Here is a 57671-nt window from a genome sequence, read left to right as displayed (position 1 = left end):
GGTATTGCGGTGTTCAAAATTTGGTAATAGGGGGTGGCGAGGGGCAAAATGATATTGTTAGCCTTGAAGCATTGTCAGGACTTTATTTCTCAAGGGGTAACATAGCTATCCAAAATTGTCCGTTACTTACAAGCCTTGAGGGACTTAACAATGTTACTAATACAACAAACCTGTATATAAATAATAATAATGCTCTTACCGATATTTCGGCACTCTCTTCACTTATAGATCTTCGTCGTGAATTATACATTACAGATAATTCTGAACTTACAAGTCTTAATGGGCTTCAGGGTATAACAAGGGCAGCTGAAATTGGCATATATAATTGCAACAAACTTAAGAATATGTCCGGGCTCAATAACCTAACAAAGGTTGATGGAACTCTTGCAATAGATAACTGTGCGAATCTGGAATCTTTAGAGGGGCTTAACAACCTTAACAGTGTGCATGGCATACGTTTGTTTTTAAATCCTGCACTGGCATCACTTCAGCAGCTTGAAAATTTAAAAACTATTAGCAATATTGATGATAGTTCTGGCTATATAAGTATTTCAGGAAGTGCTCTTACTACACTTGCAGGGCTTGAAGGTATAACCGATGCTGAGGGTTCCTTAAATTTTGAAGATAATTTGGCTTTAAGGGATTTTTGTGCCATTACAAATCTTATACGATATAATGGGGTGGCGTTTCACAGTCAGGGAAATTATTATAATCCTTATGTTTCTGATTTTACCAATGGCAATTGCAGTATTCCGTAATATTATTGCCTGTAAGGCGTGAGGTTATAATCAAAAAATATAAGACGGCTCCTTTTTTGTGCGTAATCTGTGCAAAATATGGAGCATAAAGTACAGCAACTCCCTAAAACTATTTTGTACTTTTGTTCTTAAGAGATTTTAATAGTGAGAAAGTGTTGAGTCTAATTACTTAATACTAACTCTAACATCTCAATACTAACATCTAACATCTCAATACTGATTATGCCTGTTATAGCAAAATTTATAGTAGCCAACGAAGAGAACGCTTATAAAGTATCTGAAATGGCTAATACCTATTATACTACCTCAAAACAAAAAGACACCGAGAAGGAGAATACTGTTTCGGCTTTTTTGAACAAAGCCAATTCGTTTACTACCGAATGGCTGATGACCTTTGATGTAACCGGAGAAGACGAAGACAGGGTAGAAGAGCCACTGGCATTGCTGGTGCTTATATCGGCAAACCTGCCTAAAGAAGCAGAAGGAGGCAAGCCGCTGTATATAGAACGCACCATTCCTTCTGTTAACGATGAGGCTAACCAAAAGCTGCTAAACCGTGCCTTTGAGATTGCTGCCCAACGCAAGCACGATGTTGTATGGGCTGAGGTAAAACCTGCCGATACTGCGATGGCAAATTTTTATAAAGAACTTGGCTTCAGAGAAAGTGGTAAGCGTGATGAAGCGCTACTGTTTAAGAAAGCATTATAATTAAAAAGCCCGGTTGTAAAACCGGGCTTTTTAATTATAATGTCTTGGTGCTTTGGGATAAAAATTGCTTTTTTACGTTTCGGTGAAGTTAAGGATTCTTATAGCTTGTAAATTGCATTTCATCGATAAAAAGCGTGTTTTCGGCGATTTTTTTAACATTTACAATTGTTTGTTCTATATTTAGAAACCCCCGCAATAATTAATTTTAATCTTCAAACCCCCAAATTGTATGAGCACAGGCTCCTGCTTTCTTGTTGATGATGATGCGGACGACCGTGAAATTTTTGCCATGGCGCTTAAAAAAGCGCATGCCAGTTATGTGTGCGATATGGCTAAAAATGGGGCAGATGCAATTAAAGCCATGCAGGAATCTGATATAGTGCCCGGTTACATTTTTGTAGACCTTAATATGCCAATGATATCAGGAAAGGAATGCGTGGAGGCATTTAAAAAAATTGACCGTTTGGCAAATGTACCTGTTATTGTTTATACCACGTCTTCGCATCCTAAAGATGTAGAGGATGTTAAAAATGCCGGGGCAGACCATTACCTCGTTAAGCCCAACAGTTTTTCTGCCCTGGTAGGCATCCTCGAAGAACTGCTTACCAAAAAAGAACTTCCGTTTTATATTGATGCAAATAACTGACCGCTAAATTTTTATTGGGGTGTATTGGCTTTTAGCAATTTGATTATCTTTACCTTACCTAAAAACACCAAATACACAGCCAATGCAAAATCCTAATCTTTCAGATGCAGGCGCTTCTTTGCACAACAACTTTTGCCGGACAGATTTTGATACATCACTTCTTACCGATATACCCGTGCCCATTTATATCTGTGGGTTAGATGGTACAATAACCTATTTTAATAAGGCTGCAGCCGACTTGTGGGGGCGCGAACCCGAAACCGGGATTGAGAAATGGGGTGGGGCCTATAAAATTTATATGGCTAATGGCGATGCTTTTATACGTGGATTTAATCCGATTCGAAAGGCGATGCAAACCGGAGTGGTTGAGAAACCCATAGAGTTTGTACTCGAACGTGCTGAAGGCACTCTCTTTAATGTTCTGGTGCATATCACGCTTATATATAATGAAAAGGGAATAGTGCAGGGAGCATCGGTAATGCTTATTGATGTTACAGAAAAAAGAAAAGCAGATTCGCATAGTTATAATGCGATCATAGAAAATGTAGAACGAAAGAGAAAACTGATACGCAGTACTGAAGACCGCTACCAAAAGATGATAGATGAGGTTGAGGATTATGCTATTCTCATGCTCGATAGAGAAGGGTATGTACTTAACTGGAACAGAGGAGCTAAAAAAATAAAGGGTTATGCTGCCGAAGAAATACTAGGAAAGCATTTTAGTGTTTTTTACCTGCATGACGACAGGGAAAAACAACTACCGGAAACTCTTTTAAAGTATGCGCAAGCTAACGGTCGTGCCACCAATGAGGGATGGAGACTGCGAAAGGACGGGACAAAATTTTGGGCCTCGGTTGTAATCACAGTGCTTCATGACGATTATGATAATTTAATAGGCTTTTGTAAAGTAACCCGCGACCTTACTGAACGCAAATTTGCCGAAGACCGCCTTCGCCATAATGCCCGCGATATAGAGTTTCGTAACAAGCAGCTCGAAGAGTATGCCTATATCGCCTCACATGATCTTCAGGAACCCCTGCGCAAGATACAGGTGTTTAGCGAAATGCTTATGGAGAATATAGACGATAAAGCGTCCGTTATACGCTATATGGATAAGATAAATTCCAGTGCCGGTAGAATGACCACGCTGATAAAAGACGTACTTAAATATTCTCAGCTTTCAAGTACCGATGAGCTTTTTGAAGTGGCAGACCTTAATGAGATACTTGAAAATGTAGTTCTTGATTTCGACCTGCTTATCGAACAGAAAAATGTGAAGCTAACCATAGGTAAACTTCCCGTGCTAAAAGGGATTCCTATTCAGTTGCACCAATTGTTTTCCAATTTGCTAAGCAATGCCATAAAGTTTGGCGGCAGCAGTCCGGAAATTAGTATAACCGCCCATCCAATTACAATAGATGACAGGGTTGACTCAGCCTTTTTTAAAAATGGCGTTCCCTATATAAAAATTCTTTTTAACGATAAAGGACAAGGCTTTGAGCAGGAATATGCCGATATGATTTTTAAAATGTTTAAACGTCTCGATAATACACCGGGAACAGGTATAGGACTGGCGCTCTGTAAAAAAATTGTAGAAAATCATAACGGAGACATCAGTGCCAAAAGTGAACCGGGTGCAGGTACTACATTTAGTGTTTTCCTTCCGCTTATTTAGGTTTGTTGGGTTATTGGGTTTTGGGTTCTAGGCCTCACCCCAACTCCTCTCCAAAAGAGAGGGGCAGCTTCACTCAAATTTAAACAAACAGAGGGGACATATTTGAGGGAAACCTTATCCTTAAGCCCTTTGGTTTTGCAACTTTGTGGCTTGGTAACTCTGAAACTTTGCACCTGTTCTTTAACTTTGTAAAAACACTATTCTTTTTCCATGAAAAAATACCTTTTACTATTTTTTGTCCTGATAACTTTCGCATTCGCAAAAGCGCAGAATTATAAAACCGTCACCTATTTTGCCAACGATACCCTGAAACTCGAAATGGATGTTTTTGTGCCAAAAGGCAAAAGCAAAGAAAAACTTCCGTTAGTAGTGCATGTGCATGGTGGTGGTTTTTCGGGAGGGGAAAGAAGTTCTGACCGTGACTTTACCAAAAAAGCCGCAGAGCAGGGATTTGTAGCGGCTAATATTACTTACACACTGTACATGAAAGGTAAAAGCTTTAGCTGCGATGGCAAACTTCCGGAAAAGATAAAAGCGATTCAAATTGCAGCGAACCAATTGCAACAGGCGGTAATCTATTTCCTGAAAAATGAAAGCACCTATAATATTGATCCTGCCAAAGTGTTCATTTCGGGCAGTAGTGCCGGTGCCGAAACCGTTTTGCATGCTGCTTTTTGGGATAGTAAAATGATGAATATGTATAGCGAAAGTCTTCCTGCCAATTTTAAATATGCCGGAGTAATATCAGGTGCAGGTGCTATTATGGATTTAAACCTTATCACGCCAAAGAACCTGGTTCCGGTACTGTTTTTTCACGGCAGTTGCGATACCACGGTGCCTTATGGTACAGCTGCACACCACTACTGTCCGCCCAACTCGCCGGGATGGCTGATGCTGTTTGGGTCGTATTCTATATACAATCATATCATCGGGCTGAAAGGCAATACCAAACTGGTTACCTATTGTGGCGGTGGCCACGAATACAGTGCCGAGCTCTTTCATAACGACCCGCTACAGATTATCGATTTTATGAAAGGCACACTTAAAAACGAAAAACAGCAATCGCATACTATTGTAGCTACCGGCAAAGAATGCCAAAAGTATGCAGAGTATGAGTTTTGTAAGTAGGCGTCGCTGTTTGGGGTTTAGAGTTGTCATTTCGACCGGAGTGCAACGGAGAGGAGAAATCTCTAAATAGTTAAGAATAGAGATCCTTCCTCCGTCAGGATGACAACCCGAACCCAATAACTTAATAACGCGGTAACCTAAAACTGATAACTCTGCGACAGGTGGAATATTGCATCACCCTGGTATACTATGGCGCCGTCATTGGCATTAATGATATAACCTCCGTTAGGTGCCTTTACTTTGTGCTCAAATTTGCCAAACGGGTCGGTTATTACCGCGATAACTTCGCCTTTATGAACAAAGTCTCCCGCTTTTATCTTGCTTTGAAAAAGTCCTGAATGGCGCGCCCTTACCCATGACGATTTGTCGATATAAACGGTGTCGTTGTTAGCTACGGGGCCTTTTTTATGCGGATTCAGCATATCAAAATGCTGAAGGAATCGTTTAATGCCCTGAATGCCTTCGTGAGTAATATCGTGGTTAATGTCGAGTGATTTTCCACCTTCAAACAGCAGCATTTTTACACCCATCTTATCGCAGGCACTACGAAACGAGCCTGGGATGTGTTTAGAATACAGCGTAAATGGTGCATTAAAAACGTCCGATAGTTCTTTCAGTTCAGTGTTGTTAGGTACAATGCGAATTTGCGGAGCGTTAAAACGGCTGGCGCCGCCGGCATGAAAATCGATGCAGTAATCTACATTTGGGATTACTTCTTCGAGGATATAGTAAGCAAACCTGCTGGCAAGCGAACCTTTTTTGCTGCCCGGAAAAACACGGTTAAGATCGCGCCCATCGGGAAACTCACGGCTTTGGTTTACAAAACCGAAAATATTGATGACAGGTATGCAAATGATGGTGCCCCGCTTGGGTTTGTTTAGTTTCCTTACAATGGTTTGGCGAACTATCTCTATGCCGTTTATCTCGTCGCCATGAAGCCCGGCACTAAACAGTATTGTTGGCCCGGGGATTTTAGAACGCTCTACAATTATGGGAATCTTGAGTTTTGTCATGGTATGCAGGCGGGCAATTTCCATGGTTATGGTTTTGCTTTCGCCGGGTAAAACTTCTTCGCCAAGTATTGTAAGAGTGCTGTTTATTGCCATAGGTATTTTAGGAAAGTATAAAAGTAGGTTTTTTTAGTTTACAGTTGGCGGTTTACAGTTTACAGTTTTGAAGTCGGAGGCAGGGAAGTCCGAAGTTTTGTGGATAATGAGTTTGAGTGAAGCTTCTTCGGACCTCGGACTTCCCTGCCTCCAACAAACAACAATTAACACAATACTCACATTCTTCTTACGTTAAAAATAACCCATTTGTTGTTAACTTTGCAGTATGCGCACGCCTCTCGAACTCCAGATACAAACCCTTCCCGACAATCCAGGTGTTTATCAGTATTTTGATAAAGACGATAAACTGTTGTATGTAGGTAAGGCTAAGAATCTTAAAAAGAGGGTGATGTCTTATTTTAATAAGATTCACGATAGCGGCAGGACCAATGTACTGGTTAAAAAGATAGTATCGGTTAAACACATTGTAGTGCCTACCGAAAGCGAGGCATTATTGCTTGAAAATAACCTTATTAAAAAACTTCAGCCACGGTACAATATCATGCTTAAGGATGATAAGACCTATCCGTGGATATGTATTAAACGGGAACCTTTTGCCCGTGTATTTTCTACCCGTAAAGTAATTAAGGACGGGTCGGAATATTTTGGTCCGTATACCAGTTTTAAAACGGTGCATACGCTTCTCGACCTTATAAAGGAACTTTATCCGCTGCGTACCTGCAACTACGACCTTAGCGAGGCTAACATCCGTTCGGGAAAATTTAAAGTGTGCCTGGAATACCATATAGGCAACTGTAAAGGCCCATGTGAAGGGCATGAACCATTAAGTGTATATCAGGAACATGTAGATGCCATTCGCCAGATTCTTAAAGGTAATTTTAAGGAATCGCTTAAGGACTTTAAAAAGCTTATGCAGGAACTGGCAATGGATATGCGCTTTGAGGAAGCTCAAAAGATCAAGGAAAAAATTGAAGTGCTTGAAAATTATCAGGCACGAAGTACGGTCTTCAATCCTAAAATATCCAATCTCGATGTGTTCAGCATTGTGTCTGACGAAAGCATGGCCTATGTGAACTTTATACAGGTGTCGCATGGGGCAATCATTCGCAGCCATACCATGGAAATAAAGAAAAAACTTGATGAACCGGATGAAGAATTGCTGGAGCTTGCTGTGGTAGAACTGCGTGAGCGTTTTCACCTGATGTCGAAAGAGATACTGGTTCCGTTTCCTATAAGCCTTGGCGAGAATATTACGGTTACCGTGCCGAAGCTTGGCGACAAAAAACAGATATTGGATTTGTCGGAAAGAAATGCACGTTTCTTCAGGATGGATCAGCTAAAGCAAATTAAGATCGTAGACCCTGACCGCCATACCAACCGTATTATGGCGCAAATGAAAAAAGACCTTCGCCTGCCTGTTGAGCCACGCCATATAGAATGTTTTGATAACTCTAATATTCAGGGAACCAATCCGGTTTCGGCATGTGTGGTGTTTAAGGATGGCAAGCCAAGTAAAAAAGATTATCGTCATTTTAATATAAAAACCGTAGAGGGGCCTAACGACTTTGCCAGTATGGAAGAGGTGGTGTACCGCCGCTACCGCAGGTTGCTCGACGAAAACGAGCCGTTGCCACAGCTTATCATCATTGATGGCGGTAAGGGGCAATTGTCGTCGGCATTAAAAAGCCTGGATGACTTGGGGTTACGCGGTAAAATTACTATATTGGGCATTGCAAAAAGGCTTGAGGAAATTTTCTACCCGGGCGATTCGGTACCGCTTTATCTCGATAAAAAATCGGAAACCCTGAAGATAATCCAGCAGTTGCGTAATGAAGCGCACCGTTTTGGAATCACTTTCCATCGTGATAAACGTAGCAAGAGTGCACTACAAACATCGGTAGAAACCATACCGGGCATTGGTGAAAAGACTATGGTAACGCTTATAACGCATTTTAAATCGGTAAAGCGAATGATAGCTTCCTCCGAAGAAGAGATAGCTAAAGTGGTTGGTCCTGCCAAAGCAAAAAAAATTGTAGAATTTTATAAAGAAAAGAATAAGTAACCCATGAAAAAACTGATTCTCCTGTTATTATCGTTATCGATTTTCGGTACTGTATGGGCTCAGGAGAAAACGGCAAAGCCCAAAGTGGGTGTTGTACTAAGTGGGGGCGGCGCCAAAGGCCTTGCGCATATTGGGGTACTAAAAGTGCTCGAAGAAGCGGGAGTAGAGATATCTTACATTGGCGGTACCAGTATGGGTGCCATTGTGGGCGGACTTTATGCTTCGGGATATTCGGCAAAACAGCTTGACTCTATTTTTACCACCCTTGATGCCGATGCCATGCTGGGCGACTTTACACCAAGGGATTCTAAAAACTTTTTTGAAAAACGCAATGACGAGATATATGCACTTACATTGCCATTTGAAAATTTCAGGATAGGCTTTCCGCGTGCTTTCTCTAAAGGGCTTTATAACTACAATACCATAGCACGGCTGACCAATAATGTGCGTCATCTCCGCGATTTTAATAAGCTCCCTATTCCGTTTGTGTGTATTGCGACCGATATTGAAACCGGTAAAGAGGTAGTATTGCGCGAAGGCGTGCTTCCGGATGCCATATTGGCCAGTGCCGCATTTCCGTCGTTATATACTCCTGTTGAAATAGGCGAAAGACTGCTGATAGATGGCGGTGTGACCAATAACTACCCCATTGAAGAGGTAAAGGCTATGGGTGCCGATGTTGTAATAGGCGTAGATGTACAAGATCCTTTAAAGACACGCGAGCAGATAAACGGGGCTACCGGTGTGTTATTGCAGATAAACAACTACCAGATGATCCAGAAGATGGAAGCCAAACGGAAGGAAACGGATATTTACATTAAACCCGATATTTTGGGCTTTACCGTTATCTCATTTGACGAAGGACGAACCATTATTGATAAGGGAGAAGAGGCAGCGCGAAAAATTCTGAATACTTTAAAAGCGTTAGGTGTAGGGCATTCTATAGAAAGGCCAAAAGTTGAGATTAAAGATTCGCTTTGTGTCGATCAGGTAAGGATTAGCGGACTGCATAAGTATACGCGTTCATATGTTTTGGGTAAGCTTAATTTTAAGCCCGGCAGTAAAATAAGTTATAAAGATCTTGATCAGGGTATTACAAGCCTTAATGCTACGCAAAACTTTACATCTATAACGTATAATTTTCAGGAAGAAAACGGGGCAGATACTTTTAGGCTTGCTCTTACCGAAAGCCCTATCAGTAGCTTCATAAAATTCGGACTGCATTATGACGGGCTTTATAAAAGTGCTGTATTGGTAAATTATACCCACAAGAACCTGCTTTTACGAAATGATGTATTGTCAGTAGATGCTATTTTGGGAGATAATTTCCGGTACAATTTTGATTACTATATAGATAATGGTTTTCATATCAGTTACGGGCTTCATTCTTATTTGAGTACTTTTAATAAAAACGTAAGGCAGGTAAGCGACGGAGGTTTTAAATTGCTTGGAGTGGACGCTGTGAATATAGATTTTACTGACTGGACCAATCAGGTGTATTTGCAAACCATATTTGCACATCGCTTCCTAATAGGAGGTGGGCTTGAATATAAGCATATCAAAGTGCAGTCTGAAACGATTGATATAGAGCCTGTTTTTGATAACAGTGATTATCTTTCGGCTTACGGATATGTGAAATTTGATTCGTATGATGATAAATATTTCCCAAAAGAAGGATGGTTCTTTTCAGGAGAAGGTAAGTCGTACCTGGTATCGTCTGATTACACCGGAGGGTTTGATCAGTTCAGCATCATAAAAGGAGAACTCTCTACAGTAAAAAGAATTTATAAAGGACTTACTATAGAAGCGCAGTCAGAAATGGGCTTTGCTTTGGGTAATGAAAGTGTTCCTACATTTGATTTTATACTTGGGGGGTATGGTTACCAGATGACGAATAACTTCCGTCATTTTTACGGCTACGATTTTTTTAGCATGTCGGGCAATAGTTATATCAAAGGTGCCCTGACCCTTGATTGGGAATTTTATAAAAGATATCATCTTAATTTTGCGGGTAACTTTGCCAACGTAGGGACAAATCTTCTTGATGAAGGCGATATGTTCTCGCTGCCATCTTATACCGGTTATGCTTTTGGCGTAGGTATGGAAACCATCATAGGCCCCATAGAAATTAAACACAGCTGGAGCCCAGAAACAACCGATCACTATACGTGGGTAAGTGTTGGATTCTGGTTTTAATTTTTAGTTAATCCGGTTATTTGGTTATACGGTTATTCGGAGCTTCACACAATACTAATAGCACTCTGTCATTGCGAGGAGGGACGACGTGGCAATCTCTTCTAATTCCAATAGGAATTTCTCCGCTCCATTGCGTTTCGGTCAACTAAAGGCTATGGCCAACTGGCGAATCAAATAACAGGAAACAGAAAAATGAATAACACAATTTACATGCTTGCTTCCTGCAGAAAACCATACAACCAAATACCCAAATCAGCGGTTAAGCGACATTTTTCGTTAAAAACTTCATAATTTTTATAAAAAGCCTATATTTGGAACTTCAAAAATTCTAAATACAACATATGTCTATCTGGAGAGTTAAACCCGTTTCTGCTTTTGAGGCAGATATGAAAAAAAGTGAGCTAAAGCGAGTGCTTGGCAAATGGAGCTTAACAGCCATAGGTATCGGTGCCATTATTGGCGGAGGTATCTTTGTACTAACTGGTACAGGAGCTTATTATCATGCAGGTCCTGCATTGGCAATTTCGTTTATTATTGCGGGTATTGCCTGTGTATTTGCGGCGCTTTGCTACTCAGAATTTTCATCAATCCTTCCTGTAGAGGGTTCTGCCTATGCTTACGCTTATGGTACTATTGGTGAAATTTTTGCATGGATAATAGGCTGGGGGTTAATACTCGAATATGCCATGGGCTCCATGACGGTAGCCGTATCGTGGTCGGGGTATTTTAACAAGCTCCTCAAGATGTTCCATATACATTTGCCGGACTATCTGACAACAGACCCTGCAAGTTATACAGGAGAAGGCTTCTCTATGAATCTTCCTGCTTTCCTGATTGTTCTTTTGGTAATTTCAATACTTGTGAGAGGAACTTCAGGGGCGGCTAAAGCCAATAACTTTATCGTGCTTTTAAAAGTATCTGCGGTTATTTTTGTAATCGTGGCAGGTTTATTCTTTATCAACACGGCTAACTGGTCTCCGTTTATTCCTGATGCAGTACAGATAATCGAAAAAGAAACTACTCACGAAGCTTATGGTTATGCGGGGATTGTTTCGGGAGCAGCAGCTATTTTCTTTGCCTATGTAGGTTTTGATGCTGTTTCTACACAGGCAGGAGAGGCAATCAATCCTAAAAAAGACGTTCCTTTTGCAATTATAGCATCTCTGTTAGTATGTACCGTGCTTTATATATTGGTATCGCTTGTGCTTACAGGTATGATGAATTATCAGGACTTTAATCCGCTTGGAAAATATCCTGAAGCTATTAAGGCTCCTGTTGCCTATGCATTTGATATAGCGGGGCAGGCATGGGCAGGTTATATTATTACTATTGCTGCTACGGTAGGTCTTATCTCTGTATTGATGGTAATGATCATGGGACAATCAAGGATTTTCCTTGGAATGTCTAAAGACGGACTTATTCCGGGAGTGTTTTCTAAGATTCACCCAATTTCCGGTACTCCTAAAAGAAACCTTATGATTCTTGGAGGGTTTATCTCTGTAGTTGCAGCCTTTACTCCAATTAGCAAACTGGCGGATATGACAAGTTTCGGAACCCTGTTTGCTTTTACAATGGTTTGTATAGCGGTATGGATACTTAGAATTAAGCAACCTCACTTAGAGCGTACTTTTAAAGTACCTGCACTTCCTGTAATTGCAATCTGTGGTATTGCAATTAACACCTACCTTATGATAAATCTTAGTGTTGATGCACAATTATTGTCATTGTCATGGTTAGTAGTAGGAGTGCTTGTTTATTTTTCATACGGTAAACGTAATAGTAAGCTCGGGAAAACACCTGTTGAAGGTGCCGAAGAGTAAAAGACACCAAACAAAAACCAAATACATTTTTGCTGAATCCCAACGGTATTGCCGTTGGGATTTTTTATTTGGCTCACCCCAACGCCCCAAATGGTAGCAATGTATTTATTTAAAAGCCTTATGCTTAGATGGGTTTTTTAGTCTTATTCAAAAGAATAAGGATGTGTCAATCTAAGAATCATAGTCTCTTTCTTCAAATCAGCTTCATTTATAACATAATATTTATGGAGATTTCTATTCTTAATATTGAGGGTTTCATAGAATAATTTTCTATAGCCATATTGTTCTATACTTTTCAATGTGACGATACTATTTTTATGTTTTTTTAGAAATGCTCTACTTTTAACAGTTATATTGTTTTTAACCATGTAGGGTGATGTGCTGTCATCCTGGGTATTTAGGCTTATTCTTTGATTACCTGATTGATCAGAAAAGGAATATTGATTAGTTCCGTGCTTTTTACTTCCAATGTAGCCTAGCTTAAAGTCTTTAAAATTGAGCTCTACCTCCTTAAAGTCATCGTTTTGCGGCAGTATCAAAAATATTGTGTCCATTTCGCTAATATGTTCCATATCTTGTGAAAATGAAGAGAATACAATTAATAAAAACGGCAGGCAGCAAATGTATTTCATAGGAATAAGTTTTATGAATAGGTTAAAAAAACACTAATGTAATGAAAAGCAATGCATCTTATTTAAAGAGGTCTTGTTTTTAAATTATCCAAAAAGGATTTTTGGTAAAAATAGTTGTATTATCCTCTTTATGGTTTAGTGATGTATTAACTGAATGCTGAACACTTCTTCTCAATAATTCATTTTTTCGCAAAAACTCAACCATAAAATTAAATTTTTACGATATTTGTGGTATGAATGTACAATGGCAGGGATTGCTTAGTTATTTAAAGTTCCTCATCAAGAGAAATCCTGAATGAGGTGTACTCTATTTGGGTTAAATCATTCATAAATAAAACAATAACTATATTATGCCGATATATCATAAATTGGGGGATTTCCCTCAAAAACGACATGTGCAGTTCGAAAAACCGGACGGTGGGCTTTATTATGAGCAGCTGTTTGGTACTGAAGGTTTCCACGGACACTCTTCATTGCTGTACCATGTGCACAGGCCTACACAAGTAAAAGAGATTGTTAAGTCATACTCTGTAGCGCCTAAAATTGCAATAGACAAAAACATAAAGTCATTATTGTTTAAAGGTTTTGAACTGAAACCTGAAGACGATTTTCTTGACAGCCGCAAGCCGATGCTGGTAAACAGCGACTGTGTTATAGGTCTTGCTGCACCACGCAAATCACTTCGCGAATATTTTTATAAAAATGCCGATGCTGATGAAATGATCTTCATTCACAAAGGAACAGGAACGCTTCGTACTTTTATGGGCAACATCCCCTTTGAGTATGGTGATTACCTTATCATTCCACGTGGTATGATCTATCAGATCGATTTTGATACTGAAGATAACCGTTTGTTTTATGTAGAGTCGCATGCTCCGTTCTATACGCCTAAGCGTTATAAAAATGAAAGCGGACAGCACTTAGAGCATTCGCCTTTCTGCGAAAGGGATTTTAAACTTCCTGAAACGCTTGAAACGTATGATGAGAAAGGTGATTTCCTTATCAAGATCAAAAAGGAAAACATGATTCACGAGGTAGTTTATGCTACACACCCGTTTGACGTAATTGGGTGGGATGGTTATAATTTCCCTTACGGATTCAGTATCCATAACTTTGAGCCTATTACCGGAAGGGTACACCTTCCGCCACCAATACACCAGACGTTTGAGACTTCTACATTCGTAGTATGCTCATTCTGTCCTAGGTTGTATGACTATCACCCGAAATCTATTCCTGCACCTTACAATCACAGTAATATTGACAGTGATGAGGTATTGTACTATGTAGATGGCGACTTTATGAGCCGTAACAACATAGAGCAGGGACACATTACGCTGCATCCTAAAGGAATTCCTCACGGACCTGCACCGGGAGCAATGGAGCGTAGTATAGGCAAAACAGAAACTGAAGAGCTTGCGGTAATGGTAGATACCTTCCGTCCGCTAATGGTTACTGAAATTGCTATGGGCCTTGACGATGGCAAGTACTATAAATCGTGGGTTGAGTAGGGATACTTACCAACTAATATAATAGTCCTCACCCCGACCCTCTCCAAAGGAGAGGGAGACGTAACAGAATAATAACGCATTCGTAGCTTGCTCCCCTCTCCTTTGGAGAGGGGTTGGGGGTGAGGAAGAGAAGCCTTCGGGCACTGAATAAAAACAAAAAACTAATTTTCTTTCGCTGAGGCGAAAAACAAATAAAGAAATATCATGAGTGAAATAAAAAACGTAGAATACGGACTGGAGAAAATATTTGAAGGTGCACAGGACTTCCTTCCGTTAATGGGTACTGATTATGTAGAATTTATCGTGGGTAACGCTAAACAGGCGGCTCATTACTATAAAACAGCTTTTGGATATCAGTCTTTGGCGTATGCCGGACTTGAAACAGGTCTTAAAGACAGAGCGTCTTACGTTCTTGTTCAGGATAAGATCCGTATCGTATTAACTACGCCGCTTACGGCTGATTCTCCACTTAACGATCACATTGTAAAACATGGTGATGGTGTAAAAGTGGTGGCGCTTTGGGTAGAGGATGCAAGAAAATCTTTTGAAGAGACTACTAAGCGTGGTGCTAAAGTATTTATGGAGCCAACTGTTGAGAAAGACGAGTTTGGTGAAGTAGTGCGTGCAGGTATCTATACCTATGGTGAGACAGTTCACATGTTTGTAGAGCGTAAAAACTATAACGGTGTGTTCTTGCCTGGTTACAGAGAGTGGAAATCAGACTACAACCCTGCGCCAACAGGTCTTAAATATGTAGACCACATGGTAGGTAACGTGGGATGGAATGAAATGAACACGTGGGTTAAGTGGTATGAAGATGTAATGGGCTTTGTAAACTTCCTTTCGTTTGACGACAAACAAATTACTACTGAGTACTCTGCACTTATGAGTAAAGTAATGAGTAACGGTAACGGCCGTATCAAATTCCCTATCAATGAGCCTGCTGAAGGAAAGAAAAAATCTCAGATTGAGGAATATCTTGATTTTTACGGAGGTCCTGGTGTTCAGCACATCGCTATCGCTACGGATGATATCCTGAAAACGGTTGCAGATCTTAAGTCGCGTGGAGTAGAATTCCTTTCTGCACCGCCTCAGGCTTATTATGATGCTGTACCGGCTCGTCTTGGTGCTCATAAGGATGCGTTTAAAGAAGATATTAAAGAGATTCAGAAGCTGGGTATCATGGTTGATGCCGATGAAGAAGGTTATTTACTTCAGATATTCACTAAGCCGGTTGAAGACCGTCCAACACTTTTCTATGAAATAATCCAGAGAATGGGAGCAAGAGGTTTTGGTGCAGGTAACTTTAAGGCGCTGTTTGAATCAATTGAGCGTGAGCAGGAATTGAGAGGAACATTGTAAGAACATCAAAATTTTGCAGATAATATAATTTTGAACCGCCAAAGGACTGGTTTTTTGCTAAATATGTGTTAAAGTGAAATTTTAACAAATAAAAATGCAGGAAAAGTTAATACCTTTGCACTCGCAAAAAAGGAGGTATTCATAGGCTTCCTTTCAGCAAGGTAAATTTTTCATAATTTATAGTTTTTTGGTTGGTTAATAGCATAAAAACCCGGTCATTGTTTGACTGGGTTTTTTTGTTTTAGTATTTTTGGAACAGAAATTGCATTTATTGGTTCTAAACTCCAACAAAAAAATAAATATGAAGAAATTGATTGCATTTTTCTTGCTTTTTAGTGCTTCTAATGCGATTTCGCAAAGTTCCTTTGGTGTAGGTGAATACTTTAAGTTCAGGATACATTATGGTGTCGTGAATGCAGGGTATGCCACGCTGGAGGTAAAAGACGCTACGCGCGAGAACAAAAAAGTGTACCATGTTGTAGGGAAAGGTTATACAACCGGAATGACGAAATTCTTCTTTAAGGTAGAAGACCTGTATGAAAGTTATTTTGACAAAGCTACAGGGAAGCCGTATCAGTATGTGAGAAAGATTGATGAAGGCGGATATACTAAAAATCAGGAAGGTTTTTTTAATCAGGACAACAACACGGTACTTGTAAAGGATTATAAGAACAAGAAACAGAAAACCATATCGGTTACCGAAAATGTTCAGGATATTGTTTCTACTTTTTATTACCTGAGGAACCATCCCAAGGTAGATAAGATGAAGGTGGGCGAATCGGTTATGGTAGATATGTTTTTTGACGATGAAGTAGTAAAATTTAAGCTCAAATTCATTGGCAGGGAGGATATAAAGACTAATTTTGGCACTATTCCAACAATGATATTCAGGCCACTGGTACAGTCCGGCCGTGTTTTTAAAGAAGAAGAAAGTTTAACAGTCTGGATTTCAGACGACGACAACAAGATTCCGCTACGTATAAAGGCAAGCCTTGCAGTAGGTTCCCTAAAGGCAGATCTTGATGAATATAAAGGATTAGCACACACGCTTAAAGTAAAAGCAAAATAATTACAATGGAGATTACGACCCCAATACAGGAAAAGATTGAACAGCTGAATGAGAAATTTGCAGCGATAAACCAAAAGACTGAAACTCATCTTGAAGGCCTTCTTTGGGCTAAGCCTATAACGTATTGGGACTATATACAAACGGATGCCCTGCTTAACCTGCAGATACAAAGAACCACATTGCCTGATGAAATGGTGTTTATCATGTACCACCAGGTAAATGAGCTTTTGTTTAAAATGATACTTTGGGAAATAGAGCAGCTTTGTCACAATGAAGCGCCTGCAACCCCTTTCTTTACCGAAAGGCTAATGCGTATCAGCCGTTATTTTGATATGCTTACCACATCGTTTGACATTATGGGCGATGGTATGGAGGTAGAGCAGTATATGAAATTCCGTAACACGCTTACACCTGCGAGTGGTTTCCAGAGTGCGCAATACAGACTTATTGAGTTTGCATCTACCGATCTGATAAACCTTATCGATTACCGTTTCCGTGCTACGATAGACCGTAACACGCCTTATGAGCATGCTTTTGAGCACCTGTATTGGCAGGCAGCCGGGAAAGACCATAAAACGGGTGAAAAGTCGTATCTTATCAATGCATTTGAGAAGAAGTATAAAGACGAATTCCTTCGCTGGATGGAAGAATACAATACCACGAATATCTGGCAGAAATTTAAGCAGTTACCTGCCGAAAGCCAGGCCGACCCTATGCTGGTTAAAGCAATGCGCCACTATGACTATACAGTAAATGTTACCTGGGTTATGGGGCACCTTAATGCAGCAAAAAAATACATTGAAAGCCAGGATGGCCCTCAGGAGGCTACCGGAGGCAGCGACTGGAAAAAATACATGCACCCTAAATACCAGAGAAGGATATTTTTCCCTGAGCTATGGTCTGAAGAAGAGCTTAGAACCTGGGGTGAAAATGTATAACCAAAAGAAAACACAATACACACATTGAAGTATTTAACCGTCATACTATTACTGTTTACCTTAATAGCCTGTAAAAAGGACGAGGAAACAGCTAAGCCTAAGCAGGCTGCCGTGAAAAAGGATCCTATTATAAAAGAATTTGGCTTTACGCTAAATGATTTTAAAGTGGTAAATGATACCATTGAAAATGGTGATACCTTTGGCAAGCTGTTAGGCGATGAAGGTTATGATGCTGCTCAGGTGCACAAGGTTACCGAGGCTATAAAAGATTCGTTTGATCTTAGGGATATCAGGGTAGGTAAGGCTTTTACCCTTCTTAAAGATAAAAAAGCGCCTAATGCGCTTCAGGTTTTTGTATATCAGCCCGATGTTACAAGTTATTATGTTATAGACCTTCGTGATAGTATTGCTAAAGCCTATAAAAAGGTAAGGCCTATGACTATTAAACGCAGGGTAATAGTAGCTGAGATTGAAGGCTCGCTTGCCGAAACACTTAAAAATGCAGGAGCTTCACCGGCATTGTCACATGAACTTTCGGAGATTTATGCATGGTCTATCGACTTCTTTAAAATTCAGAAAGGCGATAAGTTTGCTGTTGCTGTAAACGAAAAATACATAGACGGTACGCAATATGCCGGACTCCAGAATATTGAATCATCTTATTTTGAATATAAAGGAAAACGTATTTATGCTTTTCCATTCAAAAGGGATCCTAACTCTAAGAAAGTTGATTTTTATGACGAAGAAGGAAAAGTGCTGAAAAGCATGTTCCTGAAAGCGCCACTTAAATTCAGCCGTATCAGTTCGAGGTTCTCGCCAAGGCGTTTCCACCCGGTACAGGGTCGCTGGAAAGCCCATAACGGAACCGATTATGCTGCGCCTCACGGAACACCTATTATGACCACAGCGAATGGTGTTGTAGAACGTACGGGATATACTGCCGGTAACGGTAACTTTGTTAAAGTAAAACATAATGGAACGTATGCTACCCAATACCTGCACATGAGTAAGATATTGGTTAGGACGGGTCAAAGGGTATCGCAGGGCGATATCATTGGAAAAGTGGGTAGCACAGGACTGGCTACAGGTCCTCACGTATGTTACCGTTTCTGGAAGAACGGGGTGCAGGTAGATGCACTTCGTATGAAACTGCCAAGCTCTGAACCTATGAGTGCTAAAGATAAGCCGCGTTTTGAGGCTTATATGACGCCGCTTAAAAAAGAGCTGGACAGCTTATCAGACATCAAATTCTCTAAATAAATTCACATTACAATGGCACTAGAAAACATCAATCCTTCCGGTACAGCCGTCTGGCAGGAGCTGATGCAACACTTTACGGAGATGCAGCAAGCATCGATGAAAGATATGTTCGCGTCAGATAAAGAAAGGACAGCGAAGTTCAACATTCAGTGGAACGATTTTATAGTTGACTATTCTAAGAATATCATAAACGAAAAAACATTACAGTTGCTTCAGGATTTGGCACAACAGGCAAATCTTAAAGGTGCTGTAGAAGCATATTTTGGCGGAGATGCCATAAACCGTACCGAGGGCAGGGCAGTGTTGCATACGGCACTTCGCGCTCCTTCATCTGCTAATATTAAAGTGGATGGCGTAAATGTTATGCCGGAGGTATATGCGGTTAAAAACAAGATAAAACAGTTTTGCGATGCTATAATTAGCGGAGGCAAAACCGGATATACAGGAAAAGCTTTTACTGATGTGGTAAACATAGGTATTGGCGGATCTGATCTTGGTCCTGCAATGGTGGTGGAATCACTTAAATTCTACAAGAACCAGCTTAACGTAAGGTTCATCTCTAACGTAGATGGTGACCACGTAATGGAAAGCCTTAAAGGGCTTAACCCGGAAACTACATTATTTGTAATTGCGTCTAAAACATTCACCACTCAGGAAACGCTTTCGAATGCTGAAACCGTAAGGGCATGGTTCTTAAAGTCGGCTAAGCAGGAAGATGTAGCGAAGCATTTTGTTGCGGTATCTACCAATATTCAGAAAGTAACCGAGTTTGGTATTGCTAAAGACAACATTTTCCCGATGTGGGATTGGGTTGGCGGACGTTTCTCATTGTGGAGTGCAGTAGGACTTACTATTGCCCTTGCAGTAGGTTTTGAAAACTTTGATAAGTTGCTTAAAGGTGCTAACGAAATGGACGAGCACTTCCGCACGGCTCCTCACGACAAAAACATTCCGGTGGTACTGGCGTTGCTAAGCATTTGGTATAACAACTTCTTTGGTGCCGAAAGTGAGGCGCTAATTCCATATACGCAATATCTTCAAAAACTGGCTCCATACCTGCAACAGGGTATCATGGAGAGTAACGGTAAGAGCATAGGGCGTGATGGTAAAGCGGTAAACTACCAAACGGGAACTATCATTTGGGGTGAGCCGGGAACTAACTCTCAGCACGCTTTCTTCCAGCTGATACACCAGGGAACAAAACTTATCCCGACAGACTTTATCGGATTTATTCAGCCGCTTCACGGTAATAAAGATCACCATGATAAGCTAATGTCTAACTTTTTTGCACAAACCGAAGCCTTACTTAACGGTAAAACTGAGGCGCAGGTACAAGCTGAGTTTGACAAAGCAGGCGTAGCGGCAAATAAGGCAGATTACCTTCGTCCGTTTAAGGTATTTGCGGGTAACAAGCCTACAAATACATTACTGATTAAAAAACTTACTCCGGAAACACTGGGTTCGCTTATTGCATTATACGAACACAAGATATTTGTTCAGGGTGTTATCTGGAATATTTTCAGTTACGACCAATGGGGTGTTGAGCTTGGAAAACAGCTTGCCAACTCTATTCTTGATGAAATAAACTCAGGAACTGTTAAAACGCACGACAGCTCTACAACTTTCTTATTAGAGAAGTTTTTAGGGAAATAGTTGTCTATTAACGGTTGTCAGTTGACAGATATAATAAGCCCCGGAGAATAATCTTCGGGGTTTTTTATTGCCTCGCCTCAATCTGTTAAAGAAAACAAAATCCCCAGTAATGGGTATGGTTGATTGTTGTATAGTGTATTAAATTTGCCATGTGTGTATTTAAAGCGGGTAGGGTTTTTATAAGCCCGCCTGTTTAAATCATACTTAAACCAACTTAAACCAAAAAGTATGAAAAAAATTATCTTATGCTCAGGGCTACTTGCAGCTTTAGTTTTTACGGGGTGTTCGAGTGATGATAGCAATTCCGGAAACACCAATGATGATTTTTACACTATTGTAAACAAAGGCACCGGTGGTGTTACCGCTGTAATCGATCTTAATGACACTACGCCACTTGAAGTGGCTCAGGCAGTGCCGTCGGTTTCAGGTCAGCAATATCCTGCAAATACTCCTGCAGTATTTTTTATGAACGACAAAGTTTTGCTTTCTACGGTTAATGAAAATACTTTTATCGTAAAAGAAAATGGCCGTAAAGTAGGGGGAACCATTTCAGTAAATGAGGCAGCTAATGGGTATGCGATCATAACATTTATGCCCTATAAGACTTTTGCTGATAATGCAAACGTTGAGATTAACCTTACTACAGGTATACAGGATGATGGCGGGCAGCCGCTATATCAGGAAATGAGCTATGAGTATACTACTTATTCTGTACCTTCAACATCATTAGGTGATGCTACAGGTTTTGAAAACGGGGCTGATGGTATGGTTTTCATTGGTGATGGAAACATAGTTTCTGCTTCTCTGGGCTGTCTTAGTCCGTTTGCAGGTTCTTCATTTGCTGCTATTACAAGCGGAGATGCTCTGGTGTCGGCTAACAACGCTATTGGAGGAACATCAAGTGCAATGATATTAGGCCCATTCGATTCTAATTCAGCTTCATCATTAAGTTTTAACTACAACTTCCTTTCTGCTGAATTCCTTGAGTATGTAGGCAGTGAGTTTGACGACTCGTTTATGGCAGTTGTTGTAGGGCAGAATGGTGCTCATGTAGAGTTTGTTACCAGTGTAAACACTATTGGCGAGAATGTTACCCAGTGCGAAGGTTTCCCGGGTATGCCGGATGATGGTGATGACTATGCCGGATTTACAGGCTGGACAAGTAAAACTATTAATTTTGGAAGTCTTACAGGTCCGGTATATGTAATATTCATGACTACCGACGTGTCGGATGATATCTACTCAACTGTTGTAGGTATTGATGCAGTATCGCTAAACTAAGAAATCCATTGTAAATAAATTTCATATTTATTAAACCCCAAAGAGTAAACTTTGGGGTTTTGTTTTTACTCGGATATCGTAATTGCTGTAGGATTCTCTTTTCTATTCCAGGTAAAGAGTACCAGCATAAACAGCACAAAACATACTATTGTGGCAATATTCATTTGTATTATAAAACCATGAATGGATGCCGAAGCTAATACAGAGTTTGTGCGTTGTATTGCAAAAGTCAGAATAAAGGAGAAGATGAGGCAGAATAGTAAAAATATCCAAAACCCGCCATACTGATCGAAGTTTTGAAAAACCAACAGATGCCACACTGCCCAGAATATTCCGGAAATAAGGCTTTTTGAGATGAAGTTTAGTGAAGAAAGGCTGTCAATAAAATAGCCTCTCCATGCATACTCTTCCATTATGTTGTAAATGAGAGCTAACGAACAGAAAATAATTGCCCATACATGTTTGTTTACTCCGTGGTTGTTTTCAATTCCGTATACCGAATAGCACCCTAATAATATAACCGGGAAAAGGATATTTTTTAGTTTATGGTTGCCTAAGAGGGTAGCAGTCTGTTTTATGTTTGTAAATCTGTAAAACAATAAAGCTGTAATAAGGGTTATCAATCCGTGATTATAGTTGAATGAAAAAGGAATTGAGGTTATTTTTTCCAGTAGAAGATTTAAAAGATTTGGCAGTTTTCGAATAAGGTAAGTCCCAATAAGGATTATGCTGTAAAAAAGAAAAATCTGTAACCAATTGATACCTTTAGTAGTGGTGTTTATTTTCATGCTTAATAGACTAAGTTTTGGTCTGTGTAAAAATTAAAAATAGTAAAATCTCATGGTTTTTCTGCGCATGTAAGAAAATACATTGCTTAAAATGACGTTTTTTTTTCGGGTTATAATAATTTAAATCACGGTGTAACCCCTTTAGTATTGGTGTGTTAACGGTGTTAATTGGTTCTTAGACAGGTTCTAAACAAACGTTAACACTAAATTAACAGGGTTTTTTAAGTCGGTTTTTATACGTAATTGGTTATATTTGCCTTTCCAAAACAAAAACTTAACTATGTATCAAGGTGTTTTAGACCTGCATTCGTATTGGGCTTATGCAGTATTAGTATTCTTGCTTTTAGCAATTATTAATGCATTTGTGGCTTTGTCGTCAAAAAGGGCATTCCTGCCAAAAGACAGACAAATATCGATGCTGGCTTTAATATTTACACACGTTCAGTTTGTACTTGGTTTGGTGCTGTTGTTTGTGTCTGCCAAAATGGATGTTGCTAAACAGTTGGGCATGGGTGAGGTAATGAAAAATGCCGAACTTAGAAAAGTGCTTGTAGAGCACCCTTTTATCAATTTGATAGCAATTGTTCTCATAACGATAGGGTGGTCTAAACACAAAAGGACAGAAGACAGCACTGCTAAATTTAGAAAAATTGCGATTTTTTATGCTATAGGATTGATACTGCTTTTAAGCAGGATTCCGTGGGATCAGTGGTTAAGTTAACCGCATAATGAAGCCTCGATGAGGCTTTTTGTGTCTTATGGCATGCTTATTGTTAAACATAAAACCGAAAAATTATAATTATTATGAAGAATAAAATTATCGTTTTTAGTGTGTCATTATTGTTGCTAATAATAACGGGCTTTACAACAGGAAGTACAGAGACAGCTTCCAAAACTAAAAAGATTGAAAAGATTACTGCAATTAAGGTTGCCGATACTACTGAAACAGTAGAAGCAAAACCTGCAGAACCTAAACTGACGCTCTACAAACAAAATGTTCTTGCTACTTATTATGCTGATAAGTTTAATGGCAGGAAAACAACCAGTGGTGAACGTTTCCATAACAAGAAATACACTGCTGCACATATGAAACTCCCATTCGGGACAATGGTGCGCGTTACCAATGAAGTCAACGGGAAATATGTTGATGTTAAGGTAAACGATCGTGGACCATACAGCAAAAAGCTTGAGATTGACCTTACCAAGACTGCTTTTATGGAAATCGCATCTAAAAAAGGATGTGGCAGCTTTAAAGTAAAAATGGAAATCATAGAGCCGGCTGAATAATGCGCAGATACATCATTTTATTATTTATTATAACACTTACAGCCCTTACGGGCTGTTCGTCGTCTAAAGGGGCTTTTACTTCTTATGATAAGAAGGCAAAAGCAAGTTACTATGCCGATAAGTTTAACGGAAGGAAAACAGCCAGCGGAGAACGTTTTAGCAATAGCAAAATGACTGCGGCTCACAGAAAGCTTCCGTTTGGCACGAAAGTAAAGGTAACGAACGTAGATAACGGTAAGTGGGTAATAGTCGTTATAAACGATCGTGGACCCTTTTCAGGAGGGTTTGATATAGATCTTTCTAAAAAGGCTTATAACAAAATTGCAGGCAAAGCCCGAAAGGGGCATATGTATGTATCGATAGAGGTTGCTAAGTAGCCGGATGTCCGAAGTCCGATGTTTAGATAGTTCGAGCTAATTCGAAACAAAATACCCACGCATTGCGTGGGTATTTTGTTTATAGAGATGAGTGAAGCGGACTAATAATCCGATAATCTAACTCTCTAATAATCTAAAAAGTATAGCTCAGTCCTACACCAAGCATTTGCTTTAGCTGAATTCTTGGCCCTTCAGTTACCTGAACACCATCTTTTTCTACCTTGTTCTTAATATCATCATCATAAATCATGTGCATGCCCACATTTGCCTTTACATATTGGTTTACAGTGAGGTCAAGCTGCATTTGCCAGTCAACATCTATATTACCAAAGTTGTTGATATAATCGGTATAAAAGGTAAAACGGTTATCGAGCATGATATTGGTAAATATCTGGTGCTTATACTGGTTGGTAATTAATATACCTACCTCGGTGCGTACATTCTTTCCGTGTGTCAATAAGTTTCCATCGGCATCATAGGTTGCAGCCGGTACTCCAAAAGCACCCTGATCGGCAAGCCTGTTGTCGGTTACAATCGTTGTTTTCGCAGTAAGCGGCGACATATACAGGTTAAAGCCTAAATCTTTACGGATATACTCCGAACCTATACCCAAAAAGATATATGCAGGAGAGAATGGCCCCGAGATTTCTTCGGTTGTGTTAGGGTAGTTATAACCGTTCGCAAATTGCGTCTTAAAATTGTATTTAGCGCCATAATACCAATTAGAAACCGTATCGGTACGGTAACCAAAGGTAGAGTTAAGCTCTATCTGGTCATCAGTTTTACGGGTACCCTGGCCTTCCTGTCTGTTAAGCCCGTACTTCAGTATAAGCTCATTATTCCAGTTCAGGTATTTTTTTGAATATTTTCTAATGAAATGCCCTTTGGCAATACCCGCAACAGAGTTGTTACCTCCCACGTTCCAGTTCACAAAGGCTACCTGATTAAGGTCGAGGCCTATGGTGTTGGTTCGCTCCCAGTTGGTTATCGTGTCAGGAAGGGTAGTAGTTACTAGTACTTGTGCTTTAGTAGTCGGGCTAAATAGGATGCATAATAGTGCAATTACGCAGGCTTTTAATCTCATTCTGAACAGTTTTATTGGAAAATTCGGTGCAAAAGTCGTCATTTTTTCAGTAAGCTGAAAAAATATCTTTAAGGCTTTTAACGTCAATTCCGCATAAATGTTGCAATTGGGCCACTGTTCCCTGTTCAATAAAGGTGTCAGCCACTCCTAAAACCCTTATTTTTAAGGAGTATCCCTGTTTTGCTGCAAAGGCACAAATACTACTTCCAAAACCTCCGCTAATGCATCCATCCTCAATGGTAATAACCTCTTCGTGCTGTTTGAAGATCTCATGCAGCAATTGGGTGTCAAGAGGTTTTATAAAACCAAAGTCGTAATGCGAGAAAAGCGAGGCATTATCGCTTTGATCAAGTGCTTTTATAACATTATTGCCAATTGTTCCGGTAGAAAGTATCGCTACTTTAGTACCTCCTTTTAGCAGATTGGCTTTGCCTATCTCTATTTTCCCGAAAGGCTTTTGCCAGTCGGTACTTTCGCCACGTCCGCGTGGGTAACGAATGGCAATAGGATGCTCAAGCCCCAGCTGCGCGGAATAAAGTATATTTCGCAACTCGCTTTCATTAAGCGGAGCATAAACAATCAAATTAGGAATACACCTCAGGTAGGCAATGTCAAAAACGCCATGATGAGTGGCTCCATCTTCGCCTACGAGTCCCGCTCTGTCAAGACAAAAAATAACCGGAAGGTTTTGCAGTGCAACATCGTGTATCAGCTGGTCGTAAGCCCTTTGCAGGAAGGTTGAGTAAATATTGCAATACACTATCATGCCCTGTGTTGCCATACCGGCAGCAAGGGTTACAGCGTGTTGTTCGGCAATGCCTACGTCAAAAGCGCGGTCAGGGAAAGCTTCCATCATAAATTTCATGGAGCTGCCCGATGGCATGGCAGGCGTTATGCCTATTATCTTTTCGTTTTGTTGCGCAAGTTCTACCAGTGTTAGCCCAAATACATCCTGATATTTAGGGGGTAGGTTATCATCGGCAATAGCCAGAAGTTCACCTGTAAGGCGGTCAAACTTACCCGGAGCGTGGTATTTAACCTGATCTTCCTCGGCCTGTTTTAGTCCTTTGCCTTTTGTAGTGATGATATGCAAAAAACGGGGTCCTTTTTTTTGCTTTAACCTTTCGAGTTCCTTTAGTACTGCGGGCAGGTCATGTCCGTCAATGGGGCCGCTGTAATCAAAATTAAGCGACTTGATCATGTTATTATCACGCGGATTGGTACCCTCTTTTACCTGAGTAAGGTAGTTTTTGAGTGCTCCCACACTAGGATCAATACCAATAGCATTGTCGTTGAGTATCACCAGTAAGTTGGCATCGGTCACACCGGCGTGGTTCAGGCCTTCAAACGCCATACCCGATGCTATGGAAGCATCGCCGATTACTGCAATATGATTCTTTTCGGTTTCGCCTTTTAGTTTAGAGGCAATTGCCATGCCCAGTGCCGCCGAAATTGAGGTACTGCTATGGCCTGTGCCAAAGGTATCATACTCGCTTTCGCTGCGTTTTGGGAAACCACTTATGCCATCCAATTGGCGGTTGGTATCAAATTTGTCCCTGCGGCCTGTAAGCAGTTTATGTCCGTAAGCCTGATGGCCTACATCCCAAACCAAAAGATCATCAGGGGTGTTAAAAACATAATGCATTGCAATGGTAAGCTCGGTTACACCAAGGCTTGCACCGAGATGGCCCTCTTTGGCCGAAACGATATCAATAATAAACCTGCGCAGTTCTTCTGCGAGTTGCGGAAGCTGTTCCGGGCTGAGTTTTCTCAGGTCGGCCGGATTGTTAATGCTGTTTAAGAGATTATCTGCCATTGCTTGTAATGAATAGCAAATTTACGATTATTGTTGATTTGGTTATTCGTTGATTTGTTTATTTGTTGGATACGGTATAAATAACCAAATAACCGTATCAACAAATGCTGTATTTTTGTGGCATGAAGAATATTTTTACTCACGAGTATTTTATGAAGAAGGCGCTTATTGAGGCGCAGGATGCATTTGATAAAGGCGAAATACCCGTAGGTGCCCTGGTTGCGGTAGATAACAGGGTTATTGCAAAATCGCACAACCTTACCGAGCTGCTTGTAGATGTTACGGCCCATGCCGAGATGCAGGCCATTACAGCGGCAGCAAATTTTATTGGAGGTAAATATCTTACAGGTTGTACGCTTTATGTAACGCTCGAACCCTGCCAGATGTGTGCCGGGGCTTTATACTGGAGCCAGATAAGCACAGTAGTTTTTGGTGCCGAAGACATGCACAGGGGCTACAGAACAATGGGAGGAAAGCTGCACCCAAAGACCGAAGTCGTAACCGGTATTATGGCAGAAGAATGCGGACAGCTGGTGAAAGATTTTTTTAAGAAACGAAGAAAATAAAGGCGAATCAATTAAGATTCGCCTTTGCTTTTTTATAAAGTTGGGAATTGTTATTTTGGGAAAACAAATATTACCACGGCTCTCCATCCCCAGTCGGCTTTAGAGCCATCAGGGGCAGCAAGATTAAAGCGCGGTCCTATTGCCAGCGATACTTTTTGCCCACCAAGGCTTGTCATACCACTCACAATGGGGTTTAGCCATATCGTAGTATCGCTCGATTCCCAGTTTTGTGTCAGTTCCATATTGGTACCAAGACCTGCACCGCTTTTCCAGTTGTAGGTTACAAAAGGCTGCAGAAACATCTGGTTTACATCCGGCCTGTCGTCATCACCTGCCACACTCCATATCTGGTTGATTAACGCTCCATAGGTCCACCCGTTCGATTGTTTCAGGGCAACGGCTGTTGGCCCCACACCAAATTTCTTAGTAGTCAGGAAATCATCGGTTCCCGTCGGGATTAATAGTGCCGGACCCACACCCCAGGTAAAGCTGCTTTCCTTAGGGCTAAAAAAACCACTAACTACGGCATCGCCCAATCCGTTTTCTTTGGCACCGGGAGCCGTAACGTTGTATTGTGTTACTATAGGCAGTACCATACGGGTTATAAGGTTGTATTTTTCGCTGATGCTTAGAGGCAGTACCGGCTGAAAGTTCATTGTATTACGTGTGCCATTGTTTGGGCCTATACCATAATCGGTATTGTTCTGAAAAGGTACACTGATAAGGCTTGCAATTGGGTTAGAAAGCTTTTTAGCCAGTTCTTCGGCCTGCGCCTGTTCATCAGTCTGGGCATTGGCTACTGAAAATACAGCAAGGCCTAATAATGCAACGAAGGGTAGTTTTAATTTCATGAAAAATTGATTAAGTGTTGGTTTGTAACTTAAAGGTAATGTTTTAATTTGTTGAAAATGTAGTGTTTAATAAATCCATTGCAGTCTAACCATGAAACTGTTGGTGTAACTGGTAAGCCCGTCTTTTTTTAGCTGGCCAAGTCCATAGCCTGTAGTTACACGCCAGTAGTGGGTTGCCCACCAGTTAAGTCCCAGGTATAATTTATTAAGCGTGCCTCCTTCTATATTTTTATCATCCATATCCAATTTAGAGATTCTTGCTACCAGTTCCCATGAACCACCCTTGTGGTCTGGCATAATGCGACGCGCATAGGCTACTTTTTTATCATATATACGTTGGGCGCCCTTAAACACATAACTTGTGGTTAGGTAATAACCATTAAATTGTGCGTTAGGTCCATTTAAAACGTCGCACCAGGAGTTAACATATTCTGCAAGGAAAGACCATTTTTGTACGGAAAGTAACGATTCAAAACCGGCGTTCCATACCTGTTTTGCATCAATGTTTCCGGTATCTACATAATAGTCTGTAACATTCGATTCGTTTTTGCCTTTGTATCTAAATACATTTCCTTCGGCTTCGGTATTTCTAAATGATGCCCCAAGGTGTAAAAAGTTGGTGTCGTTTGCAAAATAAGGTAGTCCGGTAACCCTTGCCGAATAGGTGTTGGCACTTTCTTTAAAAGATTGTCCATCTACCCACCAGTTGTTGTACCATCCTGCGGCAAAGCTCATCCTGCTGTCAAAAGCATAATTCATGTACATAACTCCTATATTCCTTGAGGCAAAAAACGGATTGAGTATCCTCTCTGTATGCGGAAGGTTGGCGGCATCACCCACCATTTCATAAACAAAGGTTTCTTTTATTTTTCCAAAACGTATTTTTCCCAGTGCACTCCCTATGGGTACTTCGATATAAGCATCGGTTATGCCAAATGCGTTTTCTTCGGGTGTGCGGTCAAAGCCTTTGTATTCAACACTAAAGAAATAACGGAACGGAAGTTTTGTCTTTACAGCCCCTCCAATATTAATTCGTGCCGAACGAAGTTCAAAAGTGTTATTTTGTTTACCTACCTGAGTCTTGCTATCGCTATCCTGTACAAAAGCGGTATAATCTACAATTGGGGCAAACCCTAATTTGTATGAAAAATGCTTCCCGTCATAGTTGGTCCAGTTAAGCCATCCTTTGGGTACGTCCGGCATAGCGAAAGTGCCTGATTTTTCGGGGCTGCCTAAAACCTGGGTTTGGGTAGAGTCTACGGGTTCGTTAAACTGTGCAAAGCAGCTAAAGCTTACAAGAAGCAAAAAAAGGCTATAGGTTATCCGTGGCATGGTCTCCTGATTTTTATGTAAATGTATTGCAACTGTTTTTACATTATTTTTTTATGGTGTTCTATTTTATAATATGAAACAAAAACCCACTCTGCTGGTGGGTTTCAATGGCTTATTTTAATTCGATAACTGCTTTCAGTAACTACTTTATATTTGATTTTGTGTCTATATGAGCAATTAAAAACACAGCAATTAATATTATTTGCTGGTAGCGTTCAGTGCCGCTTCTACCGCTTTGTTCATGTCAAGCGAGGCGGCTCCCTGACGTACCGGGAATTCCTGGAAGGTTCCCATTAAATCCTGAATGTATCCAATAGCAGGCTGAATTACCCACGATTTTTTCATAATCTGGTGGAATCCTATTTCACCGTCATACACTTCAAATGGGTCTTTTCTAAGGTTAAACAGCATTGGCATAGTGTGTTTCGTCAAATCTCCATTGTATTTGCCGTTAGGTTTGGTAGCAAACAGCATTTTCCATGCACCTACCCTTATTCCTGATAAAGAGCTTTCGTACCAGTAATAATATACATTACGCGAAGGTGTTTTTGTTTTGCCAGACCAGTAGTCAAGGCTATTAAAGCCATCAAGGTGAACTTTGTAAGTCATGTCTCCGGCTTTGTATCCTTTTGTTAGTTTTTCTTTTACATCTTTTTCACCTACTGCAGCCATAATGGTTGGAAGTACATCTTCTAACGAAGTAATTCCGTTACGGTATTCTCCGGCAGGGATAGTGTTTGGCCAACAAATTAGGAACGGTACGCGAACACCACCTTCCCAGGTTGTCATTTTTTCTCCGCGGAACATTGTAGTACCGGCATCCGGCCATGTAGATTGCTCAGGGCCATTGTCGCTGGTATAAATTACGATAGTGTTGTCTTCAACCCCAAGTTCTTTAAGGTAATCTAATAGCTGTCCTACCTGCATATCGTGCTCCATAAGCCCTGAACCAAATTTATCCATGTCTTCGCTTATAGGGGTAGCCAGGTTTTTGTGCTCGTCTTTTAAGTGTGTATATACGTGCATCCTGCTGCTGTTATGCCATAGTAAAAATGGTTTACCGGCATCTTTAGCATCTTTCATGAATTTTTTAGAACGTTTTACACACGTGTCATCAAAAGACTTCATACCCTCTATAGTAAGCGAACCAAGATCTTTAACGGTTTGTTTTCCTGTTTTTCCAAAACGCGGATCGTTAGTGCCATCATCTTTAGTGCTGGCAAACGACTCAATGATACCTCTTGGTCCGTATTTGTTTTTAAATGCTTCACCTTTAGGATAATCTTCCTGTTGCGGTTCTTCCAATACATTCAGGTGATAAAGAATACCGTAGAATCTGTCAAAACCATGTACGGTAGGTAAATGCTCGTTACGGTCTCCCAAGTGGTTTTTACCAATTTGGCAGGTCATGTATCCCATTGGTTTAAGTAGTTCTGCAAGTGTAGGGTCTTCTTTTTTAAGGCCCACAGGATTGCCCGGTTGTCCTACAGTTGTTAACCCAGTCCTGATAGGTAATTGCCCGGTAATAAGCGCAGCTCGTCCTGCAGTACAGCTTGGCTGGGCATAACTATCGGTAAATAACAGTCCTTTTTTTGCAATACGGTCTATGTTAGGCGTAGGGTATTGCATACCATGTGAGTAGCAGCTTAATGAATTCTGGGCTACGTCATCCACCATTATTATAACGATGTTTGGCTTTTTGGGGTCTTTGCTTTGCGCACTGCTATAACCGGAAGTTATAATGCATAAGGCAGACAGGAGGACATTAAAGTTTTTCATAATCTTGGTAATTTATTAATAATTGTATGGTTTATTTCTTCTTGCATTTAAATTTCCTGCTTACGCCAATCCCTATCAGGTAACTATCGTAGGCATTCCATCTAAAATCGTAGCAGGCGGTAAGGCCAAGTTCCCAGCCCTCACTTATTTCGGTTCCCCATTCATAACCAATGCGGTTCAGGAAAAGGGTTTCTTCTTTTGCAATTTCGGCTCCTGCCCCAAAAAGGAAACTGCTATGTCTGGTGGCTTTGTAAATACCTACAGCTGCCGGCGCTACAGGAGAGCTACGTTCTAAAACTTCATCATCGCCCGACAGATTTGCTTTAACAAAAAAGTCTTCTACAATAAAATCAGTATGCAGGCCAATGGCCCATTTGTCTGAGATCCAGTAATCATAATCCAGAGACCATGCCGGCAGGGATAACCATTTAGAATTGGAATCTTCGTTTTTTGCTCCCTGCGAAACATTGTTATGACTCAAAGACAATGAAATGCGATGTGTTCCTTTTTCGCTTTCTTCCGGTTCTTCCTGAGCATAACCCTGAATACCTAATAGTACAAATAAGAATAGTACAACTTTATTCATTGTTTAATTGTTATCGTCGGTTCAAGTATAACAATAGGAATCCCAGCCTAAGGGCTGGGATTTTTTTAATTAATTTGTTTTCATTAGCCTCATGGCTTCTTTGTTTAGGTCTTCATAACTTTCTTTGCTTACATCAATTCCAACGCCCTGTATAGATCCGCCTTTAAAAGTTCCGGGAGAAGTATATTGGCTGCTTACGGCATCACCACTATCAAAGCCTACGCAAAGGCCATCGCCAGATAGTGTAAATTTACCCGGCTGGGTTCTCATAGGTCCTTCGGCTACTTTTTTGCCATCTATATACAGGTATCCTTTACCTATTTGTTCTCCGTGTTCTCCAGTGCTTTCTCTTACAAACTCAAACCCAAGGGCATGCTTGCCCGGTGTAAGTGTAGTGGATGATACAAATGCCTGCTCAGGGCGTATGCCAAGAAAATTGTATACATAGTGCAGTTTGTTATCTTTAATGAACAGGGAATGCCCTCCAAAGCGTGATCCGTGTGCAAAAAGAACACCTGATGCGTTGTTTTTAATATCCACATCGGCTACTATCTTATACGAACGTCCTCTTACGTTTGCAGCAACACCTTCAGGTACCGGTGCAGTATTTGGGTAGTATATATAGCGGGTTCTGGGTTTTTCCTGAGAAGGTCTTTCGGTGCCTAAAACTTCTATTGCTGAACGGTCATCAAGTGGTAATACAAGGTTTTTATCAGCTTCATCCATCCATGCAGCTATAAGCTCTTTTAATTTGTCAGGATTTTGTTTTGCCAGGTTTTTAGATTCCGATCTGTCAACATCTACATGGTACAGTTCCCACTCATCCTTGTCAAAATTACCTTTGCCTGTAAGCGGAGCGTGCAGTGCAACAGCTTTCCAGCCATCTTTCCAAATGGCGCGGCTTCCAAGCATGGCATAATATTGTACATGTTTTTGAGTAGGAGTGTTAGGTTGTGCGTCAAAACTGTAACGCATAGATACTCCCGAAAGAGGGTATTGCCCTACACCGTTAAATTCGGTTGGCATCTTCAGACCACAGATATCAAGAATTGTAGGTACAATATCTGTACTGTGATGGTATTGATTCCTTACCTGTCCTTTAGCTTTAATTCCTTTAGGCCATGAGATAATAAGCGGGTCGCAGGTACCACCTGCATATTCGCTGTAACGTTTAAACATTTTATATGGTGCAGAGAATGCCGCTGCCCATCCGGTGGGGTAGTGCTCATAAGTGTCGGGACCACCTAATTTATCAAGGTATTTAAGGTTTTCTGAAAGTTCATCAGGGTAGCCATTAAAGAATTTATTTTCGTTAACCGATCCGTTTGGCGACCCTTCTCCCGAAGCTCCGTTATCGGCGGCATAAATTACTACAGTGTTTTCAAGCTGACCCGTTTTTTCAAGATATTCTACAATTCTTCCTACCTGATAATCGGTATATTCCGAGAATCCGGCATATACTTCTGCCAGTTTAGAGAATAGTTTTTTCTCATCAGCGCTTAGCTTATCCCATGGTTTAACAAAATCGCCCGGATTGGAGATGTTAGGAGGTAATGGGTTAAAGTCAGTTAGTTTAGTATCTGCTGGTACAACTCCTTTTGCAATCATACGTGGCACTACCCATTTGCGGTAGGCATCATATCCCTGATCGAATTTTCCTTTATACTTGTCTATAAATTCCTGTGGAGCATGGTGCGGTGCGTGGTTAGCCCCCGGACAAAACCACATATACCATGGTTTAGAAGGGTTGGTTGCTTTTTGATCCTGTATGTACTGGATGGCTTTGTCAGCTAAATCTTTTGATAAGTGATAGCCATCTTCAGGGCCATAGGGCTGTTCGGTAAAATGGTTGTCTTCTACTAAATCAGGATACCACTGGTTGGTTTCCCCGCCCAAAAATCCGTAGTAACGGTCAAACCCCATTTGGGTAGGCCATTGCGTTCTGGATGCTCCTGAAGCCACATCCTGCTCGGGTACGTTGTGGTTTTTACCAATCCAGAATGTACTCCATCCATTGGCTTGTAAAACCTGCCCAATGGTTGCACATTGTTTCGGGATACGCCCGTGTGCTCCAGGGAATCCATCTGCTGCTTCAGTAATGGCGGCATTACCGGTTAAGTGGTGGTTACGTCCTGTAAGAAGCGTAGAACGTGTTGGCGAACATAAGGCTGTTGTGTGCCATTGTGTATAAATTAGTCCGTTGTCAGCCAGTTTTTGTAGCGTCGGCATATTAATGGCGCCTCCGTATGGCGACCATGCTGCCTGTCCTGTGTCATCATATAGAACAAATAAAATATTTGGCGCTCCTTCAGGTGCGCTTTTAAGCGTATAGGGCGCCCAGTCAGATTTAGAATTCCTAACATCAAGTTCTATGACACCTTTAAATTGTTCTTTTCTAACCTGCCTGGGGTCAGATTGGCCACGCATGGGCAAAATAGTACCGGCCGACAGTAATATCAGCAGGAATGTTCCTTTAAAGTTAAATTTTTTCATAATCGTATGCATTGGTTTAAAAGTTGATTTGTCGTAATAAGTAAAATTATTTATCTCCCGGATAGATTACTTTCCAGTCGTTTTTCATGTCTATGATAAGCCAGCCTTTTTGGGCAGCTTCGTCCCAGCCCTTATCAAAACCTCCTATATGCGATTTACGGTCGTAGGCCCATTCCCTTACCGAATCAGTATGGTGAATGTATACTTCAAGGTTCTTTAAAGGGTTTGAGGCGGCGTATTGAAGCATTTGCAGGTCGCCGTCAGAGTTACCTACGGCTAATACAGGCTTACGGCCTATAAATTTATTTATGGCAAGAGGCTTGCCTTCTTTGTCGTCGTTAAATTCAAGTTCGGGCAATCGGGTTATGGTAGGGTTTCCTTTAGTGTTTTCAAACTGTTCTTTAAAGGTGCTGCCAATAATCTGGTCTTTAGGAATGCCATAGGTATCTTCTGCCCAGGCACGCATAAACTCGATGCCTCCTCCTGATACTATAAATACCTTAAACTGGTTTGCCTTTAGGTAGTTGATAAGCTCCAGTATGGGCTGAAATACCAGTTGATTATACGGTTTGTTTTTTGTTGGGTGTTTGGCAGTTGCCATCCAGTCTTTAACAGTTTTTTCAAATAGGTCGGTAGGCATTCCGGCATGGGTAGTCATTAACAGCTCAAAAAGCCCTTTTTTGCCCTGTTTCATTAGTTCGGGCATATTGTTTTCCAATACGGCTTTATACGGCTGCTTGTTTTTCCAGTCCGGATGTTCAGGTGCCATTGCCTTAATCCTGTCCATTACAAACAATAGCTGAAAATAAGCAGGTTGTTCGCTCCATAACGTACCATCGTTATCAAAAGTCGCAATGCGATCGGCTACCGGAATAAAATTCGCACTGCCTTCGGTGGTAACATCCTTTACATAGTCAATAATGGCCTGTTTGTTCTTACCGTCATTCCACGAAGCTAATGGATCTTCGGTCACTGCTTCTGTTTTTGTGGTTTCGGTTTCTTTTACCGTTTCTTTTTTGCAGGATGGAATAGCAACGATCAAAAACGAAAACATAGCAGTTTTAGCCAGGAGGGTAGTTTTCTTTTTCATACAGATTTAGTTGGTTGTGTATTGAATTTCAATCAGTTGATGGTGTTTCTATCAAAGTTATGAGCAAAGTGTGTTTTGGTTGTTCTTGCGAATAATGTTTGATGTTGCAAATTCTAATATGCTACAAAAAAAAGCCCTGAAAACGGTGTTTCAGGGCTTTAAAAAGCAAAATAATTTGTTTGCTTTTTGATTGATGATGATTTCTTTTTTTTTGTTTATAAGGGTTTGTATGTTGCTAAAATCACTCCGCTTTTAAAGGTTTTAGTGTCAGTTAATTGAAGGTTTAAAGGCTTTTTTATCCCGTTAAAAATAGGAGTGCCCGAGGCAATTACAACAGGATCTGTCATAATCCGGTAAGTGTCAATAAGCCCTGCATCAGCAAATTGTGACACTATAGAGCCGCTACCCAATACAGTCATGTCTTTGCCTGGCTGTGATTTTAGCTGATTATTTTTTCTATAATATCTCCGCTTATCACTTTAGTGTTCATCCATTTCGGGTCTTCAATAGTGTTGGAGAATACAATCTTTTCGGCATTGTTCATTCCTTTGGCCACTTCCGGGTAGGCTTCTGCTGCCATTGGGCTAGGCCACCACGAGGCCATCATTTCATACGTTACACGTCCAAACAGCAAAATAGTATCTTTTTTCATGGCTTTTGCAGAATATTGAGCTTCTTCTTCGCCATGACGATGCCAACTGATGTCGTTATCATCGCCTTTATAAAAACCGTTAAGCGTAATGAAATTAAAAACGGTGAGCGTTCTCATAATCAGCGGGTTGGTTGTACTTCAAAAGTATACATAAACAACCGCTTTTTTAGGGTGTGCTGCAGACAATCAAAAGGGGTAAACAGGACAAATAAAAAAACCGCCTAAGGGCGGTTATATTAGTTTAAAAATTGTTTTCTGAATTCTACAGGGGTAAGTCCTACTTCTTTCTTAAACAGTCGGGAGAAATAAGGAGGGTTTTCAAAACCCAAATGATAGGCTGTTTCGGATATTGTGTTTTCTGATGCCTGCAGCATATTCTTGGCTTCGCTTATTAAAAAGATATGAATTAGCTCAATAGCGGTTTTCCCGGTTTCCTGACGCAACAGGTCACTAAGGTATCGTGGAGAGGTATTCAGCAGGTCGGCCATGGCTTTTACGCTTGGCAATCCTTTAGTTTTCAGCAATCCGTTTTCATAATAGGAAGACAATGCCTCGTTAAACTTAGAAACCGTAGTGCCCGAAAGCTGCGCCCTGTTAATGAACTGCCTTTTGTAAAAACGTTGCGAGTATTTAAGGATAGAATCGAGATGCGTTAGCATGATATCACGGCTGTATTCATCCTCGTTGTTGTTGTATTCTGTCACCATTTTAGAGAACAGATCCCACATTATGGCTTCTTCACGAGCTGATAGGTGCAGTGCTTCATTAGCTTCATAATCAAAATAACCGTATTTTTTTATTTCCGAATGAAGGCTGTGTCCGTTGAGGTAATCTTCGTGAATGAAGATGATAAAACCGTTTTCTTCCAGCTCTACATTATCCATTTTCATGATCTGACGCGGTTTTATAAACGACATCGATCCGCTGTCGTGATCATATTTTGTCCTGCCATAAACAATAACTCCCGATTTCATTTTCTTGAACATGATCATATAAAAGTCGCCTGTAAATTCTTCATGGCTCATATTACAGGTATCTACTTTTGCACACTCAACAAGGTGTATCAATGGGTTTTCGGGAGGAGCAAAACCATTAAAGCAGGTATAGTCGCTAAGCGTTTTAAAATGTTGCATACTTTAAAGTTATTAAGCAAAGCACCTGCCATTTTTAGAGACAGATGCTTATGTAAAGGTAATGAAAATAAGGCTGTTATTTACCGTGTGCAGCGGTGGCAACATCGGCATATTGTTCCCATTCTGCAAAACGTTGAGCATATACCTGTTGAGTGGTTGGCAGTCCAACTTTACCAAGGAAATAACGAAGTGGCGGATTTTTTTCGTCAACAAGTTTCAGGATTGCAGGAGCGGTAGCTTCAGGAACACCAAAGGCGTCATCGGTAAGCCCGTCGTTAAATGCTTTTTTTACACCATCATAAGCCTCTATTGACGCACTATGGAATGATGATGATCCTGCCCAGTCGGTAGCAAAACCATTTGGCTCTACTAGAGTCACGTTTATACCAAAACCTTTTACTTCCTGAGCAAGTGTTTCGCTAAGTCCCTCAACGGCAAATTTAGATGCATTGTATATTCCAAGTACCGGCAGCGTAAATATGCCCAGAACGCTCGATAACTGTATAATATGCCCATGTCCCTGTTTTCTCATTATTGGCAATGCAGCCTGAGTTACCCATAATAAGCCAAACACATTGGTTTCAAACTGTTGGCGCACTTCCTGTTCGCTGGCTTCTTCGACAGCGCCAAAAAGCCCATACCCGGCATTATTGATAACTACATCCAGACTGCCAAAGTGATTTGCCGCCTTATTAATGGCATCAAAAGCTTCACTTCTGTTATCTACGTTTAATTGAAGAGGTAGTATGGCATCCCCATATTTAGCTTTAAGATCATTAAGTGCTTCAATATTTCTTGCCGTTGCAGCAACTTTATCACCTCGTTCAAGAAAAGCTTCTGCCCAGATACGCCCAAATCCTCTTGATGCGCCTGTTATAAAAATTGTTTTAAACATTGTATTGTATCGTTTACTATTAATGATACAAAGTTATGCCTGCTTTAGCTGTCGGGTCTTATACAAAATGTTGTATTGATGATACAAAAAGACAGTAACATAAGAAATATATATTGTGATTGTAAGAATCTTTATGTTTAAGATTTATTTAATATTTGAATATTTGTAAAAAATTTTATCTTTACCGTTTTAACGGCAATTTTTCAAATTTAATATGCTGGCATAGTGTTTTTTACGATGCAAATTCTTACGAAAATGAATTGTGTTAAAATTAGAAAACTTAACATAGATAATGTAGGGTTAAAGCTTGTAAGATTGTTTCAGTTAAATAATGATTACCCCGAAAAAAACTGATAACCTGTACAAATGACGCAGATGAAAAAAATTACTTTACTTATGCTTTGCCTGTTCCTTGCAGGCCTGGCAACAACCCAGGGCAATGACCTTGGGGTAAAAACACCCTCTTTTGGCGGGGCGTGGCTTATTGTGGGATCAACCGAGGCAGTACGTACTACCGATCATGATGCTATTATCGTAAAAAAAGAAGCTGTTCTTAATTACAAGAAAATGAAAGTGACTGTTAGGAATACAGCACTTACTATTACTAAGATGAATGTAGTTTACAGTAATGGTGAAGAGGAAACTATCAACATACCTCTTGAGATTCCTAAGAACGGAGAAAGCCAGACCGTGGATGTAAACAGTGGTATAAGAACCATTAAACGTATCGATTTTTGGTATGATAAGGAAGATTTTACCACCAGTAAAGCTGAAGTGACCATATTTGGAAGAAAATAAGATTATGAAAGCGCAGGAAACTGCGCTTTTTTTATGAACAGAATAAATTTGTAAAGTTCTGGTTTATAGTTCCGTTAATAATTGATTTGCATAGTTCAAACAATTCAATTATTAATGATTGTTAAAAAAAACATAAATATTTTTTATTTAATATTCAAATATTTATATCTTTATGAAAGGTCTTTGGGGGAAGACTTATTCAATTGGTTACTCTGTGGTAAGGATTTGGTTTGTTTAGGCAGATTAAATCCTTTCCAGGGAAATCATTAAAACTGAATTATACTTCTCTTCCAGGCTTTATATCCGCCAAAAAACCCCCTCATTGGCTTACGGTTAAATTTTATTTTCAAAAAGAAATTTGGTTAAGCCAAGAATGAGGAAAGGTATTTTCATAGCAATTTGCTGTTTTATTTCTCTTATGCTGCATGCGCAGGATGGAGGCTACTGGCCCTCTACGGGTGTACGCCGTGCAGGCTGGCATGAGCTTGGTGCCGTATATGCAATCCATACTTCCGATCATAATACGATAAAGTTAAAACGGAAAGATGCCAACTTTAAGAAACTTAAGGTTGTTGTGAGGAACTATCCGCTTACCATTACTGAGATGAGGGTTTTTTACGATTCCGGTGAGATGGAAATACTCGATTGCCCTTTGCCAATAAGTAAGAATGGGGAAAGCAAAACCCTTGAAATACCAATAGGGAAGCGAAATATAAGCAGTATCAGCTTTTGGTATGATTCCAAAGAATTTAAAAGAGGAAAGGCAGAAGTTACTGTTTTTGCCATGCGATAAATGAAAGGCGCCGATTGGCGCTTTTTTTATGTTTTTTAGGGGTATTAATTTGTAACTTTAGAATGCAATAAACTCATTACTAAAACATTAAATCATAAGTTGTGAAAAAAAGTATCTTTGTTTTTATTTGTATCTTTTTCATTGGAACAGTAAGCGCACAAAGAGTCGCCAGACCCAGAGGAGGCTCTATGGGAAACTGGAGGGTGCTGGGGACAACCCATGCAAGGCATACCGCCGACCATGATGCGATCGTGGTGCAGGGACCGTATGATAATTTCAGGAAAATTAAATTTACCGTTCGTGATGCCCCTCTAAATATTCGCAAAATGATAGTTATATTTGATGGAGGTGGTGTTCAGAATATCGAAGTCAGGTATGAGATTCCTAAGAACGGAGGAAGTAGGGAAATTGACTTGAGCGGAGGAACGAAGAGTATCCGGAGAATTGATTTTTTGGTATGATACCCGGGGAATTTTAAACGGTACGGCAGATGTTACGGTTTACGGGAAGAAATAAAAACAGAAGAGCACCAATTGGTGCTCTTCTGTTTTTATTTCTTTGCCGGGACATTCCATTCGCCCTTTCGTATTATTTCAACGATCTTCTTCTTATCTACTTCCTTTTTTGTGTAAAAGGAAATTACGGCATCATAACCATCCGAAGCTGCTTTTTCGCTCTTATTGAAAAGGTATAGCTTTGTTGGTGGTTTCTCTTTGTCGGAGGTTTTAAGAGCACCAAAGAACTGTTTTTTGCTAAAAGGCGTCGTTGCAGCCGAACCGGTTGCAATAGCTATCTTTTTACCGGTAAAGTCAAAATTACCTCTTGAATCTTTATAATAGTTATTCAAAAAGGCAGCCTCATCGTTATTTAATAGCGGGTTATCGTCAAGTCCGCAACGCTCCGGCTTCTGAGCAAATGTGAGTGATGTAAAAAGTAAAAGCAGTAAGGTAAAGTGTTTCATGGTTGTTTAGCTTAATGAACCCCAAAAGCCGGCGGCAAGCCTGCCAATGATGTTCCTTTTTTTCTCTTTGGTCATGGGTTCATCCACCCAGTGGGTAATCACGGCATCATAACCGCCGGATTGTATTTTTTCCATCTCGGTAAGTGGGATAGGGGTAGAGGCTACCGGCATTCCCGTTTGCTCAAGACGTTGTTTAATGTCTTTAAAGTAATCGGCTTTGCTTTCAAACTTAAGCCCGTCGGCACCGTTTACGATCAATACTTTTTTTCCTTTAAAATCGAAGCCATCATTTTCATCTTCCCCAAACCAGGCGTTAAGAAAAGCCGCTTCATCATCTGTAAGTGCCGGGTTGTTGTCCAGTCCGCAATTGTCCAGGTTATGGGCATAAAAGTTTGCAGAGGCTAACAACAGCAGCAGTCGGATATAATTCTTCATGGGCGGTTGTGTTTTTGTATAGCAATATAACGTGGAAGAGGGTAAAGTATTGTGTTTTGGGTTGTATATAGGATTATCGATAATAAGATGAAATAAGGTTAACTATGAAAGCTTAATTTTTCTTTATAAACTTACTGGTAAATTTACCTTTGTCTGAAATTATGTTAATTATATAAACCCCTTCTTGTAATTCCGAAACATTAATACTTGTGAGATCATTGATAATTGTATTGTCATATATTTTTCTTCCATTGATGTCATAAATAGAGACGTTTAATTCTTTATCGATTATGATGTTAGATAAGGTGATATTGATATAATTTTTGGCTGGATTAGGGTGAACTGTTAAAGTTTCATGTCTCGGGTCATTAATTCCTGCAATTGCTGAAACAACAATAGTTATCTTTGCTTCGGAACAATTCGAAGCATCATTAATATCACAAACAGAATAAAATAATTCATAAATTCCTTCCTGAATATTTGAAGGAATGAAAAGATTCCCTTCTTCATCAATTTCAGTTCCATTTATATTGCTATCATCAGTTAACGATATGATTACTTGATTACTGTTTACTGTACTTCCATTAAAGCTATCATTATCTATTATATTTCCTAAAAGTACGTTGCTCGATCCATTATTATTTGTGAAATTATAATAATCGTCTATCGTGTCAATGTTGTTTTTTACCCATAATTGTGCTGAGGCAGATTCTACAAAACAGTTTTCTGCATTGCTAAGTTGTAGTCTGTAATAATTTCCATTAAGAGAATTGTTTGCGTTTTGAATTGAAAGAGTTGCCGTTGATGTGCCAATATATGATTCAGAATCTGTTAAATTGACCCACTCGGATCCATTGGTGCTCATCTGCCATTGTTTGTTCTCAGCATTTGACTCTACAGTAAAAGAGGCATCTTCTCCAGTCGTTATAGAAAGTGTTTGAGGCTGTTCTGTTATTGTGATAGCCTCAGGCTCATTTATTGTGAAATCAAGAGAGGCTGTGCTTCCAAAATCATCAGTTACAGTTACGGTATAAGTTCCTGGTTCAAGACCTGTTGCTGAAGCTGATGATCCGCCATAGGGTGCCCACGAATAATTATAATTGCCCAAACCGCCTATCACATTAACGGTTGCTGAGCCATCATTAGCCCCTGTACAACTAACATTCGTTTGTGATGGTTCAAGAGTCAGAGGTTCCATCTCAAATATTTTTATTTTATACAGGCCAACTCCAGTTGGTGATTCTCCATAGAAATATATGTGATTCCCATAAGCAAACAAATAACTACGTAAAAAAGTGAACTCGCCAGGTAAAGTAAGTAATACGGTACCTGTATCAGTCCCGTCAGAAACATAGATGTTGTAATTTTCTCCAGAAGTATGAAAATACATTTTTCCTTGATATACTCTCGCATTAGTGTTTTCATTGAATGTAGAACCAGTACCCGCAGTAATGTCTTTTACAAGGTTTGTGCCTTCAGTTGTGAAATCTGTTTTCCATAATTCATATCCGTATGTGTCGGATCTATTGGAAAAATAGAAATTCCCGTTATAGTTTAAAAAGCATCTGCTTGAGGAAGCAAAATATGTTGTGTCAAAAAGAGGCAGCGAGGTTAGTTGTGGTGTATCGATGCCATTTGAGGAATATACTGCATGATTAAAATCTGTTAAATAAACAATTCCCTGGCTTTCTATTGGCTGATGTGGATTAACGTACGTAGATCCGGTGCTAAAAGTAAAATTTTGATTAAGTAAGCCTGTTTGAAGATTAATAGATGAATATTTATATATGCCATTAGCTCCTTTCATAAGATAAAGAAGATGCCCGTTTACCTCGACGACTTTGTTGTATGATTGTGACACGCTAACACTTGAGAGAAAAGAATATTGTTCTACAGTTTCAAACGATCCGCTTACGTTAAATCTATAAATGCCATTTCGAACAGAGTTAGATAAGCTGCTTGTGCCTCTAAAGTATAAGTAGTCTCCTGATTGATAAAATCCACCGATGTCAACAATATTTTTGTTGTCAGTAGTAGTTAAGGTTGAGGTTGTGTTAGTAGTAATATTATATACCTTAGTTTGTTCAGTATAATAGAGAGAGCTATTTTGTTTATATACTATATTGTCTCCAATTAGATAATAATTTGACGCCTGATTTATAAGCATCTCAATTGTGTTAGTAGTAGTGTTTAGTCTGTAAATTGCTGCTAATGTGTTGAAATATATGTATTCACCTTTCTCTTTAAAATTTCCGGGACTGGAATAATAAGCATTAGCAGTTTCTGAAAGTGCGGGATAAATATAGATACTGTCATCATCCATATTTATCTTGACTATGTGATTTACATTAGTATTGCCAACATGCTCTTTTGTGTTGCCATAAAGGATGTTGTCTTTTTGATAAATAGGTGTAATACCTCCGTCGTTGTACCAATTATAGTTAAGTCCATAATTTGCGGGTGCCGGCAAATATTGTGTTTCTTGTGAATATCCTAAAATTTGAAACAGTAGTATGAGTAAGTATGTTTTTTTCATGGACAAGTGTCTGATTTTAAATGCTGCAAATCTACAAAATAAAATATAATCAATATTTTTTGTAAGTTTTTTATTAAGTATTAATTTGGGTCATAAAAAAACCGCCCACGGTATTCCGGGGCGGTTTCTTGTTATTCTGATGCGATAGCGTCTCCTTTGCTATCAAAAAAGTGGTATTCTAAATACGTGTAAGCGTCACGTGGTATTATCTTAACCCATTTTTTATGCTCCAAAAACCATTTTGTGCGTATTGATGGGAAACCTTTAGTAAGGTAAGCGGCCACAAACGGGTGTGCGTTAAGCACGATCTTTTTGTGGGTCTTCATAATTCTTTCCAGGTCGGCCGTTATGCGGTCAATAACCAATATAGGGGCTTCAATTTCGCCGTTTACCCTGTTAGGGTCTACTTCTTTGGTCTTAATATTAACTTCAGGCCTTACCCTTTGCCTTGTAATCTGGATCAGTCCAAATTTACTAGGTGGCAGGATCTTGTGTTTTGCTTTATCGTCGCTCATTTCTTCGCGAAGGAAATCATAGAGTTTCTTCCTGTTGTCAGGGTTACTCATATCTATGAAATCGACTACTATAATCCCTCCCATATCCCTTAATCGTAGCTGTCTCGCAATCTCTGCGGCGGCTATAAGGTTTACTTCAAGGGCGGTATCTTCCTGGCTTAACGCCTTGTTAGAGCGGTTTCCGCTGTTCACGTCTATAACGTGCAGGGCTTCGGTGTGTTCTATAATAAGATATGCACCTTTGCTCATGGATACCGTTTTACCGAAAGAGGTTTTAATCTGCCTTTCTATGTTGTATTTTTCAAACAGTGGCAGCTCTTTGCTTTGGTAGTGTTTTACGATATTCGCTTTTTGAGGAGCTATCTCCTGCAGATAGTCCTTTGTTTGGTAATACAGGTCCTCATCATCCACATAAATACCCGTAAAGGTATCGTTGAATACGTCGCGAAGGATGGATGAAGCTTTGTTTACTTCTCCCAGTACTTTGCTTGGGTGATGGGCGCTAGGCAGTCGTTTGCACATTCCTGTCCATTTGTCCAGCAGGTTTTGCAGGTCTTTGTCCAGTTCGGCTACTTTTTTGCCTTCTGCTACCGTTCTCACTATTACGCCAAATCCTTTTGGACGGATAGACTGCACGAGTCTTTTTAGGCGGTCTTTTTCTTCTTTAGATTCTATTTTCTGCGAAATAGATATCCTGTCTGAAAAGGGAACCAAAACAACATATCTTCCTGCCAGTGAAAGCTCAGAGCTTATACGCGGCCCTTTGGTAGATATGGGTTCCTTAACCACCTGAACGAGTATTGACTGGTTGGCACTGAGCACGTCGCCAATGGCGCCATCTTTGTCAATCTCAGGTTCAAAAGGAAAGTTTTTCAGTGAGTAATCTTTTACTTTACCTGCGCTTACAAGTTTTATGAATTTCAGCATCGAGGCCAGGTTCGGACCCAAATCGTGGTAATGTAAAAAGGCATCTTTTTCAAAGCCTACATTTACAAAGGCGGCATTAAGGCCGGCCACGGGCTTGCGAATCTTGGCGATGAAGATGTCACCAACATTAAACTGGTTTTTGTCTTCGCGCTCGCTGTGTAATTCAATTAGTTTTCCATCTTTTAATAAGGCAAAATCTACTGCGTCAGAACCAGATCGAATAATTAATTCTTTGTTCACACTGTACATTTTTATCTGTTATTTGTTTATGGTTTATAGCTTATGGTTTATGGTTGCCAAAAAGGAAACAACAAACAACAAACAACAAACTCTAAACAGTTAGCAGATGGATTAAACATTAATTTACAGGTATTTTTGTACCCATAGGATTAGAGTTATTAGTCTCATTCTCAGTATTCAGTGCACTTTGCAGCCAAATCTAAAATCTAAAATCTAAAGTCTAAAACCCTTTTTTTCAATGAACTTAAAAATTCTTTTAAAACAAGAAAAAGTAGTTTAGAACTACTTTTTCTTTTTGTGACGGTTAGCTCTCGCTCTCTTCTTACGTTTGTGCGTTGCTACCTTATGTCTTTTTCTTTTTTTACCACTTGGCATAATTGAAAAGGATTTGGTGGTTAATAATTAGTTTACTTTAGCCTCAGTATTTGTTTTTACTCCGTCAACAAAAATCTTTGCAGGTTTGAATGCCGGGATGTTGTGAGCAGGAATCTTAATGGTAGTGTTTTTTGAAATGTTTCTACCTGTTTTTTCAGCGCGCGTTTTGATGATGAAACTTCCAAAACCTCTTAGGTATACATTATCACCAGTCTCAAGAGAGTTTTTTACTTCTTCCATAAAAGACTCAACTGTTGCCTGTACATCACCTTTCTCAAGACCAAGTTTCTCTGAAATTTTCGCTACGATGTCTGCTTTCGTCATTTTCTTTCTAATTTATGATTGTGTATTTTTTTGAGAGTGCAAATATAACAATTAAAAAAACAATAATTCAAGGTTAATCTATTAAAATTTAATAACATAAACTTTTACATTTGTTGACCCGTTCATAATTATGGAATTTTCTAAGCCTTTAATTCATTGGTATTTACAAAACAAACGCGATTTGCCATGGCGAAAAATGCCTGGCGCATACCCCGTTTGGCTATCCGAAATAATGCTTCAGCAAACGCGTGTAGCACAAGGATTACCTTATTTTTTACGTTTTATGGAAGCTTTTCCAACCGTGCACGACATGGCTGCAGCACCCGAAGAACAGGTGCTCAAGCTATGGCAGGGACTGGGATATTATTCCCGTGCCCGTAATTTGCATGCTACGGCAAAGCTGGTTGCCTTCGAAATGAATGGTAATTTCCCTGACAGCTATGCCGGACTATTAAAGTTAAAAGGCGTTGGCGACTATACGGCGGCTGCGATAGCCTCTATAAGTTATGGCGAGGCTGTCCCTGTGGTTGATGGTAATGTGTACAGGGTTTTGTCCAGAGTTTTTGGTATAGATACCGATATCTCATCGGGGAGTGCCAAAAAACAGTTCACGGAGCTGGCGGCTTCACTAATGCCTAAAGGACAAGCTTCAGAATTCAATCAGGCGATGATGGAATTTGGGGCATTGCAGTGTGTGCCCAAGAGTCCTGACTGCGGAAGGTGCATATTTAATAAAGACTGCGTTGCCTTCGCGACCGGCCGTGTTGCCGAACTGCCGGTTAAACTCAAAAAGACAAAAGTAACCAACCGTTTCTTTAATTATTTAGTGCTAAAAGACAACCGTGGCTTTAGTATGGTGCAGAAACGCACGGCAAAAGGGATATGGCATAACCTGTATGAGTTCCCGCTTATAGAAACTGAAACTGCCGTTTCGGAGGATAAAGCCCTAAGTTTTATAAGGGATTATAAAGGTTTTGGCTTTGCGCCAAAGGACATCACGCTTATTGCCGATACCGTTGTGCATAAGCTTTCGCACCAGCACCTGCACATTCGGTTTTGGGAAATATCAGTTGATTTTGAGGTTGTTGGGGCAATTTCTGAGAATGCTTTAAAGGCATATCCGTTTCCTGTTGTTATCCATAATTTTATAGAGAAATATTGGAGTGAGCATTAAAAGTGGTATATTTGATTTAACTAATCAGTAGAAAACAATGAACGGTACGTTAAATAAAGTGATGCTGATAGGGCATTTGGGTGACGATGTAAAGCTTCATTATTTTGAAGGAGGAAACTGCATTGGGCGTTTTCCGCTTGCTACCAACGAGATTTACATCAACAAGCAAACCAATGAAAAAATTACTTCTACAGAGTGGCATAACCTCGTGGTGCGCAACAAGGCAGCCGAGATTTGCGAAAAGTATCTTACCAAAGGGGATAAGATATATGTGGAGGGACGCATTAAATCCCGCCAATGGCAGGGTGAAGATGGACAGACGAAATATACAACTGAAATACAGGTAACGGAGTTTACCTTCCTTACCACTAAAAAAGAACTGGATCAGAAGCAGCAGCAAAGTTTTTCTTCGCAGACCGCAAACGAACCGGTAAAACCGAATTATGATGTAAATGTGCCGGCTCCTAATGACGACCTGCCATTTTAATGTTTAACGAATACCCATTGTTTTGGACCCCGACCCCTCGAGTTACACCTCATTAGACCTTAGCCTTATATATGGCGTGGCAGGAATCATCTTCCTCCTTATTTGTTCTGCGTTCATATCCGGCACCGAAGTCGCTGTCTTTTCACTTTCACCAGAAGATGTTGAAAAGATGAACAAAGACAATCCTAAACGTGGCAGCCTTATTGTTTCGCTTCTCGAAAAGCCTAAAAAGCTGCTGGCCACTATTCTTATTACAAATACCTTTATCAATATTGCTGTCATTATCCTTTTCTTCAGGATAAGCGGTGTCCTTTTTGGTGGTATAAGTATTGCCTGGCTAAGTTTTACAGTACAGGTACTTGTTATCATGTCTCTGGTACTCCTTTTTGCCGAAGTAGTGCCAAAGGTTTATGCCGGAAGAAACAATGTTAAATTTGCCAACAGGATATGTTATGTGCTGTTTGGGCTTAATAAATTGCTTTCTCCGCTTAGCATACCCATGCGCGAACTGATGATTAAATTCCAGAAGAAGGTTGGTGCACAGGGTAACGGGCTTTCTGTTGACAGGCTTTCACAGGCGCTGGAACTTACCGATTATGGCGACGCAACAGTTGAGGAGCAAAAGATACTGGAAGGTATTGTTACCTTTGGGAATACCGATGTTAAGCAGGTAATGAGTCCACGTATTGATATTTTTGCCCTTAATATCGAGGCATCCTTTACCGAGGTGCTTCCCAAGATAGTGGATAAAGGATTTTCGCGTATTCCTGTTTACCGTGATAATGTAGACCAGATTGAAGGGGTGTTGTTTATTAAAGATCTTATTCCGCATATCGATAATGATAATTTCGAATGGCAGTCTATCATAAGGGAGCCTTTCTTTGTACCCGAGAACAAAAAGCTGGATAACCTCCTTAAGGAATTCCAGAACATGAAAAATCACCTTGCCATAGTAGTTGATGAGTACGGAGGTACATCAGGACTAATTTCACTGGAGGATATACTGGAAGAAATTGTAGGCGATATCAGCGATGAGTTTGATGATGAGGATATTATTTATACCCGTATCGATGATCATAATTATCTGTTTGATGGGAAAATATCACTTAAAGATTTTTACAGGATAACCGATATTGAAGAAGAAGAATTTGAAGAAGCCAAAGGCGAAGCAGAGACGTTAGCCGGCTTTCTTTTAGAGGTATGGGGTAATTTTCCGAAAAAAGGTCAAAAAATTAGCTTTAATGGCAATATCTTTACCGTCGAATCAGTTGATAAGAGAAGGATAAAACAAATTAAGGTTACACTTAAATGAATACAATACAAAGATTGACAGGCTTTATAAGTATGATAGCTATTGCTGTTATGGCAGTTAGCTGCGGTGGAGAAACCCTTCCTAAACCGGAGGCATATCTAAGGCTTGATTACCCAATGGGTAAATATGTGGCGCTGGATCAGCCATGTCCTTATACTTTTGGATACAACTCAATGGCACAATTAAAGCCCGGTAAAGACTGTAGCAGCCTTGAAATCCATTACCCAAAAATGAAGGCTACCATTTATCTTAACTACAAACCGATAAACGGTAATCTGGAAGAGCTTTTAAGAGATGCGCAAACACTTACCTACAAACAGGTTGTAAAGGCCGATGATATTCGCGAACAGCCCTATATTAATCCGGAAAAAAAATCCTACGGAATGTTTTATGAAGTAGGAGGTAACGCAGCAACTAATGCACAGTTTTATGTAACCGACAGCCTGAATCATTTCCTTGCCGGATCGGTATATTTTTACGCAAAGCCTAATTTCGATTCTATAATGCCGGCAGCAAGTTACCTTCGTGACGACATGAGGAATATTATGGAAACGGTTAAGTGGAAATAATTTTTAGTCGGATGTCCGAGGTCGGAAGCTCTTAACATCGGACTTCCGACATCCCAGCCCCTGACTATCAGAACTCAAACTTCAATTGTACTGCAACGGGTTTCTTAACGCCCGATTCCTCAGTATTCAGGTTATTGAGGGAAATGCCCAGTAAGCGTACCGAATCCTTTGGTTTTTCCTGATACAGCAGTTCTTTAACCGTTTCGATGATAAGGCTCTTGTCAGATATAAAATAAGGCAGGGTTTTACTGCGTGTCTGTACGGTGAAATCACTGTATTTTATCTTGAGGGTAACAGTTTTGCCTGCAATCTTCTTTTTCTTTAGCCTGCGTTCCAGTTCATCGGCAATAAGTGTCAGCTTTTCGAGCATGAATACTTCCGATACCAGGTTCTCAAAAAAAGTGTGTTCCGTTCCAACTGATTTTACAGTCCTGTCAGGCTTAACCTGTCCGTTGTGTATTCCGCGTACCACATAGTAATAATACGCCCCTGATTTTCCAAAATGCTCCGTCAGGTACTCAATAGATTTTTGCTTTAAATCGGCTCCGGTAAAAATGCCCAGTTGGTACATCTTTTCTTCGGTTACCTTGCCCACGCCATAAAACTTACCAATAGCCAGATTTTCAAGAAATTCCAGTACCTCGTCAGGGTTTACGGTTTTTTGGCCGTTAGGCTTGTTGTAATCGCTGGCAACCTTAGCAATGAATTTATTAATGGATATCCCTGCAGATGCTGTAAGTCCTGTCTTTTCGAGTATCTTTTGGCGTATTTCCTTAGCGATCATTGTGGCGCTGGGATTACCTTTTTTGTTTACGGTAACGTCAAGATAGGCTTCATCGAGAGAAAGAGGCTCTACAAGGTCGGTATATTCATGAAAGATTTCACGTATTTGTTGTGATATCTGCCGATAACGGTCAAATCGTGGCCTGACGAAAATAAGGTGCGGACATTTCTTTTTTGCCAAAAATCCACTCATGGCACTGCGAACGCCAAATTTTCTTGCTTCATAGCTTGCTGCAGATACTACACCCCGGCTTTCGCCTCCGCCTACAGCAATGGCTTTACCCCGCAGTTCCGGATTATCCAGTTGCTCTACCGAGGCATAAAAGGCATCCATGTCTACATGAATGATCTTTCGTTGGAGGATGATGGGTTCTTCGGGGGTTTCCATGTTGTAAAGTTACGATTTACTACTATATTTTTAAGTGTTGATTTGTAGTTGATGCAATAAAAATGGCTTTACATGCCGTTTAGGGCGTGTTTTTATTATTTTTGGAAATATTTTTTGTAATTTCATATACCGGAAACAAGAAAACAAATCAACTATGCCAAAAACCGCTATACTTTTAGGTGGAAGCGGGGCTGTAGGTAGTGAACTCCTCCAATTACTGCTGGCAGATAGCCGCTACGAAAAAATAAAACTTTTTGCCCGTTCATCAGTAAAAAACAACAATCCAAAAATCGAAGAACATCTTATCAATCTTTTTGAACTTAGCGCCTATGCTGATGTTTTTAAGGGAGATGAGGTATATTGCTGCATTGGTACTACTAAAGCTAAAACTCCTGATAAAAAAACCTATCGCGATATCGATTTTGGAATTCCTGTTGCTGCTGCAAAGCTGGCTGCGGATAATCACATAGGTACTTATATTGTGGTTTCGGCAATTGGCGCCGATGCCGACAGTAGTATCTTTTATAACCGCACAAAAGGAGAAATGCAGGAAGCTGTTTTATCGGAACATATTACCAAAGTACATTTGCTGCAGCCTTCGCTTATTCTTGCCGAAAGGAAAGAGAACCGCATTGCTGAAAAGATTGCCGAGGGTTTTATGTGGGTACTCAATCCTTTGCTCTTTGGCGGAGCGGCCAAGTACAGGAGTATTAAGGCAGCAACCATTGCCAGGGCCATGCTTTGGCTTGCCAATAACAATTATATACAAACGGTTATAACCTCTGACAAGATTGAGGAGTTGGGGAGCAAATAGTTTTTATACGCTTAACGGTTCAGATAGATTTGGTGCTGATTCAGTTTACTGAAAACTATTTCAGAGGAGGGAAGAAAAACGTCCACGGTCTCTTTTTAAAATAGCTCCATACCGAAGCGGCTACAAGGCGCATCTCTGAGATAGGGATGTTTCTTGAACGGAATGCTAGTCCCATAGAAAGGCCAAAGCTTACCAGGAAGTTTACTGCCCCAATAATACCGATGCCAAAAATACCCCAGAACAGCAATTCATCCGATACTTCCCAATTAGCGCCATAAAGCCCCAGAGCTAGATTTCCGCTGGCAAAAGTAATGTGTCTTATATCAATGTTAAGCCCCAGGAAAATACCAATAGCACCTGTACTTCCCATAAATATACCAAACCAGAAGTTAGAAACTATACCTGCCCATTTCTTTTCGTACATTTTGGCCAGCTTTTCGGTACGCACACGCCCAAGACTCATTTTAAGTAAGGGATGTTCCTGTATACGATAATAAATATGCTGGTACTTATCGCGGTTGGCTACCGCTCCGGCAATGATTCCGGATAGGAAGAGGAAAACACCTGCAATGGCAGCATGCAATATTGATAGTGAATCAATAGGATTCAGGTCGTGTATAAGATGGTACCATTTGGTAAGTGCGAGGTTATAATCAAAAGCAATATCTATAAGCCAGATGCCCAGCAATGCTACCGGAAATGCTACAAATACATTGCCGACAAAGGCAATGAACTGCGAACGGAATACTCGTGCAAACAATTCGGCGAAGGCCTTGTGTTTTTCGGCATCAGGCATATGGTCGTTCTTTCTACCCGCTTCAAGGGCGCTAATCAATGCCGATGCTGTCATGGCCGGCTGTTTGGTAGCCAGCGTAAAGCCTAACAGGTAAATGGTAATGAAGCCCAACGAATAGTTCATGCTGTAAAAAAAGGCCTGTCCGAAAGCACTGGTGTCCATTTTGGAAAGAAAAACCTTGATGATACAGAGAATGGCTACTATAAATCCACCTCCTGAAGCTGCCCAAAGCATCCTGAAATATTCTTTACGGCCTTTGGTAATATAATGTTCGCCGGTACGGGCTGTATGTTGTGTAACTTCATACGAAAGCAATTGTGTACTTTCGTTAATCAGCTTCCTTATGTTGTTTTTGTCACAGTTATAGCTGATAAGGTCTTTAGCAAGCTCAATGGTGTGTTTCTTAGCTTCTTCAGGAGCATCTATGGCTAATAATGGTAAAAGTGTCTGTAAGCGCTCAAGTTGCTGCCTGATACGAAGCAACGTTTGATTGACGTGTAGTGATATGCCAAATTTTTCACTATTTTTAAAAGCAGTCTTTACATAGTCGGAACATTGCTGTTGTAGTAGCACCAGTTGTTTGTAATCCAAGTCGTCGGAGGTTACATAATCTCTTTTTTTGTCTAGCAGTTTTTCCCTTACATCGCCAAATTCCCTCTGAAAAGCAAGAAAAGGGCTCTCGAGATTCTCATATTCGGGAACCATTTTAATAACTTCATGTTCGAGTGCACGTCCTGCTATACGGTGAATGTTTACTTCTATGGCAAAAATCAGTTCGGTTAGCTGATCTTTGCTTTCGTCGTAAATTGGTTTGAATTGAAGCAGATCAAAAAGTTGTTCAATCTGCTGAGGCGGAATCTTGTCGATCCATACAGGGTCTGTTTTTACAAAAAACACCTGGTTAAGAATGTATTCCAGTGTGTTTTTTTCCGGTTGTTCAGGGATAAGTTTTGCAAACAATCTCCTTTTTACTTCGAACAAAAAGTCGGCATTAGATATTATGCCTGCATCGGTAAGTATATTGCTGAATTTCTTGTCTTTTATAAGTCCTTTTATATACTGCGAAAGTTCTTCGCGGTATTTGGCATTTTCCTTAAGTTCATGTAAAAGTTCACCTAAATCAACCGAATGTACAAGTTTTGGTTTTTTAGGGCGGATGATGTTTACAAGCTGTGCCAGCAGGTCGGTTTCTTCCGCCTTATATTCCCAAAGGTTATGCTCATCAAAATTCGTTTTGAAGAAATTGACTAGATTATTCTTAGGTTTATCTTTAGTTTTTCTGAACTTCATAGGTTTTATGGGGACTGAAGCGTAAAAATACAAATCATAAACCGGAAAACCTTACACATAGAAAGGTTTTAGTATTTGGTTAAGAGGTTTGGCAAAGTTTCTTCAATTTTGAAGCAAAGATGAGCTTGTAAATTCCCTACCTTAGCTATTATTTCCAAAGAACATGATTGAGATTGAACGTAAATTTCTGGTGCTGTCCGACGCTTATAAAAATGAGGCTGTTAGCCGGAAACGAATAGCACAGGGCTATCTGAATTCTAATCCCGAACGAACGGTGCGCGTGCGTACCAAAGGCGATCAGGGTTTCCTTACCATAAAAGGAGCCGGTAACGAGAGCGGTACCAGCCGTTTTGAATGGGAGAAAGAAATTCCTGCCGATGAGGCTCAGCTCCTGCTTACCTTATGTGAAAGCGGCAGTATTAATAAGATACGCTACGAAGTAAAAGTGGGCAAGCATACTTTTGAAGTGGATGAATTCTTTGGGGCTAATGCCGGACTGGTAATCGCTGAAGTTGAACTGAATGATGAAAATGAAAGTTTTGAGAAACCACAATGGCTGGGAGAGGAAGTAACAGGAAATACACATTACTACAATGCTTTTCTGAGCAATAATCCGTATAGTACATGGAAGAAGTAATATACGACCTGATAATTATAGGTGGAGGACCCATTGGCATGGCCTGCGGTATTGAAGCACAGCGCAAGGGGCTCAATTATATTATTATTGAAAAAGGTGCACTGGTAAACAGCCTGTTCAATTACCCGTTGTATATGACTTTTTTCTCAACTGCCGAAAGGCTCGAGATAGGCGGTGTTCCCTTTAGCTGTATAGCTCCCAAACCGGGCAGGCAGGAGGCATTGGAGTATTATCGCAATATTCAGCGTCATTTTAACCTGAATATTAATCTTTTTGAGAAAGTTGATCGCGTAGATAAGTCCAATGGTGTTTTTTCGCTTAAGACTACTAAGGCAGATTATACTTCAAAAAATGTAGTTATAGCCACCGGCTTTTATGATATTCCCATGTATATGGAGATTCCGGGAGAGAATCTTCCACATGTGCGCCATTATTACAAAGAAGCCCACGAATATGCTTTTCGTAAAGTAGTAGTGGTGGGAGCCAATAACTCATCGGTAGATGCGGCACTGGAATGCTACCGCAAGGGGGCCGATGTTACCATGGTTATCCGTAAAGGTGAAATAAACGACAGGGTTAAATACTGGGTTAAACCCGATGTTGAAAACCGTATTGCCGAAGGCAGCATCAAAGCTCATTTTTATTCGGAGATAATCGAGATTAACGAGAAGGAAGTAATTATCAATTCGCCGGATGGTGAAATACTGGTTGAAGCCGACTTTGTATTGGCGTTAACCGGCTATCGTCCTGATCTTGAATTTTTAAAAGCTGCGGGAGTTGAAATATCAGAAGGTATTAACCGTACGCCAAACTATAATCCTGAAACTATGGAGACTAATGTGAAGGGTTTGTATCTTGCAGGGGTTGTATGCGGTGGGCTTGAAACCCATAAGTGGTTTATAGAGAACAGCCGTGTGCATGCCAGAATGATTGTGGGGGATATTCTTTCTAAATAATACTCTTATTTGTCATTGCGAGGAGAGACGACGAAGCAATCTGAAAGAGATTGCCACGCTTCATTGCATTACGCTCGCAATGACAAAAAACACTATGAGTTAAAACAGACTCAGCTGTTCGCCTTTAGTACCATCAAAATGGTGCAATGCTAATGCGGGAAATTCTTTTTTGTCAAAATATTTCTTTCGGGCTATCTTAAAACTGGTATGTATCATTTCGGCAATATTCCCTTCGCCAACCTGACGTTTTAAAACCTGTTTTTCTCCTAATTTGCCGCCATGCATTTCACTTATTTGGTGCAGTACTTTATCTTTCCTGTCGGGATAATGAGCCTCGAGCCAGTCAATAAAAACAGGTTCAACGGTGTCGTTAAGGCGAACCAGTGTGTAGCCAAAGCTTTGTGCGCCCAGTTCGGCTATGGTTTTTACAATTGGCAGTATTTCAGGAGTGTTCAGTCCCGGAATCATTGGGGCAACCATAACATGGGTAGGGATACCTTCTTTAGACAGTGTTTCGAGAGCTTTAAGTTTTGTGTTTACCGATGAGGTTCTTGGTTCCAGTACACGTCTTAAGTCTTCGTTTATGGTTGGGATGCTTAACGATACGGTTACAAGGTTTTTCTCGGCAAGCTTTGTTAGTATGTCTATATCGCGTGTTACCAGTGCGTTTTTAGTGAGTACATGTACCGGATGTCTGTAATCCAGACATACCTGAAGCAGTTTACGGGTTATCTCAAGCTTTCTCTCTATAGGCTGATAACAATCGGTATTGCCCGACATAAGTATGGGTTCCGGCTTATAACCTCTTTTTTTAAAGAATTGCTCCAGTAGCTGGGGTGCATTCTTTTTTACCATGATAACACGCTCAAAATCTACTCCGGCACTATAGCCCCAGTATTCATGAGTAGGGCGGGCAAAACAATAAGCGCAGCCATGTTCGCAACCCTGATAGGGATTCATGGAATAGGCCATGGGCAGGTCGGGGCTTTTTACTGCATTGACTATTGTTTTGGGAAACACTTCCAGAATTTTAGTTTTGGCTATCTGCTCTTCATAATCATCCTGATAGATGGATGTTTCGTAGCGGTTCTTAATAAAATGGTTATGAATATTAGTAACCGCGCCCTGTCCTTTAATTTTTTCCTTTTCCATCTTTCCCTGTTTTAGCCAGCAGAAAATTAGTGAAAGCACATTTCTTTTTGTGTTAAAAGAGGGTAGAGGTTATCAACAAAAACGGGAATGCCAGTAAACAAAGGGCTTTAAAAACAAAACCTCTTAACAGGAGTTAAAAGGTTTCGTTGTTTAGTTTAAGATGCCTTTGCTATATCAAGAGATTGTAATTTTTTCTTCTGGCAGGCTATATCAGCCTGTAGTGCTACTACTGCCTCTTCCTGATTTTTTACTTTTTCGATATAGTCCGATATCTGATGTCTTTCGAGTCTGGATTTAAGCTTTTCAAATTCGGCATCAGAATATTCTATGCTTGATTTTTCTTTTAGAAGATTAATGTACTCTGTATAAGTTACATCTGTTTGAGGGAATGCTTTATGTGACCAGGCTTCATATGCGTGTACAAGTGCCACAAATTCAGCCTGAAGCTCCATGTCTTTTTCCTTGTTTCTTTCCAGTCTCATAAGGATACGTTTTCTGGCCAGAGCCGAGCCGGGGAAAAGATTTTTATCTATGAGAAAAAAGATTACAGTAATTAATAAGCCAAACATTATGAGAAGGGTATGCATGCGAATTTTGTGGTTAAATTATTCAAAAAATTTTCCTAACAAGATGTTAAAGCATTGCTAATCTAACGCATAAGTTTTGAACTAACATTGTGTTTATCAAACATTAACATGTTAAATTCGATGAAATGCATCATAATTCCGATTTAACAAATAAATCCCTGTAAAATAATTTACCCTTTCTCTAATTGCTATCGCATAAGCGAAAAATGTCCCTTATATTCCTTTCCGTCTTTTTTTGTTATAATAAACCAATAGTCACTTGCAGGTAATTGGTAGCCATTAAAAGTACCATCCCAACCGGGGCTGTTGCCTCTAAATGAACTTACGATC

54 protein-coding genes (2 of these 54 cut by a window edge) are annotated in these 57671 nt (G+C 40.2%); 29 read left to right on the top strand and 25 right to left on the bottom strand.

What is annotated here, in order from left to right; genetic code table 11:
- The 5 genes from DEU42_RS07380 to DEU42_RS07360 form a co-directional block, all read left to right on the top strand.
- Positions 1-758, top strand: partial view of a hypothetical protein gene (locus DEU42_RS07380; protein WP_114757651.1) — the 3' portion only. 148 nt of this gene lie to the left of the window's left edge; the window shows 758 of its 906 coding nt (coding positions 149-906); its start codon lies off the left edge, out of view; its stop codon occupies positions 756-758.
- Positions 759-980: 222 nt separating this feature from the next.
- Complete coding sequence (locus tag DEU42_RS07375; protein WP_114757650.1) at positions 981-1466, top strand: GNAT family N-acetyltransferase; 486 nt, start codon at positions 981-983, stop codon at positions 1464-1466.
- Between the two features lie 229 nt (positions 1467-1695).
- Positions 1696-2112 carry a response regulator gene (locus DEU42_RS07370; RefSeq protein WP_114757649.1) on the top strand — a complete coding sequence of 139 codons (417 nt, stop codon included), beginning with the start codon at positions 1696-1698 and terminating at the stop codon, positions 2110-2112.
- Positions 2113-2194: 82 nt separating this feature from the next.
- Entirely contained in the window at positions 2195-3787 is a 1593-nt protein-coding gene (locus DEU42_RS07365; protein ID WP_114757648.1) for a PAS domain S-box protein, read from the top strand.
- Positions 3788-3997: 210 nt separating this feature from the next.
- Entirely contained in the window at positions 3998-4915 is a 918-nt protein-coding gene (locus DEU42_RS07360; RefSeq protein ID WP_114757647.1) for an alpha/beta hydrolase, read from the top strand.
- A gap of 137 nt (positions 4916-5052) precedes the next feature.
- Here the strand turns inward: DEU42_RS07360 and DEU42_RS07355 are convergent, their stop codons facing one another.
- Entirely contained in the window at positions 5053-6021 is a 969-nt protein-coding gene (locus DEU42_RS07355) for a succinylglutamate desuccinylase/aspartoacylase family protein (protein WP_233506639.1), read from the bottom strand.
- Between the two features lie 226 nt (positions 6022-6247).
- Here DEU42_RS07355 and uvrC point away from each other — a divergent pair, with 226 nt between their 5' ends.
- The 3 genes from uvrC (at position 6248) to DEU42_RS07340 (ending at position 12060) form a co-directional block, all read left to right on the top strand.
- The gene (gene uvrC / locus DEU42_RS07350; RefSeq protein ID WP_114757646.1) at positions 6248-8044 is read left to right on the top strand and encodes an excinuclease ABC subunit UvrC; all 1797 of its coding nucleotides are present in this window, start codon (positions 6248-6250) and stop codon (positions 8042-8044) included.
- Positions 8045-8047: 3 nt separating this feature from the next.
- On the top strand, positions 8048-10240 hold the full coding sequence (locus tag DEU42_RS07345) for a patatin-like phospholipase family protein (RefSeq protein ID WP_114757645.1): 2193 nt from the start codon (positions 8048-8050) through the stop codon (positions 10238-10240).
- Between the two features lie 341 nt (positions 10241-10581).
- Entirely contained in the window at positions 10582-12060 is a 1479-nt protein-coding gene (locus DEU42_RS07340) for an APC family permease (protein WP_114757644.1), read from the top strand.
- A gap of 143 nt (positions 12061-12203) precedes the next feature.
- Here the strand turns inward: DEU42_RS07340 and DEU42_RS07335 are convergent, their stop codons facing one another.
- Positions 12204-12692 (bottom strand): hypothetical protein, encoded by a 489-nt coding sequence (locus DEU42_RS07335; RefSeq protein ID WP_147278078.1) that lies wholly within the window; start codon positions 12690-12692, stop codon positions 12204-12206.
- A gap of 350 nt (positions 12693-13042) precedes the next feature.
- Between DEU42_RS07335 and DEU42_RS07330 the strand changes: the two genes are divergently transcribed.
- From DEU42_RS07330 to DEU42_RS07300, 7 genes are all read left to right on the top strand, one after another.
- Entirely contained in the window at positions 13043-14200 is a 1158-nt protein-coding gene (locus DEU42_RS07330) for a homogentisate 1,2-dioxygenase (protein WP_114757642.1), read from the top strand.
- A gap of 204 nt (positions 14201-14404) precedes the next feature.
- Entirely contained in the window at positions 14405-15562 is a 1158-nt protein-coding gene (gene hppD, locus DEU42_RS07325) for a 4-hydroxyphenylpyruvate dioxygenase (protein ID WP_379819416.1), read from the top strand.
- A 301-nt stretch (positions 15563-15863) separates the two neighbouring features.
- Positions 15864-16631 carry a DUF3108 domain-containing protein gene (locus DEU42_RS07320; protein WP_114757640.1) on the top strand — a complete coding sequence of 256 codons (768 nt, stop codon included), beginning with the start codon at positions 15864-15866 and terminating at the stop codon, positions 16629-16631.
- Positions 16632-16636: 5 nt separating this feature from the next.
- Positions 16637-17569, top strand: a complete 933-nt coding sequence (locus tag DEU42_RS07315) for a tryptophan 2,3-dioxygenase family protein (RefSeq protein ID WP_114757639.1) — start codon at positions 16637-16639, stop codon at positions 17567-17569.
- A 24-nt stretch (positions 17570-17593) separates the two neighbouring features.
- On the top strand, positions 17594-18829 hold the full coding sequence (locus DEU42_RS07310) for a peptidoglycan DD-metalloendopeptidase family protein (protein WP_114757638.1): 1236 nt from the start codon (positions 17594-17596) through the stop codon (positions 18827-18829).
- A 12-nt stretch (positions 18830-18841) separates the two neighbouring features.
- Complete coding sequence (pgi, locus tag DEU42_RS07305; protein ID WP_114757637.1) at positions 18842-20482, top strand: glucose-6-phosphate isomerase; 1641 nt, start codon at positions 18842-18844, stop codon at positions 20480-20482.
- 228 nt (positions 20483-20710) lie between these two features.
- Positions 20711-21763, top strand: a complete 1053-nt coding sequence (locus DEU42_RS07300) for an Ig-like domain-containing protein (protein ID WP_114757636.1) — start codon at positions 20711-20713, stop codon at positions 21761-21763.
- A 65-nt stretch (positions 21764-21828) separates the two neighbouring features.
- On the opposite strand, the gene DEU42_RS07295 is transcribed toward DEU42_RS07300, so the two are convergent.
- Positions 21829-22551 carry a CPBP family intramembrane glutamic endopeptidase gene (locus DEU42_RS07295; protein ID WP_114757635.1) on the bottom strand — a complete coding sequence of 241 codons (723 nt, stop codon included), beginning with the start codon at positions 22549-22551 and terminating at the stop codon, positions 21829-21831.
- 280 nt (positions 22552-22831) lie between these two features.
- Here DEU42_RS07295 and DEU42_RS07290 point away from each other — a divergent pair, with 280 nt between their 5' ends.
- From DEU42_RS07290 to DEU42_RS07280, 3 genes are all read left to right on the top strand, one after another.
- Complete coding sequence (locus tag DEU42_RS07290; protein WP_114757634.1) at positions 22832-23272, top strand: hypothetical protein; 441 nt, start codon at positions 22832-22834, stop codon at positions 23270-23272.
- 83 nt (positions 23273-23355) lie between these two features.
- On the top strand, positions 23356-23838 hold the full coding sequence (locus DEU42_RS07285; RefSeq protein ID WP_114757633.1) for a septal ring lytic transglycosylase RlpA family protein: 483 nt from the start codon (positions 23356-23358) through the stop codon (positions 23836-23838).
- Complete coding sequence (locus tag DEU42_RS07280) at positions 23838-24215, top strand: septal ring lytic transglycosylase RlpA family protein (RefSeq protein WP_114757632.1); 378 nt, start codon at positions 23838-23840, stop codon at positions 24213-24215. Before DEU42_RS07285 ends, DEU42_RS07280 begins: the two co-directional genes overlap by 1 nt.
- 133 nt (positions 24216-24348) lie before the next feature.
- Here the strand turns inward: DEU42_RS07280 and DEU42_RS07275 are convergent, their stop codons facing one another.
- Together DEU42_RS07275 and DEU42_RS07270 are read right to left on the bottom strand one after the other, a co-directional pair.
- Entirely contained in the window at positions 24349-25299 is a 951-nt protein-coding gene (locus DEU42_RS07275; protein ID WP_114757631.1) for a DUF3078 domain-containing protein, read from the bottom strand.
- Between the two features lie 46 nt (positions 25300-25345).
- On the bottom strand, positions 25346-27115 hold the full coding sequence (locus DEU42_RS07270; protein ID WP_114757630.1) for a 1-deoxy-D-xylulose-5-phosphate synthase: 1770 nt from the start codon (positions 27113-27115) through the stop codon (positions 25346-25348).
- Between the two features lie 122 nt (positions 27116-27237).
- Here DEU42_RS07270 and DEU42_RS07265 point away from each other — a divergent pair, with 122 nt between their 5' ends.
- On the top strand, positions 27238-27681 hold the full coding sequence (locus tag DEU42_RS07265) for a nucleoside deaminase (protein WP_114757629.1): 444 nt from the start codon (positions 27238-27240) through the stop codon (positions 27679-27681).
- 50 nt (positions 27682-27731) lie between these two features.
- Here the strand turns inward: DEU42_RS07265 and DEU42_RS07260 are convergent, their stop codons facing one another.
- The 10 genes from DEU42_RS07260 to DEU42_RS07220 all read right to left on the bottom strand — a co-directional run bounded on the left by DEU42_RS07260 (position 27732) and on the right by DEU42_RS07220 (position 38492).
- Positions 27732-28532 (bottom strand): transporter, encoded by an 801-nt coding sequence (locus DEU42_RS07260; protein WP_114757628.1) that lies wholly within the window; start codon positions 28530-28532, stop codon positions 27732-27734.
- A 66-nt stretch (positions 28533-28598) separates the two neighbouring features.
- A complete protein-coding gene (locus DEU42_RS07255; RefSeq protein ID WP_114757627.1) occupies positions 28599-29864 on the bottom strand; it encodes an OprO/OprP family phosphate-selective porin in 1266 nt (421 codons plus the stop codon).
- A gap of 198 nt (positions 29865-30062) precedes the next feature.
- A complete protein-coding gene (locus DEU42_RS07250; protein WP_114757626.1) occupies positions 30063-31643 on the bottom strand; it encodes an arylsulfatase in 1581 nt (526 codons plus the stop codon).
- A 31-nt stretch (positions 31644-31674) separates the two neighbouring features.
- Positions 31675-32229, bottom strand: a complete 555-nt coding sequence (locus DEU42_RS07245) for a hypothetical protein (RefSeq protein ID WP_114757625.1) — start codon at positions 32227-32229, stop codon at positions 31675-31677.
- A gap of 69 nt (positions 32230-32298) precedes the next feature.
- Positions 32299-34722 (bottom strand): arylsulfatase, encoded by a 2424-nt coding sequence (locus tag DEU42_RS07240; RefSeq protein WP_114757624.1) that lies wholly within the window; start codon positions 34720-34722, stop codon positions 32299-32301.
- Between the two features lie 46 nt (positions 34723-34768).
- Positions 34769-35812: an HAD family hydrolase gene (locus DEU42_RS07235; protein ID WP_233506638.1), complete on the bottom strand. Its 1044-nt coding sequence runs from the start codon at positions 35810-35812 to the stop codon at positions 34769-34771.
- A gap of 215 nt (positions 35813-36027) precedes the next feature.
- Entirely contained in the window at positions 36028-36231 is a 204-nt protein-coding gene (locus DEU42_RS17730) for a dihydrofolate reductase family protein (protein ID WP_199509065.1), read from the bottom strand.
- A 20-nt stretch (positions 36232-36251) separates the two neighbouring features.
- Positions 36252-36581, bottom strand: a complete 330-nt coding sequence (locus DEU42_RS17725) for a dihydrofolate reductase family protein (RefSeq protein ID WP_199509064.1) — start codon at positions 36579-36581, stop codon at positions 36252-36254.
- A gap of 119 nt (positions 36582-36700) precedes the next feature.
- Positions 36701-37597 (bottom strand): helix-turn-helix domain-containing protein, encoded by an 897-nt coding sequence (locus DEU42_RS07225; protein WP_114757623.1) that lies wholly within the window; start codon positions 37595-37597, stop codon positions 36701-36703.
- Between the two features lie 76 nt (positions 37598-37673).
- The gene (locus tag DEU42_RS07220; protein ID WP_114757622.1) at positions 37674-38492 is read right to left on the bottom strand and encodes an SDR family NAD(P)-dependent oxidoreductase; all 819 of its coding nucleotides are present in this window, start codon (positions 38490-38492) and stop codon (positions 37674-37676) included.
- Positions 38493-38867: 375 nt separating this feature from the next.
- Here DEU42_RS07220 and DEU42_RS07215 point away from each other — a divergent pair, with 375 nt between their 5' ends.
- The 3 genes from DEU42_RS07215 to DEU42_RS07205 all read left to right on the top strand — a co-directional run bounded on the left by DEU42_RS07215 (position 38868) and on the right by DEU42_RS07205 (position 40544).
- Entirely contained in the window at positions 38868-39290 is a 423-nt protein-coding gene (locus DEU42_RS07215; protein WP_147278077.1) for a hypothetical protein, read from the top strand.
- Between the two features lie 373 nt (positions 39291-39663).
- Positions 39664-40083: a hypothetical protein gene (locus DEU42_RS07210; protein WP_147278076.1), complete on the top strand. Its 420-nt coding sequence runs from the start codon at positions 39664-39666 to the stop codon at positions 40081-40083.
- A gap of 101 nt (positions 40084-40184) precedes the next feature.
- A complete protein-coding gene (locus DEU42_RS07205) occupies positions 40185-40544 on the top strand; it encodes a hypothetical protein (RefSeq protein WP_114757619.1) in 360 nt (119 codons plus the stop codon).
- Positions 40545-40633: 89 nt separating this feature from the next.
- Here the strand turns inward: DEU42_RS07205 and DEU42_RS07200 are convergent, their stop codons facing one another.
- From DEU42_RS07200 to DEU42_RS07180, 5 genes are all read right to left on the bottom strand, one after another.
- A complete protein-coding gene (locus tag DEU42_RS07200; RefSeq protein ID WP_114757618.1) occupies positions 40634-41044 on the bottom strand; it encodes a hypothetical protein in 411 nt (136 codons plus the stop codon).
- A 6-nt stretch (positions 41045-41050) separates the two neighbouring features.
- Positions 41051-41479 carry a hypothetical protein gene (locus tag DEU42_RS07195; protein WP_114757617.1) on the bottom strand — a complete coding sequence of 143 codons (429 nt, stop codon included), beginning with the start codon at positions 41477-41479 and terminating at the stop codon, positions 41051-41053.
- Between the two features lie 112 nt (positions 41480-41591).
- Entirely contained in the window at positions 41592-44015 is a 2424-nt protein-coding gene (locus tag DEU42_RS07190; protein WP_114757616.1) for a T9SS type A sorting domain-containing protein, read from the bottom strand.
- A 131-nt stretch (positions 44016-44146) separates the two neighbouring features.
- Positions 44147-45697, bottom strand: coding sequence for a ribonuclease E/G (locus DEU42_RS07185; RefSeq protein ID WP_114757744.1), 1551 nt, complete (start codon positions 45695-45697; stop codon positions 44147-44149).
- A 402-nt stretch (positions 45698-46099) separates the two neighbouring features.
- Positions 46100-46396, bottom strand: coding sequence for an HU family DNA-binding protein (locus tag DEU42_RS07180; RefSeq protein ID WP_057671073.1), 297 nt, complete (start codon positions 46394-46396; stop codon positions 46100-46102).
- Positions 46397-46526: 130 nt separating this feature from the next.
- Between DEU42_RS07180 and mutY the strand changes: the two genes are divergently transcribed.
- From mutY to gldD, 4 genes are read left to right on the top strand one after another with little or no spacing between them, the layout of a single operon-like run.
- Positions 46527-47570: an A/G-specific adenine glycosylase gene (gene mutY, locus DEU42_RS07175; protein ID WP_114757615.1), complete on the top strand. Its 1044-nt coding sequence runs from the start codon at positions 46527-46529 to the stop codon at positions 47568-47570.
- Between the two features lie 37 nt (positions 47571-47607).
- Positions 47608-48057 carry a single-stranded DNA-binding protein gene (locus DEU42_RS07170; RefSeq protein ID WP_114757614.1) on the top strand — a complete coding sequence of 150 codons (450 nt, stop codon included), beginning with the start codon at positions 47608-47610 and terminating at the stop codon, positions 48055-48057.
- Between the two features lie 22 nt (positions 48058-48079).
- A complete protein-coding gene (gene gldE / locus DEU42_RS07165) occupies positions 48080-49369 on the top strand; it encodes a gliding motility-associated protein GldE (protein ID WP_114757613.1) in 1290 nt (429 codons plus the stop codon).
- A complete protein-coding gene (gldD, locus tag DEU42_RS07160; RefSeq protein WP_114757612.1) occupies positions 49366-49938 on the top strand; it encodes a gliding motility lipoprotein GldD in 573 nt (190 codons plus the stop codon). Before gldE ends, gldD begins: the two co-directional genes overlap by 4 nt.
- Before the next feature lie 67 nt (positions 49939-50005).
- Here gldD and dinB read toward each other — a convergent pair whose 3' ends face one another.
- Positions 50006-51109, bottom strand: a complete 1104-nt coding sequence (gene dinB / locus DEU42_RS07155; protein ID WP_114757611.1) for a DNA polymerase IV — start codon at positions 51107-51109, stop codon at positions 50006-50008.
- 154 nt (positions 51110-51263) lie between these two features.
- On the opposite strand from dinB, the gene DEU42_RS07150 reads away from it, so the two are divergent.
- Positions 51264-51923, top strand: a complete 660-nt coding sequence (locus tag DEU42_RS07150) for an NAD(P)H-binding protein (protein WP_114757610.1) — start codon at positions 51264-51266, stop codon at positions 51921-51923.
- A gap of 55 nt (positions 51924-51978) precedes the next feature.
- Here the strand turns inward: DEU42_RS07150 and DEU42_RS07145 are convergent, their stop codons facing one another.
- Entirely contained in the window at positions 51979-54009 is a 2031-nt protein-coding gene (locus DEU42_RS07145) for a site-specific recombinase (protein ID WP_114757609.1), read from the bottom strand.
- A 163-nt stretch (positions 54010-54172) separates the two neighbouring features.
- On the opposite strand from DEU42_RS07145, the gene DEU42_RS07140 reads away from it, so the two are divergent.
- On the top strand, positions 54173-54646 hold the full coding sequence (locus DEU42_RS07140; protein ID WP_114757608.1) for a CYTH domain-containing protein: 474 nt from the start codon (positions 54173-54175) through the stop codon (positions 54644-54646).
- Positions 54634-55602: a YpdA family putative bacillithiol disulfide reductase gene (locus DEU42_RS07135; RefSeq protein WP_114757607.1), complete on the top strand. Its 969-nt coding sequence runs from the start codon at positions 54634-54636 to the stop codon at positions 55600-55602. Before DEU42_RS07140 ends, DEU42_RS07135 begins: the two co-directional genes overlap by 13 nt.
- Positions 55603-55701: 99 nt before the next feature.
- Here the strand turns inward: DEU42_RS07135 and DEU42_RS07130 are convergent, their stop codons facing one another.
- The 3 genes from DEU42_RS07130 to DEU42_RS07120 form a co-directional block, all read right to left on the bottom strand.
- Positions 55702-56754, bottom strand: a complete 1053-nt coding sequence (locus DEU42_RS07130) for a PA0069 family radical SAM protein (protein ID WP_114757606.1) — start codon at positions 56752-56754, stop codon at positions 55702-55704.
- A gap of 155 nt (positions 56755-56909) precedes the next feature.
- The gene (locus tag DEU42_RS07125) at positions 56910-57236 is read right to left on the bottom strand and encodes a hypothetical protein (RefSeq protein WP_147278075.1); all 327 of its coding nucleotides are present in this window, start codon (positions 57234-57236) and stop codon (positions 56910-56912) included.
- A gap of 293 nt (positions 57237-57529) precedes the next feature.
- Positions 57530-57671, bottom strand: the end of a protein-coding gene (locus tag DEU42_RS07120) for a T9SS type B sorting domain-containing protein (RefSeq protein WP_114757604.1). 2153 nt of this gene lie beyond the right edge of the window; 142 of the gene's 2295 nt are visible here — the last part of the coding sequence; its start codon lies beyond the right edge, outside the window — the gene reads right to left on this strand; its stop codon occupies positions 57530-57532.

It is taken from the genome of Flavobacterium sp. AG291 (assembly GCF_003350375.1).
GTDB lineage: Bacteria > Bacteroidota > Bacteroidia > Flavobacteriales > Flavobacteriaceae > Flavobacterium > Flavobacterium suzhouense.
Note: the sequence above shows the minus strand (reverse complement) of the source record. Positions and strands in the feature narration are given on the sequence as shown.

Excerpts from the sequence above, each read along its gene's own strand:
- DEU42_RS07375 (WP_114757650.1), top strand. The coding sequence starts at position 981 with ATGCCTGTTATAGCAAAATTTATAGTAGCCAACGAAGAGAACGCTTAT.
- DEU42_RS07370 (WP_114757649.1), top strand. The coding sequence starts at position 1,696 with ATGAGCACAGGCTCCTGCTTTCTTGTTGATGATGATGCGGACGACCGT.
- DEU42_RS07365 (WP_114757648.1), top strand. The coding sequence starts at position 2,195 with ATGCAAAATCCTAATCTTTCAGATGCAGGCGCTTCTTTGCACAACAAC.
- DEU42_RS07360 (WP_114757647.1), top strand. The coding sequence starts at position 3,998 with ATGAAAAAATACCTTTTACTATTTTTTGTCCTGATAACTTTCGCATTC.
- DEU42_RS07355 (WP_233506639.1), bottom strand. The coding sequence starts at position 6,021 with ATGGCAATAAACAGCACTCTTACAATACTTGGCGAAGAAGTTTTACCC.
- uvrC (WP_114757646.1), top strand. The coding sequence starts at position 6,248 with ATGCGCACGCCTCTCGAACTCCAGATACAAACCCTTCCCGACAATCCA.
- DEU42_RS07345 (WP_114757645.1), top strand. The coding sequence starts at position 8,048 with ATGAAAAAACTGATTCTCCTGTTATTATCGTTATCGATTTTCGGTACT.
- DEU42_RS07340 (WP_114757644.1), top strand. The coding sequence starts at position 10,582 with ATGTCTATCTGGAGAGTTAAACCCGTTTCTGCTTTTGAGGCAGATATG.
- DEU42_RS07335 (WP_147278078.1), bottom strand. The coding sequence starts at position 12,692 with ATGAAATACATTTGCTGCCTGCCGTTTTTATTAATTGTATTCTCTTCA.
- DEU42_RS07330 (WP_114757642.1), top strand. The coding sequence starts at position 13,043 with ATGCCGATATATCATAAATTGGGGGATTTCCCTCAAAAACGACATGTG.
- hppD (WP_379819416.1), top strand. The coding sequence starts at position 14,405 with ATGAGTGAAATAAAAAACGTAGAATACGGACTGGAGAAAATATTTGAA.
- DEU42_RS07320 (WP_114757640.1), top strand. The coding sequence starts at position 15,864 with ATGAAGAAATTGATTGCATTTTTCTTGCTTTTTAGTGCTTCTAATGCG.
- DEU42_RS07315 (WP_114757639.1), top strand. The coding sequence starts at position 16,637 with ATGGAGATTACGACCCCAATACAGGAAAAGATTGAACAGCTGAATGAG.
- pgi (WP_114757637.1), top strand. The coding sequence starts at position 18,842 with ATGGCACTAGAAAACATCAATCCTTCCGGTACAGCCGTCTGGCAGGAG.
- DEU42_RS07300 (WP_114757636.1), top strand. The coding sequence starts at position 20,711 with ATGAAAAAAATTATCTTATGCTCAGGGCTACTTGCAGCTTTAGTTTTT.
- DEU42_RS07295 (WP_114757635.1), bottom strand. The coding sequence starts at position 22,551 with ATGAAAATAAACACCACTACTAAAGGTATCAATTGGTTACAGATTTTT.
- DEU42_RS07290 (WP_114757634.1), top strand. The coding sequence starts at position 22,832 with ATGTATCAAGGTGTTTTAGACCTGCATTCGTATTGGGCTTATGCAGTA.
- DEU42_RS07285 (WP_114757633.1), top strand. The coding sequence starts at position 23,356 with ATGAAGAATAAAATTATCGTTTTTAGTGTGTCATTATTGTTGCTAATA.
- DEU42_RS07280 (WP_114757632.1), top strand. The coding sequence starts at position 23,838 with ATGCGCAGATACATCATTTTATTATTTATTATAACACTTACAGCCCTT.
- DEU42_RS07275 (WP_114757631.1), bottom strand. The coding sequence starts at position 25,299 with ATGAGATTAAAAGCCTGCGTAATTGCACTATTATGCATCCTATTTAGC.
- DEU42_RS07270 (WP_114757630.1), bottom strand. The coding sequence starts at position 27,115 with ATGGCAGATAATCTCTTAAACAGCATTAACAATCCGGCCGACCTGAGA.
- DEU42_RS07265 (WP_114757629.1), top strand. The coding sequence starts at position 27,238 with ATGAAGAATATTTTTACTCACGAGTATTTTATGAAGAAGGCGCTTATT.
- DEU42_RS07260 (WP_114757628.1), bottom strand. The coding sequence starts at position 28,532 with ATGAAATTAAAACTACCCTTCGTTGCATTATTAGGCCTTGCTGTATTT.
- DEU42_RS07255 (WP_114757627.1), bottom strand. The coding sequence starts at position 29,864 with ATGCCACGGATAACCTATAGCCTTTTTTTGCTTCTTGTAAGCTTTAGC.
- DEU42_RS07250 (WP_114757626.1), bottom strand. The coding sequence starts at position 31,643 with ATGAAAAACTTTAATGTCCTCCTGTCTGCCTTATGCATTATAACTTCC.
- DEU42_RS07245 (WP_114757625.1), bottom strand. The coding sequence starts at position 32,229 with ATGAATAAAGTTGTACTATTCTTATTTGTACTATTAGGTATTCAGGGT.
- DEU42_RS07240 (WP_114757624.1), bottom strand. The coding sequence starts at position 34,722 with ATGAAAAAATTTAACTTTAAAGGAACATTCCTGCTGATATTACTGTCG.
- DEU42_RS07235 (WP_233506638.1), bottom strand. The coding sequence starts at position 35,812 with ATGAAAAAGAAAACTACCCTCCTGGCTAAAACTGCTATGTTTTCGTTT.
- DEU42_RS17730 (WP_199509065.1), bottom strand. The coding sequence starts at position 36,231 with ATGACTGTATTGGGTAGCGGCTCTATAGTGTCACAATTTGCTGATGCA.
- DEU42_RS17725 (WP_199509064.1), bottom strand. The coding sequence starts at position 36,581 with ATGAGAACGCTCACCGTTTTTAATTTCATTACGCTTAACGGTTTTTAT.
- DEU42_RS07225 (WP_114757623.1), bottom strand. The coding sequence starts at position 37,597 with ATGCAACATTTTAAAACGCTTAGCGACTATACCTGCTTTAATGGTTTT.
- DEU42_RS07220 (WP_114757622.1), bottom strand. The coding sequence starts at position 38,492 with ATGTTTAAAACAATTTTTATAACAGGCGCATCAAGAGGATTTGGGCGT.
- DEU42_RS07215 (WP_147278077.1), top strand. The coding sequence starts at position 38,868 with ATGAAAAAAATTACTTTACTTATGCTTTGCCTGTTCCTTGCAGGCCTG.
- DEU42_RS07210 (WP_147278076.1), top strand. The coding sequence starts at position 39,664 with ATGAGGAAAGGTATTTTCATAGCAATTTGCTGTTTTATTTCTCTTATG.
- DEU42_RS07200 (WP_114757618.1), bottom strand. The coding sequence starts at position 41,044 with ATGAAACACTTTACCTTACTGCTTTTACTTTTTACATCACTCACATTT.
- DEU42_RS07195 (WP_114757617.1), bottom strand. The coding sequence starts at position 41,479 with ATGAAGAATTATATCCGACTGCTGCTGTTGTTAGCCTCTGCAAACTTT.
- DEU42_RS07190 (WP_114757616.1), bottom strand. The coding sequence starts at position 44,015 with ATGAAAAAAACATACTTACTCATACTACTGTTTCAAATTTTAGGATAT.
- DEU42_RS07180 (WP_057671073.1), bottom strand. The coding sequence starts at position 46,396 with ATGACGAAAGCAGACATCGTAGCGAAAATTTCAGAGAAACTTGGTCTT.
- mutY (WP_114757615.1), top strand. The coding sequence starts at position 46,527 with ATGGAATTTTCTAAGCCTTTAATTCATTGGTATTTACAAAACAAACGC.
- DEU42_RS07170 (WP_114757614.1), top strand. The coding sequence starts at position 47,608 with ATGAACGGTACGTTAAATAAAGTGATGCTGATAGGGCATTTGGGTGAC.
- gldD (WP_114757612.1), top strand. The coding sequence starts at position 49,366 with ATGAATACAATACAAAGATTGACAGGCTTTATAAGTATGATAGCTATT.
- dinB (WP_114757611.1), bottom strand. The coding sequence starts at position 51,109 with ATGGAAACCCCCGAAGAACCCATCATCCTCCAACGAAAGATCATTCAT.
- DEU42_RS07150 (WP_114757610.1), top strand. The coding sequence starts at position 51,264 with ATGCCAAAAACCGCTATACTTTTAGGTGGAAGCGGGGCTGTAGGTAGT.
- DEU42_RS07145 (WP_114757609.1), bottom strand. The coding sequence starts at position 54,009 with ATGAAGTTCAGAAAAACTAAAGATAAACCTAAGAATAATCTAGTCAAT.
- DEU42_RS07140 (WP_114757608.1), top strand. The coding sequence starts at position 54,173 with ATGATTGAGATTGAACGTAAATTTCTGGTGCTGTCCGACGCTTATAAA.
- DEU42_RS07135 (WP_114757607.1), top strand. The coding sequence starts at position 54,634 with ATGGAAGAAGTAATATACGACCTGATAATTATAGGTGGAGGACCCATT.
- DEU42_RS07130 (WP_114757606.1), bottom strand. The coding sequence starts at position 56,754 with ATGGAAAAGGAAAAAATTAAAGGACAGGGCGCGGTTACTAATATTCAT.
- DEU42_RS07125 (WP_147278075.1), bottom strand. The coding sequence starts at position 57,236 with ATGAGACTGGAAAGAAACAAGGAAAAAGACATGGAGCTTCAGGCTGAA.